The organism is Methylosinus sp. KRF6 (genome assembly GCF_018887255.1).
Taxonomy (GTDB): Bacteria; Pseudomonadota; Alphaproteobacteria; order Rhizobiales; family Beijerinckiaceae; genus Methylosinus; species Methylosinus sporium.
In genome coordinates this window covers 3582248-3635577 of sequence record NZ_JAHLJF010000001.1, presented here as the reverse complement: position 1 = coordinate 3635577, position 53330 = coordinate 3582248, and the positions used below count along the sequence as shown (strand labels likewise).

Genomic DNA, 53330 nt, shown 5'->3' with positions numbered 1-53330 from the left:
CCTCCGCCCTCAGCGGTCGCATCAGCAGCGCCTCTATCGCCTGATCGACGCCGATCGCGCCCGACAGGATCGCATCCACCGCTTCGGCGATCGGCATTTCGACGCCGCGCTCCTTGGCCATGGCGACGAGGGCGGAGGCGGTGAAGGCGCCCTCGGCGAGCTTGCCATGGGCGGCCTCGAGCGGCGCCTCGCCGCGTCCCAGCGCCGCGCCCAGCGCGAAATTGCGTGATTGCGCCGAGCCGCAGGTGAGCACCAGATCGCCGAGGCCGGAGAGGCCCATCAAAGTCTCCTGATTGACGCCATAGGCGCGGCCGAGGCGTGTCAGCTCGGCGAAGCCGCGCGCGATCAGCGCGGCGCCGGCGCTGGCGCCGAGCGCCCTGCCCGCCGCCATGCCGCTGGCGATGGCGAGAACATTCTTCGCCGCGCCGCCGATCTCGACGCCCAGCACATCGGTGGAACGATAAAGGCGGAAGGCGCGCGTCGACAATGTCTCGCACAGGCGCTTGGCCAGAACCTCGTCGCGCGCGGCGAGCGTCACCGCCGTCGGCAGCCCGCGGCAGACATCGGCGGCAAAGCTCGGGCCGGAGAGAATGGCGATCTGCGCCTGCGGCAATTCCTGCGCCGCCACCTCGCTCATGAAGCAGCGCGTGCCGCGCTCTATGCCTTTGGAGCAGACGATGAAAGCCGTTCCCGGCGCGAGAATGTCGCGAAAGCGCCGCGCCACTTCGCGCATCGCCTGCGCCGGAACGACGGAGAGCACGACGCCGGCGCCCGCCACGGCCGAAAGATCGGCGTGAGGCGCGACGCCTGCCGCCAGCGGCAGGCCCGGCAGATAGGCGCGGTTCTCGCGGTCGCGCGAGAGAGCGGCGATATGGGCGGGATCATGGCCCCAGAGCACGACGCCCGTGCGTCCGGTCGCGGCCACATTGGCGAGCGCCGTGCCCCAGGCGCCGGCGCCCAGCACGGCGATCTTCTCCTCGCTGCTCATCGCATCCCGATCTTCTGATTGTCCGAACGCGCCCATAGCCGCTCGAAAGTCTCCTCGAATTGCGCGACCGCGGCCGGGCTCTCGATCAATATGAGGTCATTGTCCTGGAATTCGGCGCCCGAGACGGAAAAATTGGCCGAGCCGCTGCGCAGCATCCGCCCGTCCACTTGATAGGACTTCAAATGCATGAGGTCGCGCGAGCGGCCCTTGCGCTTGATCTGCATGTTGCGCGCCGCGGCTATGGCCTCTATGGCCGGGCTGAGGCCGCCGCGCTCCTCGCCATCGATATAGATGCGCACGCGCACGCCGCGCATGGCTGCGGCGCCGAGAGCCGAGATCACCGCGCGATCGGTGAGAACATAGGCGGCCATGTCGATGGATTTTCGCGCGCCGCCGATGAGCCGCAGATCGAGATCCTCGAAGCCGGCGCGCGGCCCGTAGAAAACGCGCACGCCGACGGCGAGCGGCTCCTGCGATAGCAGGCCGCCGGGCTGCGACGGAACCGAGAAGGTCGCCGCCGCGGCCAGCAAGAGCCGCTTCATCTCACCCGCCCAGCCGAAGGCATGGCCCGCTCACGCCTTGCCGTGGTGCAGCGAGCCGGCGTTGGCGTCGAGCGGCCAGCGCGGGCGGGCGGCGAAGGTCAGATCATCGGTCATGCCGCGCGCAAAGCGCTCGAGCCCGGCCCAGGCCACCACGGCGCCATTGTCGGAGCACAGGCCCGGCGGCGGCGAGACGAAGCGCAAGCCGGTCTCGGCGCACAGACGCGTGAGCGCGCGGCGGATCGCGCCATTGGCGCCGACGCCGCCGCCGATGACGAGGCCATTGGGCTGGCCGCCACTCTGCGTGAAGATGCGCAGGCCGGAGCGCACGCGATCGACCAGAACGTCGACGATCGCCGCCTGGAAGGAGGCGGCGAGATCGGCGACGTCGCGCTCGGTCGGCGTTCCGATCCGAGCGATCTCCTGGCGCACCGCGGTCTTGAGGCCGGAGAGCGAGAAATCCGCCCCCTCGCGGCCGAACATGGGACGCGGAAAATCGAAACGGGCCGGATCGCCCTCCTCCGCCAAACGCTCGATATGCGGGCCGCCTGGATAGGGAAGGCCGAGCATTTTCGCGACCTTGTCGAAGGCCTCGCCGGCCGCGTCGTCGACTGTGGAGCCGAGCCGCTTATAATCGCCGACGCCCAATACGGCGACGAGCTGCGTATGGCCGCCGGAAACCAGAAGGGCGAGATAGGGGAAATCCAGCCGCTCGGTCAGCCGGCCGGTGAGCGCATGGGCCTCGAGGTGATTGACGGCGATGAAGGGCTTGTCGGCCGCGAGCGCCAGCGCCTTGGCCGCGGTGAGGCCGACGAGAATGCCGCCGATGAGGCCCGGGCCGGCGGAGGCCGCTATGGCGTCGACGCCGGCGATATCGGTTCCCGCCGTATCCAGCGCACGGACAATCAGCCGCTCCAGCACATCGATATGGGCGCGGGCGGCGATCTCCGGCACCACGCCGCCGTAGGCCGCGTGCTGGGCGATCTGGCTCATCACCTCATTGGAGAGAATGTCCCCGCCATCGCCGCCGATGCGCGAGGCCACGACGGCGACCGCCGTCTCGTCGCAGGTGGTTTCAATGCCGAGAACGCGCATGGACGGGTCCTTGAACGCCAGCGCGCGAATCGCGGCGCCGACGGGAGCGAAAACAGGCGCCAACCTATAGGCGCGCGGGCAGGCAAAGCAAATCGCCCCCGACCGTGTCTATTTTTTGAAAAAAGCGTCGGCGGCGGCGAGCGAGGCCGCCTTGGCGGCGCGCGCCCGCTCCAGCCGCTCGATCTCGTCGCGCAGCAGCGCGATGCGCGCGTCGAACTCCGCGACGGAGAGCGCGTCCAGCGGCTGGCCGATTTCGTGGGAAGCGGTCTTGCCGCTGCCCGGCCCCGAGCGCGGGCGGTCGTCTTGCTCCGTCATGGTCGCGGCTCTTTCGTCGTCTCTTGCGTCTCGGAGAAGCGAGCTTCGCGTCAATCCGGCTCGTCGGCGACGCCGCCGCGCAGATCGCCCGGCGTCACGAAACGCTCGAGATGGCCGGCGCCTTCGCCGACCAGCGCCCAATCCTCGGCGTCGAAATCCAGCACGGCCAGCGCCGCGGTCGGATATTTGGAGCGCATTCTGGTGAGCGCCTCGGGCTCGCCGTCGGCGGCGAGGGCGGAGGCGAGTTCGGCGAAGCCGGGATTATGGCCGATGGCGAGCAGAGTGGAGATTTCGGCCGGCGTCTGCCGCACGGCGTCCAGCAGGCGGTCGGGCGTCGCCAGATAGAATTCGTCGTCCAGCCGGCGCTCGACCTCGCGCGGAAACGCCTCCAGAGCGAGGTCCAGCGTCCGCTTGGCGCGGCGCGCGTCGGAAGCGACGGCGAAATCCGGCGCCAGCCCGGCCTCGGCCAGATAGCGGCCGACGGAGCGGGCGTCCTCCTCGCCGCGCTTGGTCAGCGGCCGCTGGCGGTCGCCCCCCGCGGAATGGGCGTCGGCTTTGGCGTGGCGCAGCAAGATGAGACGTCGCATCATTCGTTCGGTCCGATCGCTAAGACGGCGGCCCGGAGCAGGAGCGCCCCGAGTGGCACAATTTTCCTGAAATCGCTACGTCGGCGCGCCGGAGCCTGTCCGGCCAAAAATCACTCTTTGCCGATCATAGCGAAAGTTTCGCGACGCGGCGCGCCCATATGGGCGGCGCCGAGCGCCGGTCCAGCGAGCGAATTGCCGCGGCGATCCGCTCGCGCGCGAGGTTTTCGAAGCGTCTCTGTTGCGCTATAGCATTTTCCCCGATGGCGCTTCGCAGCCATCCCGCGCCCGCGAGGACGGAATCTCGCGCGCGCGGCGGAGATCGACGATTGCGGCGCTCGCGCCGTGGGAACTGGGGGAAGGAAACGCATGATCCGCGAATTCCAATATCGTGGCGAAACTTTCAGGGTCAACGCGCATGGCGTCGCCGGTCACGAGGAGGTGTTCATCATGCACCTCGTCGACGGCGAGGAAGAGGGCGAGATCTCCATCGACCGCATGACCGAGGAGAACGACACCAGCGCGCCGATCGACGCCATCTGCGTGATGCTGTGTGACAAGCTCATCATCGAGAACAGCATCGCCGTCGCCGATCCGAACGGCGCCTTCGCCTGGGTCGAGATGAAGACGCAGCGCGACGTTCTGCCCACCCGCGACGACTGGGCCACGCACTGAGACGGCGCCGGCCCGCCGCGAGCGTGGGCCGGCGGCGAGTATTCTTTGTCGAGAGGCCGCCTCGCGCGGCTTCTCGACGAAATGCGGCGCAGCCGCGCTTCGGATTTCACGCATGAGCTCCGACCCCGCCGCGCCTGCGGCAGAACGGATCGATTTCACGCATTTTGCGGCCGTCGACATTCGCATCGGCACGATCGTCGCCGCCCATGCTTTTCCCGAGGCGCGCAAGCCCGCCTATAAGCTCGAGATCGATTTCGGCCCTGGCCTCGGCGTCAAGCGCTCCAGCGCGCAGATCACGGCGCATTACGACATTGCCACTCTAGTCGGGCGCCAAGTGGCGGCGGTGGTGAATTTCCCGCCGCGACAGATCGGCAAATTCATGTCCGAGGTGCTGGTGCTCGGTTTTCCCGATGAAAATGGCGATGTGGTTCTGGTCGCGCCGGAACGGGCCGTGCCGAATGGGGCGCGGTTGTATTGAAGGGCTGACGGCTCGCCGCATTATTTGAAGACGTTGAGCCAACCGAACAAATCGACCAGAGACTCGAATGTCTCCAGCCAGTCGTTCCAAGCGAATATTCGCTCTCGAATCGTCGGTGGTTCTTGTTCCGACATCGTCGTGGCGGAGTCGTCCCGCTCCCTTCGAATTGAAGTTTCGAGTCGAATGCTATTGTCACACGCATGAAAGAGCAATCCGCGGCGACCTCCATCCTGAGCGTGAGGGTCTCACCCGATGAGCGTGCGCTGCTCGAAGAGGCGGCGTCACAGTCGCGCATGACCTTGAGCGAATTCATGCGTCGCAAGGCGGTGGAGGCGGCGGAGGCCGAGGTGCTCGAGCGCGGGGTCGTCACCATACCGGCGAAGTTGGGAGGCGTTCGAGGCGTGGCTCGAACGTCCCGCCGAGCCGATCGCTGCGCTTTCGGCGTTGGCGCGGCGACGACAATGCGCGCAGCTTTTACGCGCGATGGGGGTTTTGCGATTTGCCCCATGATCCGCGCCGCGCGATGATCATTCGCATGGCCGATCTGCGGCTGAGCTTCACGGAGCGTCGCTGATTTAGCGGCTCGTCTCATGTAGCGCGCCAAATCGAATGGCACTCCGCGACAGATCGTATGGCATAGCCAGTTCTCGGGCCATGCACAAAAAAAGGGGCCCTTCGGCCCCTTTTTTTTGAGCGTCAAAGACGAGGAAGCGGAGTCTCGCTAGCGGCGTCGGCCGCCGCCCCGTATGGCACGAATGCCACGGGATGCGGCGACGCGGCTATAACTCTCGCGACCATCGCGCCCCATGCGCCGACACACGGCCAGCCGAGCGCCTTTGCCTCGACGTCGTCGGCCGGGCGCTCCAGCGTGATCACATCCGATCCGCGGCTGTCCGCTTCGGACTGCGCCAGCTTGGCGGCCGCCTCTTGGCGGCCGATCAGCTGCAACAGCTCGGCAATGATTCCGGGCGGCGTGCTCCGCCGTCCCGAGGACATATCTTTACATTGCTGTTCTCGGACGCCGTGAAACTCGGCCGCCTCTTTGTGAGAAAGCCCCGCCAGCTTGGCGAGCGCCGTGAAAGGAGTCATTCGACCTCCTCACAAATGCCGGAGAACGCGACATAGCCGACCAAATACGGCAGCCCCTCCGGAATGCCCGTCTCGCGAGACGTCGCTCGGCCGATGCGCCAGCTCATCCACCGTTCGATCGCCGCGGCGATGGCCGTCTCCGGCCCTTTGCCCTGGCTCAGACCGTTCATGACGTCGTCGCTGAAATGCCGGCCGCTCTTGGAGTCGAGGAATATCCTGACATCTTCGGCGTCGCAGCGCGTGGCCGCCGCAATCGCAAGCGATGCAGCGGCCCACAACGGCTCCGGCTCGATATGACGGGCCAAAGCGCCCCAAAAGCCCCAGTCGTGATTTTTGGAAGGAAGGATCATGGCTATCTCCATCAGGCGGTCGGCAATCCGTCCGCGATGAAGTTAGGACACACTAATGGTGTGGCTCTGCAAGTCGGAAGACCCGGCGAGCCGCACAGATCAGGGGCCGCATATGATCAGTTCTCGGGCGGCTTTTGCGCCATGGTCTCGGCCCGCGGCCGTATAGGTCAATTCGGCCGTCTCGGTCCGAAACCCGCCGTAGATCGTTCGCGTCTCCGCGCAGTCGTTTATAGCCGGCCGCCGGCCGGACGGGCGTGACTGTCCGAAATTCTGAAATCTCCACCATGTTTTAATTCCGCCCTCGCTACCCTGCCGCTCGGCGGGGGGCGTTATCGGTAGTCGCGCTGCGCGGGCGTTGCTGCCAGGCTCTCCCGCGTCCGGGGCAACCCGGCCCCGCCACTCTCCGCCCTCACTCCTCCTTCGGCTCGCAGGCCGCCCTCACGATCAGCCCCTGCGGTCCCCAGCCGAAAATCCGGCTCGTGACCGTCCAGGCCCGATCGTCGTCATCGTGAAAGCCCTTCGTCGTGATCACGCCGCCCGGCGCGACTCCGACAAGACCTGGCCGAAAGGTCACGTGAAACGGCCGGCAATCCCGGTCGAACTTGCCCTTGCGCGCGTTGGCGTGGCTCGCCATTTCGGCGGCCAGGCGTTCATCGTCTCCTGGAAGTTTCGCGAGGGCCGGGGCGAGATATCGGTCTATCCAGAGATCGGGATCAGACAAGGCCAGCTTCCAGCCGTGAATGGCATGGGGGTCCATCCATCGGATTTCGTTGTTGGACGTCTTGCGGCGAAGCAGCTTTTCGTCGAGCAGACCCAGTTTATCGAGCGTCTCCATTGCCTTCGGCGTCGCGGTCCCGGCCTGGAACTCCTGCTGGAACATCGCGACTGCGGTGCCGGCCATCCCCGGCCCCATTTCCTGCATGAGGTGCGCGGCTGTTCCTCGCAGAAATCTTTCCGATAGGCTCGAAGCGGCGGGGCCGACTTGATTGAAGAATTGCGCAAATGATCCTTCGTTCAACGTCTCCTTGAAGACGTTCATGATCTTGGCGTAGCTCTCCAGCCGGTCATGAATGCGTTTAGGGTCTCCAGCGACGCCAGCGGTCTCGAGCGATTTCGTAATCGTATTGAAGGCTTCATCCGAAGAGTGGCCGTGCTGGCCTAATTGGATCGTCCTTATCTGCGCCAGATCGTCCATCGCCTCGAAAGCATGTTCCAAGGAGCCGGTGTAGCTTTTGGCCGCTCCGATCATCGTCTCGAACTGCGTTTTCGTGAAGGCTTTGTAGACCGCGGACATCTGCGCAGCCTTCTGCTGTATCTCCTCGATCTGCGCCAACTTGTTGCCCTGCGTCTCCAGGCTCACTTGCGAATGCTCGCCGGCGACGCCTTGGCGCACGCCCCCTCGGAAGGCCGCAGTAGATATGCGCTCGAGGCCATGCGCCGCGGCCGCCGACATCGCCGCCGATTGCGCCGCGTTGATCTTACGCATGGTCTGATCATAGCGCTCGGCCTCCTCACGGACCTTGCGTATCGCTTCCTGCTGCTCGAGCCAGACGCTCGCCTTGACGCCCCCGCCCGTCGTGCGTTGCTTGTCGATCGCCGCGGCGGTCTTTTGCAGCCGCTCCAGCTCGCTCTCGACGCCGCGGATCGGTCCCGTCGCCTGATCGATCAGGCGCAGGATCATCTCGACGGTCATGCTCATGAGAGCCTCACGGTGGCATAGAGGCGGTTCAGATGCTGGACTGCCCGCTTATGCAGCCGCAGGATCGAGGGGATAGGCAGGCCGAGAACCTCGGCCCGCGAATAGTGGAAGCACAGTCCGATCTCATCGAGGATTGCGGTCAGGTCTGCGGGGACCCGCCCAAAAAATCGCTGGCCTTCGAGATGATCGCAGCGCTGTCGGACCCATGCATCAGGCCGAAGACGCGAGCGTCGATCGGACCATTGTCGCTCGACAGCAGACCAATCGCGAAATCGATGATCGAGGAGCGTCGTCCCGTCGAATAGAACCGCGTAACGTCGAGGCCAGTTGCGGTGCGCATATTCAGGGTGCTGTAAGTAACGCCTGCGGTTTTGAACGGATGCGCGAGCGCGATCGTCTCGCCGCCCCAATTGCCGCCCGCGTCGAAATCGACGATCGGCGTGATCGCATTCGCCGGAGCGGCCGCCGCCGTCGCAGCATCCACGGCAACCGTCGCGGGCGCGGCCGCCGCCGTTGCGCTCGCCCCCTGCGCGGCCTGCATCAGCTTGGTCTGAAACTCTTGTGCGCCGTCGACCATGTCCATTTCTCCCGTCAGTAGCCCAGCGCTGCGCGCACACGGGCGTAAGGATCGTTTCCGCCGACGCTGTAGACGCCGTTCTCTATGTCGATATCCCAGATGACCGAGCCGTCGATGGTCAGCTTCAGGGCGTCGAGCGCGGTCTTGAATTTCAGCATCGCCTTCTTGCCGGCTTCCCAGGCGCCGGGGTCGCATTCGATGACCTCGCCGCGCATCTGCAAAATCGCCGTATGCTCGCTGTTCTGGTCGCCGTCGAGGTAGCCACGGACGCCGAAAGCCACGCCCTTCGCGCCCGTGTAGAGGCCGACGAGCGCCAGCACCTGCGGATCGAAAGAGGCGAGATCGGCCTCGAAATCGAAAGCCTCAAAGCCGAGCGCGATGCGACGCGGGGCCAGCATTCCGCCGCCGCGATGCTCCTCGGTCTTTTTCTTGATCTTGGGCAGGTTGCACTTCTCGCCGCTGCCCGCCTTGCCATAGCCGTCCGCGAAGACCGTGAACGCCTGGAGGATATAATCGAGCTGCATCCTATCCTCCTCACGCCGCCGTCTGCTGGGCGATCATCGACGAGAGGCTCGTCAGCAGATCGTCGTAATAGCTCGCGTTCCGCTGCGCCTTGTAGACGATGTGCTCCATCGGCGCGGGCGCCTCGGGGTCGATGCGCCATGTGTAGACGCCGGCTTTCAGCTGCGCGCTCGGATTGTCCTCGGGGTCGAGCCAGCAGCGGCCGCCGACGAGGAAGCCCTCGCTTTTGCCGTATTTGAAGAAGGCGTTGGCGCGCTCCGTCATGTCGAGCAGCAGCTGCACGCTGGGCGGCTTGTCCACGGCCCACAGCGTCGCCTCGTCGAGCGCCTCATAGACGGCGTCCTCGATCGTGCGCACGACCTCGAATACCCAATTGGCGTCGTCGGCCGTGGTGCGATTGCCCCAGCGCCGCCAGCCGCCATATTGGCCCGCGCCCGCTTGGCCCATATTGATGACGGTGGCGATGCGGTTCTCGTTGAGGATGTTGGCGAGGCAATCGGCGTCGCCGCTCGCCCAATCGACAGGCGTCGAGACGCCGCCGATCGACTGCAGAACGAAGTTGGACGGCGAATACCAAAAGCCGTTCTCGCGATGCACGCGCGCCGTGAGGCCGGCGAACGCCGCCTCGGCCGGCCGCGTCACATAGCTGGAGGAGACCGGGTCCCACGCCAGCACATTGGGATAGATCGGCGTCAGCCGCGGGCTCGACCAATCCTGCCGCCAGGCGATCGCCTCGTCGCTCGAAGTGGAGGGCGTCGAGGCGTAGACGCGCCCGCGCAGCTTCCCCGCGACCGTGAGGAGCGCCGCCACCACGGGGTTGGAGGCGCCTTCCGGCCGCGTCGCGGTGAAGCCGGGCGCGATCAGCGTGCGCGGCTGCACGCCGACGCGCGACCGCGCGGTGAGCAGCGCATAGACGCCCGTCTTCGCGGCGAGCGAGCCGATGACATTGGTCAGTTGTGTGGTGGGCGTCGCCGAGTCCGCCACGCGCACGACGACGGCGGCGCCGCCGCCCTCGGCGTAGAAGTCGCGCACCGCCGGCAGCAGCGTGCCCGTCTCGCCCAGCAGCGACGCCTTCTGCGGCGCGGTGGTGAGCAGCACGGGCGTATCGAGCGGGAATGCGCTCGCATCGGCCAAAGGGGCCGTGCCGACAATGCCGGCGACGGCCATTTTATTGATGGTGACGGTTTGATTGGCCGAGGCGACCTCGATCGTCTCGACGCCATGCAGGAATTGAGAGCCGGCCATCGTCCCCTCGAAAGCTCTTTTAAAAGGCGCTTGACGCGCCTTTCCGACCCGCTCACCATCCCGGATAACCCCGCCGAATTCAGCCGGAGACAGTTGTCTCCCGCTACGCCGGCCAGCCCGTCTCTATGTCGATCGCCGCCAGCGCCGCCGCATCGGCCGCCGCGGTGATTTGCGCGGCGAGCAGCGCCTCGCGGTCGAAGCAGCTCTGCACATGGGCGCGCACGGCCTGCGCCACGGCGATCAGCGTCGCGTGGTCGAGAAGCGTGAATGTGCCGTCGGCGAGCTTCCAATTCACCGAATAGGCGTTGTCCAGCACGCAGGCGACGACGGCGGCGGTCAGCTTGCTCTGCGTCGCCGCGTCGCTCGGTATGGAGAGGCCGTTGACCGTGACGCCCGCTGTCTCGGCGCGCCAGCGGCGCTCGGCGAGCTTGGCGAGCTTGCCCTTCTTCGCGTCGGCGAGGGTCGGCGTCGGCAGCGGCGTCGGCGTGTTGCCGGCGGCGCGCCAAGCCAAAAACACCTGATAATCGTGATTGCGCTCGTCAGCGGGGATGATCGCGCCGTCCGCATCGCGCCGCATGGACGTGCTGTTGGAGATTTCTGAATACATGTCACAGCTCCGCTGATGCGTAGATTTTGGAGACATAAGAGATTCCGCCCAAGCTGCCTTGATTGCAGGCGGTGGTGATGAAACTGATAATGCCACCCTCTGGCGTCATAGAGGCGCCGTGTATCGACAAGATGTTTTGGAACGACCAGCCGAATTGCTCCGCGCCCAGTGTCCCATCGATGATGATCACAGTCGGTGTATGAGCCATAATTGTGCGAAATGAGCCCGCGACGGCGAGCTGCTCTGCGCCCCACTGCCATCCGCCTCCCCAGCCGGTTATCCTCTGAAAGTAGCGCTCACACAGCGCCCATTCGATCGCCGAATGGCGATACTCGAACGGGTTAGCGACTGGTCCGCGCTCGAATTGCACCGCGCCTATCGTCAAAGATATATTCCCAGGCGCGCTGTTCTGCGTGATCAAGATGCCGATTTGGCCTCCTAATCCGAAATTCTGAATGGCGGCCCCAGCGATCGGAATCTCGATCCTGGAAACGCCAGCAGGAATGTCGAACGGGGTGTAAGTGCAAAGATTTGCGTAGGTGCCATTATCGAGCGCGCTATTGGTGTGCGCGTAGACGACACCAGAAATCGACCCAGCACTGGATGATGCGCTGATGTCGAACGACAGCATGGCGTCGTGTCCAGCGATGTCCGCCATCGTCTGTCCCTCAAAACGCTGCACTAAGTGAATCTGCCCGCCGACAGGCGCGCCATTTCCTTGGGCGCTAAACACCGTGCTTCCGGTGAATCCAGAAGTCGGCGCGGCTTTGTTGGCCGATACGCTCCCTAGTCCGCCGCCAGGATAACAAATCCATCTATCGGCAGTGTAAACGCCGCCTGGGACCGCGGTGAAATTGTATCCACGCTGCCAGATCTCGAAATTGCCGTTGATGATCCGATTATGCATCCCGACTGACGGTAGCAGCAACCCATTCGGAAATTCGGCGCCATTCGGAAAACTCACTCTGCCCGTCGCGCGATCGGCCGTCAGCGCCGCCAGCAGCGCGGCGTCCGATACGCCCGTCTGCCCGACATAGAGCCCCGGCGCGCCCGCGTGCGGATCGACGACGAGACGCCCCGTGGAGTCATCAACATAGAATTTCGTGAACGGGCTGTCTTTGTCGCCGCGCGCGAGCAGCTGCTGCATCAGAGCCCGCACCTCGCCGGTCGAAGGCATGGACATGCGAATGATACGGTAGGCCACAGCCGTCTGCGTCGGCGCCGTCCAATTCGTGGCCAGAACGGCCGTCGCCGCCGTCGCGCCGGCGACGCCGGCGACATCGATGATGAGCCCATATGCGAGCCGGCAGACGATCAATTCCGCCAATGTCCAGGCCGCCTATACGGCGATGACGCAGCTCCGCTCCAACGAGGGGCGTCTTCTGGGCGTCAAGCCGCAGGTGATGCTGTGCGGTCCTTCGACCTACTTCGCCGCGCGCGCGCTCATCGAGGCGCAGGTCATCGATGCGACCAGCAACACGCTCTACAAGCTCGTCGAGATCGTCAACGTCCCCTGGCTCGACTGAGCGCGGCAAATCGAAAGAGGAGGCCCGCATGGCCGACAAATCCAAGGCGCCGAGCGACGGCGACAAAGAGAGCAAGACGCAGATCAGGGGCGTCTTCGTCGCCGTGACCGGGCCCGCCGGCGGACGTTGGCGCGCCGGCCGCAAGTTCACGCCGGAGCCGACGCTGATCGATGTCTCGACGCTCACGGAGGAGGAGCAAGAGGCGATCGCCAAAGATCCGGAGCTGCGCATCGCGCGGCCGTGACGAGTATCGCGGGATAGAGCAGCGGCAGCTCGCCTGGTTCGCACAGCCAGGAGGTCGGCGGTTCAAGTCCGCCTCCCGCACCAATCATAACCCCAGAGCAAAGACCGCGGATGGGGGCGCGGGGTCCAAACCCGCGCCCCCTGCAAAGGAGAACTCATGTCCTACGCCACGGAAGCCGATCTCGTGCGCAAATGGGGCGCGGAGCAGGTGGACCTCGCCGCCTTCGACGGGGCGACGCAGGCGCGCGACCAGCTGCGCATAGAGGCCGCGCTCGACAGCGCGAGCGCGATCATGAACGGCTATTTCGCCAAGCGCTACGCTCTGCCGATCGACGCCGCTCCCGATGCCGAGAGCGCGTCCGCCGGCGAGGCGTCGATCATCCACAGCTCGTTCAAGCGCTCGACGGCGTGCGAATTCGTGCCGGAGAGGCGATATTTGCTCTTATAGGCGTCCGGATTGGTGATTTTGGTGAGGAGGACCTTGTCCTCCTCCTCGATCCGCGCCCGCATGCGCTGCACCGTGCGCAGCGAGACGCTGACATCGGGGAATTTGTCCTCGATCAGCTCGAGCAGATGATCCGCGGAAACGTCCGGCTGGTTGGCGATCGCGGCGGTGAGGAACGCGCGCACCTTCCCCTCTCCGCCGCGATTCAACGCGCCTCTACCCCTACGCGCGGCGCCATGATCGACGCCGAGCCGTGAAATTCCTTCGATGCGCTTGAGCGAGCGCCAGCGCGCCAGCGTGCGCTGCGACAGCTTCGGCACGGCGGCGCGCACGCCGGGCTCGACCTCTATGCGGCCGAGATTGTAGAGCGCCGCGAATGTGCGATCGGCCATGTTGCGCGAGAGCGAGGCGTTCTTCGCATAGCGATCGGCTGCGGCGATGAGCGTGAGGCGCGCGTCGCGATTGTCGAGAGCGATGAGCGTGAGCTGCCGCTTGGCCTCCTCGACAGAGGCCGCGGCGGCGTCCTCCGGCGCGAGCGCGACATCGCCGATGGCGCGCGCTGCATAGGCCGCGAGCGCCGCCGCTGGCAGCAGCTCGATCGAATATTCGAGGCCTCCGCCCCGGCCCTTGCGCAGGCGGACCTTGTCCGTGCGCTCGAGCCAGCCCTCGCGCTCGGCGTAGTCACGCCAGCCGCGCTCTGTCTCCGGCAGGCCGGGCAGAGCGAGAGCCGCGAGTTCGGGGGCGGAGAGCCAGTCGCGCATCAGGCGCCCGCGCCTCCGCGCTTGGTCATCTCCGCGCCGATCTCCTTCAGAAACGTGGCTCGCGTCTGCTTGGTCGCCTTGTCCCAATTCGCGTGCAGCGCCGAATAGATGGACTTCTGCGGATCGACGATCAGCGGCTTGGCCAGTCCCGCCGCGACCTTGGCCTGCGCGACGGTCTTGGCCTCGCCAGATTTGATGCGCTCGGCGACTATGCGCTGCTGGTCGCCTTGGAGATCGGCGAGTTGGAACAACTCGGTCTGATTGTCCTCGAGCGGCGTTCCACGAATGGCCCTGATCGCTCGCTCGTCGAGACGACGGGCGAGAGTGATCGCCTTTTGGATGGCGCTTTCGGAGTAGCCGGTCCGCTTGGCCGAGTCCTCGGTGAAGCGCTCCGAAAAATCAATTCGGAAAGATTCCGAATTGATTTTTTCTTGGAATTTCGCGCTCTTACGATCTCCGCCTCGACCCAGTGCGGCGATGCGCCTCTTCTCGTAGACTTCCTTGCGCTCGAGCAGGAAGAGCGCTCGGTCGAGCGCATTCAACTCATGACGGGCAACGTTCTCGTCGATCTCGATCAGTCGGGCGTCGAGCGGGTCCAGGTCCCGAACGAGCACATGCTTGTCGATCGTCAGCTCTTTCCAGTCCAGCGACCGCATAGCGGCCTCGCGGTGACCGCCGACGACGAGGATGTAGGGCAGCCCGTCGCCTTCCTCTGGCGAGCGCGGGCGGACGACGATCGGTTGCGAAAGTCCTTGCTGCTCGATGGACGCGGCAATCAGCTCGACATGCGCCGGATTGACGGTTCTGAGCCGATTGGTGGCGTCGATCTCGTCTAAGCGGATGGTCTCTGTCATTTCGGCCTCTGAAAACGGCTCTGAACGGACTCGTGGGCGCGCGGACGCTGGTTAACCAAACGTTAAGCTGCGGATTGTCGGGGGCTCGACGCGGAGGAGGCGCGCGGGATAGGCTCGCCGCGCGGCCGCGGGCGCGGCAGCGGCGTTTTGGAGATCAGCTTGCCGTCCCCGTCGAACCACTGCGGCCAGAGAGTCGAAGCGGAAACGCCGAGAAATTCGGCGATCGCCAGATTTGCCCGCGGATGCGGGGCAATCATCGCCCAATACATCGACTGGCGAGACAGCCCGACGCTTCTGGCGATCGCCGCCAGATTTGCGCCGCGCTTGCGCACGGCCGCGAGAATGTCGGCCCGGTGCCAACCGGCTTGCGAATTCGTCTCCAAAGCCCGACTCCACCGCAATGAACCAATATTGGTTGATATAAGATCGTCATTTGGGAGAAGTCAACCAAGATTGGTTTGCTTCCCATGAAAAAATCCTCCGACCCTCGTCTGTCCGATTTCGCGGAACGCATCACGGCGTTGACCGATCCTTTCGGAAGCATCGCCAAGGCGTCAAAAGCGCTGAATATTCCGGCAAATACGCTGAGCCGTCTCAGGCGCGGCGAGAATGAGCCTACGCCCGGCGTCCTGCTGGACCTCGTAGAGGGATTGCGCGTGTCGATGGACTATCTGCTCGGCCTATCCGACGAGCCGACAGCTCTCGCACCCAAGATTGGAAGACCGTTGGCTGACCCGGTCGCTTTCGAGCGCATACCAAGGTTGGATGTGCGGGCCGCGGCGGGAGCGGGCTCGATCAACCATATGTTCGCCGTCGACGGGGAGCTGGCGTTTCCGCATTGGATGCTGCAAAAGCTCGCCCCGCCGGGCGCAAAGCTCTCATTTTTACGCGCCAAGGGCGACAGCATGGAGCCGACGATCGTCGACGGCGCCCTGCTGCTCGTCGCCGAGACCAATGGCGACTTCCGCCTGCCCGATCGCCCTCCAAAGCCGAAGCATGGGTCGGGAGCGCAAGATATCTACGTGTTCCTGCAGGGCGACGATCTGCGCGTGAAACGGCTCCGCAAGGCGAAGCACGGCGCGATCTTCGTCATGAGCGACAACCAGGATTATGAACCAGAACTGCTCTTGAAGGTCGATTTGAAGCGGCTCAAAATCTGCGGCCGGGTGGTATGGTGGGACAATAGATTATGAGGCGCCTATGTCGGACCGACTTTCTACGGCTCTTTTCGTTGCTGCTGTGCTTTTCATTGCCATGTTTTTCGCCTTACCTAACGACCGGAAACAAAATGAAGTAAGCTCGCATACGAAAGCCTTTCCCGGGGAGAAGCAACCGGTTGCAGACATATTGATGAATGGGACAGATGCCCCCCCTTCGTCTTATCAGCTTCGATCTCCTCTAAAGCCGATACAAAAGAACGACATCGGCCTCAGCGTCGAAGGCTTCGTAAGCGAGTTCAATGCGCTCGCTCGAGCTAATGGAGCCTATGCCAAGATCGACCTCACCGAGTGCATGCAAGCCGTTTGCAAGTTCTCGGCCGGCCCCGCGATGATGGGGCTCCTAGGCTTTAACGGATCGAGCATGGTGGACAGCGTCGTCGTCGTCTTCGCCGCCCCTACGAAGAAGGAGGTCGCTAAACGGGCTCGAGCCTGGATCGAGATGATGGATATCGTCCTCGTCCTTTGCTCTCGTGACGGATCGACAGACGAGCTTAAGCTCGCCAGACAAACTCTCCACGACTTCCATAAGGAGGCCGACAAATCGATCGACACCTGGGTTCACGGCCTCAAATACAGCATCTTCCCCGTGAGTGACGCCGGGATATGGTTCACTGTCGCGACCAAGTGATCGAGCGGCAATGCGCGCGCAGGCGCGACTCCAGTTCCGAGTTCACAGGATCGGTAGACTATGGCCCCGAGTCGATCACTGCCTAGAGTTTGTTGGGCTTCGCCTCGATTATCGTCGGCGGGCCGGCTGGTGCCCTCGGTTCCGAGTTCCGGCTGTCCGGCGATCGGCGCGCGACCGAATATCAATGGTTTCGCTCGCCGGCGCGGCCCGCCTGCCGCCGTCTCAGTGCCATTTGATTTGTCGCGGCTCTTCGGCTCTCATGCAGTCCGCGTCGCCCGCAGTCGCCCGGTTTCTCTGGCCCTTTCCCACGTGCCCCCGGTCGATCCCAACTAATCCCGCCTCTGCCATCTGATCTGTCGTTTCACATCTCACGTCTGCCCCGGCCGCAGCCGATAGAAGATATGATTGCCGATCTTATCCATCTTCTTCAGCTGCTTGGCCCAGCGCGGCTTCACATAATTCGCATGGTAATGCGTCGAGCGGCCCACATCCGAAATATAGGTGTGCCCGTTCATCACCTCGTCGGCGACGCGCTGCGCCGTTGCCCAGGAGTCGGGCTCGGTGACGCGCAGCTTGCGGCCCTCGCAGGCGAAGGAGAATTGGCAGGCCTTGTAATGACTGCGGTTCTGATAGACGACGCCGCAGACGCTGGTCGGATAGAGGCCCGAGGACACGCGGTTCAGCACCACTTGCGCCACCGCCGCCTGCCCCGCCTCCGGCTCGCTGCGCGACTCGAAATAGACCGCCTCGGCGAGGCAGCGCTTCTCGCGCGCCAGCTTGTCCGGGTCGATGAGCGAAGCGTAATCGGGCGGCGTCTTCGGATCCCGCAGAGCGCGCGAAGGAGCGAAGGAGGCGACGGCGATCGGCACAGCGTCGGGCTGCGCCGGCGTCGAGGAGGCGAGCGCCGCGGCGCGCGCGACCTGCGGCGTGGCGCCATGGGCGGCGCGCTCACGCATCGCCTGCGAGATGCGCTGCGTCGTCGCCGAGCCGCGCTGCGTCGGCGACGCCTGGCCATTGCCGCGCTGCGTGGTCGGCGCGCCGCTCGAATCGGCGGGAAGATCGGCCTCCGGCCCGGCGAGGGCGATGGTCGTCGTCTCGCCATCGGCGCCGAGCGAGACCTCCACCGTCTCGCCGTCGTCGCGCCGCGTGTCGAAAGACGGGCGCATGACGATGATGGGATCGCCCTTCCTGGTGCGGTCGACCTCGGGGAAGGCCTCGGCATGGGGCTTGAGCGCGGCATGGGGCTCGCGCTCGTCCGGCCGCGCGTGAATATCCTCCGGCGAGCCGACGGACAGGCGCGCCGTTTGAATGCGCGCGAGATGCGGCGGAATATTCCAGCCTTGCGAAGGGTCCTGGCCCGCCGCGGCGGTGAAGGACACCAATAGGCCAGCGCCCAGCCACCAGGGCGCGATGACGCCTATGGCCCAGCTCACTCCCGAACGACGACCCATACGCTCAACGCCCCGTCTCGACCCGCGAAAAGCGTGGCCGAAGCGCCACACGCAAACGCAGAAAAGCTCACGGGGAAAATTTATCGCAGATTAGGCTTGCAGGTCGGTTAAGGCGGCGCTCGTCGGGCGTCCCGCTTTGGATCATTCGCCGAGAAGATGCGCGACGAGCTCGCGCGTCTGCGCGCCATGGCGATGCTCGAAGAGATAGATCGCCTGCCACGTCCCCAGAACCAGAGCGCCGCGCGACAGCGGTATGGAGAGCTGCGTCTGCGTCAGCGCCGTGCGTATATGGGCGGGCATGTCGTCGGGGCCTTCCGTGTCATGCTCATAGAGGCCTTCGCCCTCGGGCGCGAGGCCGGCGAAGACGCGCTCGAGGTCGCGCAACACGGCGGGGTCGGCGTTTTCCTGAATGGTGAGCGAGGCCGATGTGTGTCGGCAGAACAACGTCAGCAGCCCGGCGGTCAGGCCCTGGCCGTTCGCCCAGGCGGAGACGACGCGAGTGACGTCGTAAAAGCCCTTGCCGCGGGTCTCGACGTGGAAGTGATGAAGCGACTGGCGCATGGCGGGAAATGTGCGGGCGAAGCGTGGAGAAGTCCAGCGCTCCGCGCGGCTCACGCCGTGCTCACCGCCTCCTTGCCGAGCGCCGCCTGCGCCGCGGCGAGCCGCGCGATCGGCACGCGATAGGGCGAGCAGGAGACGTAATCGAGGCCGACGCTCTCGAAGAAGGCGATGGAGGCGGGATCGCCGCCATGCTCGCCGCAAATGCCGAGCTTGATCGTGGGGCGCTGCGCGCGGGCGCGCGTCGCGGCGAGGCGCACCAATTCGCCGACGCCCTCCTGATCGATGGTCACGAAAGGATCGGAGGGCAAAATGCCCTTTTGCGCATAGGCGCCGAGGAAAGAGCCGGCGTCGTCGCGCGAGACGCCGAGCGCCGTCTGCGTGAGGTCATTGGTGCCGAAGGAGAAGAACTCGGCCGTCTCGGCGATCTCGGCGGCGCGCAGGCAGGCGCGCGGCAGCTCGATCATCGTGCCGATGTGATATTTGGGCGAAAGGCCGGTTTCGTCCGCCACGGCCTTCGCCGTCGCGGCGATGCGCTCGGCGACGAAATCCAGCTCCGCCTTGGAGAAGACCAGCGGCACCATGATCTCTATGGCCGCGGGAACACCGGTCTGTGCGGCGGAGGCGATCGCCGCCTCGAAGATCGCGCGCGCCTGCATTTCGGCGATCTCGGGAAAGGCGACGGCGAGGCGCACGCCGCGAAAACCGAGCATGGGGTTGAACTCGGAGAGCTCCTTGGCGCGCTGGCGCAGCTTGGCCGGATCCGCGCCCATGGCCTGCGCCACATCGGCGATCTCCGATTCCGTATGCGGCAGGAATTCGTGCAGCGGCGGGTCGAGCAGGCGGATCGTCACCGGCAGACCGGCCATGATCTCGAACAGCTCTTGAAAATCGCCGCGCTGGATCGGCAGCAGCTTGGCGAGGGCGGCGCGGCGTCCCGCGGCGTCATCCGCGAGGATCATCTCGCGCACCGCGATGATGCGGTCGTCCTCGAAGAACATATGCTCGGTGCGGGCGAGGCCGACGCCCTCGGCGCCGAAGCGGCGGGCGGCGCGGGCGTCGACGGGCGTCTCGGCGTTGGCGCGCACGCGCATCCGGCGCGCGGCGTCGGCCCAGGACATCAGCACGGCGAATTCGCCGGTGAGCTCGGGCTGGCGCATCTTCACCGCGCCGGCGATGACGCGCCCGGCCGAGCCGTCTATGGTGACGAGATCGCCCTTGGAAAAGCGCCGCCCGGCGACGGAAAAGCTCTGCTCCTCGTAATTGACGCGGATCGCGCCGACGCCGCAGACGCAGGGCTTGCCCATGCCGCGCGCCACGACGGCGGCGTGCGAGGTCATGCCGCCGCGCGTCGTCAATATGCCCTGCGCGGCGTGCATTCCGCCGATATCCTCAGGGCTCGTCTCGACGCGCACCAGAATGATCTTGCGCCCCTGCGCGGCGAGCGCCTCCGCCTCCGCGGCGTCGAAGACGATCTCGCCGACGGCGGCGCCGGGCGAGGCCGGAAGGCCGGTCGCCAAAATCGTCGGCTTCACATCCGGGTCGATGGTGGGATGCAGCAATTGGTCGAGCGACAGCGGATCGATGCGCAAAATCGCTTCTTCGCGCGTGATCAGCCCGTCATCGGCCATGTCCACGGCGATTTTCAGCGCGGCCGGCGCGGTGCGCTTGCCGGTGCGCGTCTGCAGCATCCAGAGCTTCCCGCGCTCGACGGTGAACTCCATATCCTGCATGTCGCGATAATGTTTTTCGAGAAGTTCGGAGACGCGGCGAAACTCTTCGAACACATCTGGAAGCGCCGCTTCCATCGAGGGTCGGCTGGAGCCGCCGGCGCGGCGCGCCGCCTCGGTGATCGGCTGCGGCGTGCGAATGCCGGCGACGACATCCTCGCCCTGGGCGTTGATGAGGAACTCGCCATAGAGCTCGCGCGCCCCGGTCGAGGGATTGCGGGTGAAGGCGACGCCGGTCGCGGAATTGTCGTCCATATTGCCGAAGACCATGGCCTGCACATTGACGGCCGTGCCCCAATCCTCGGGAATATTGTGCAGCTGCCGATAGATGACGGCGCGGTGATTCATCCATGACGAGAAGACGGCGCCGATCGCGCCCCATAATTGCGCGCGCGGCTCCTGCGGAAAGGGGCGCGAAGTCGCTTTCTCGACAATCGTCTTGAATGTCCCGACGATAATGCGCCAGTCCGCGGCCGAGAGTTCCGTGTCGAGCGAGAGATCCTTGCCGGCCTTGTAATGCTCGAGCGCATCCTCGAACTCGTGATGCTCGAGGCCGAGCACCACGGTTGCGTACATTTCGATGAAACGACGATAAGAATCATAGGCGAAGCGCTCATTGCCGGCGATCGTCGCCAGCGCTCCGACGGTCTCGTCGTTGAGGCCGAGGTTCAGCACCGTATCCATCATGCCGGGCATGGAGGCGCGGGCGCCCGAGCGCACCGAGACCAGCAGAGGCCATTTCGCCTCGCCGAAACTGTGCCCCGCGAGTTGGCCGAGGCGGTCCAGCGCCGCATCGATCTGCGGCCCGAGCTCGGCCGGATAGGTCTTGCCATGCGCATAGAAATGCGCGCAGACCTCGGTGGTTATGGTGAAGCCAGGGGGGACCGGCAGGCCGAGTCCGGCCATTTCGGCGAGATTGGCTCCCTTGCCGCCCAGCAGATTCTTCATCGCGGCCGCGCCTTCGGCCGCGCCGCCGCCGAAATTATAGACCCATTTGGTCATAGCATCATTTTCCGGGCGCCACGCTGCGGCGCAACATACAAGAACCGGACCGCCGAGAGCTTCCCCCGAAGGTTTCGCATATTCGAGCTCTGGCTCGCAACCGGCGGAGCCGGAACAAAGCCGCGTCGAGCCCGGCTCTGTGACAAAATAGGTCGGCCGAGACGAATATTCCGTGAACGCGGCGCCCGGAAAATCGCGCGGCGGCGCTCGCGCCCCGGCCGAACCCGGATGCGGCGTGTTTGATCTGCGCGCCCGCTACCCAAATCGCCGGCCGCTTGTTACACGAAGAGCGACCCCGCACGCCCGAGCCGCCACCTTGTCGCAGATTTCCGACCTTCTCTTCGACACCACCGTCGCCGCCGCCAGCCTAAAGGATTTTCTGGCGGGCGGGCGCTTGCGGCTCGGCGTCACCGGCCTGTCGCGCTCCGGCAAGACGGTGTTCATCACCTCGCTGGTGCATCATCTGACGCGCGCCGTCGCCGCGCGCGACGCCGCGCATAACCGCAAGAATCAGCTGCCCGTGTTCCGCGTCGCCGCCGAAAATCGCCTGCGCAGCGCCCATCTCGATCCACAGCCGGACGACGCCGTGCCGCGCTTCTCCTATGAGGAGCATCTGTCCGCGCTGACAGGCGCCGATCGCCATTGGCCGCAATCGACGCGACGCATCTCCGAGCTGCGCGTGACGCTGGAATATGACCGCAAATCCGCCGGTCTGCTGTCGAGCTTCCGTCCCGGTCCGGCGCGGCTCGACATAGACATCGTCGACTATCCCGGCGAATGGCTGCTCGACCTCCCGCTCCTGGAAAAATCCTATGCGCAATGGTCGCGCGAGACCTTGGAGGCCGCGTCGGCGGCGGCGCGCGCGACCATCGCCGCCGATTGGCGCGGCGCCACGGCGGGGATCGACCCGCTCGGCCGCGCCTCGGAAGACGATGCGCGCAAGCTCGCGGCGCTATTCACCAATTATCTGCGTTCCGCCAAGACCGAGCGCTTCGCCCTCTCCACTTTGCCGCCAGGACGCTTTCTGATGCCGGGCGAACTCGAGGGCTCGCCGGCGCTGACCTTCGCGCCGCTGCCGGTGGAGGAAGGCTCGGCTCCCCCGTCCAGGAGCCTCGCGGCGATGATGGAGCGCCGCTACGAGGCCTATAAGACCCATGTGGTGCGGCCCTTCTTCCGCGATCATTTCGCGCGGCTCGATCGGCAGATCGTGCTGGTGGACGCGCTCGCGGCGCTGAACTCCGGCCCCGCCGCCGTGCGCGATCTCGAGACCGCGCTCGCCGATGTGCTGACGGCCTTCCGCACCGGCCGCTCCAATCTGCTCTCGACCATCTTCCGCCCGAAGATCGACCGCATCCTCTTCGCGGCCACCAAGGCGGACCATCTCCACCATACGAGCCATGATCGGCTCGAGGCCGTGCTGCGGCACCTCACCTCGCGCGCGATCGAGCGGGCCGAGGGCGTCGGCGCGACCATAGACGTGATCGCGCTCGCCGCCGTGCGCGCGACGCGCGAGGCCATCGTCAAGCATGACGGCGAATCGCTCGCCGCCATCGTCGGCACGCCGATCGAGGGCGAGCGTATCGGCGACGACGTGTTCGACGGCGCGGCGGAGGGCGCGATCTTCCCGGGCGAATTGCCGGCCGATCCGCGCCATGTCTTCCGCGGCGACGCTCTGGCGCTGGCCGAGGAGGACGCCGATTTCCGCTTCCTGAAATTCCGCCCGCCGATCGCCTCCCTCGGCCGCGACAAGGAGCCCCTGCCCTTGCCGCATATCAGGCTGGATCGGGCGATGGAGTTTTTGTTCGGGGATCGGCTGGGGTGACGGCGCCGCGTCTCATATACTGAAAAACTGGAGCATGACGATGCTTCGCGCTTTCATGGCTATTTTTATCGTCTCGATTTTTTCTCGAGACGTCCGAGCGGAAGAATTCGGATGCAAATCACGCGAGTGGGGATTTCCCTTCGCGACCGTTCGAAACAGCGAAGGCAAGGAAATCACCTATGCAGTGTCGAGCGGCCATTCTGACTGGGAATTGCAGCCATTCGGCTATCATGCGACGGCAGTGATTCAATGCGCTCATTGCGAGCCGGGACGCGTCGTTCGGGGGCTCGTCTGGCTGGGTGTGTCGGACCAGCCGCTTCATGAACTCAGCGCCGCAGTGGCGCGAAGCCTCCTCGAGGCGCGCTTCAAGATCTGGTTCATCACGCCTTACGAGACCGCGAGACCGCGGGGCGAAGCGAGCACGATTCGCTTCGGCGATTTTACCGGCTGGCGGCGCAGCTACGAGGCGTTTCGAGAGGATGGGAGCGCCAGCCACGACATCGTCACCGCTTCGGCGAGCGACGGATGCGGCCTGATCAATTTATGGCTGGAGACATCGCCGCAGGCGGCGGATCGCTCTATCGCCGATTCCGTCGAAAACCTCTTGGCGGCGATACGGATCACGAAGAATGGCGGGTGACCGCGAGCACGCCGGCCCCACGATCAAGGAGCCGTATTCTGCCGGAGCCACTGGTCGAGCGCCTCGAAACGAAAGGCGCCGGCTTCGTAGAGACGAGAAAGAAAAGCCCAAGTCTCATCGGCGTCGGCTGTCAAACGCACTCCGTTGATCGCCAGAAACGTGAATGTGACGGCAAAAGCGGTGCGCTTATTGCCGTCCACGAAGGCATGATTTTGCGATAGGCTCTCCCACAGCGCCGCCGCCTGAGCGATCAAGTCCGAATAATATCCCGACTGCGGCCGGAACAGCGCCGCCTCGAGCTGCCCGAGGTCGCGAACCCCGTGGGAGCCGCCGTATCGCTCTATCTGGTGAGAGTGGATCGCCAGCACCTCGACCACGGTCGGAAAATCTGTCACTTGGCCAGCTTCTCATAGAGCGATCCGAAACGCTCGAGACTGGACTCATAGGCGGACATGACATGCGCCCGCGGTCGCGACTTGTCATGTTTTTCGACATAGGCGCCGAGAGCCTCCTCCACGATCGACTGAAGCTGCCGCCCCTCTTCCTTGGCGATCTTTCGGATCGCCGCCAACATGTCGCGATCCACCTGCGTGGCGAATTTCTCCCGAACGACGGCCATAGCGCTCTCCCTCGAAAGCGAATATCGGCCGATATCAAGAAACGTCAAGATAGATCAAGAACTGAAGCTGAAACGAAAAAGGCGGGGTCTCCCCCGCCTCTTTGCGTCACCGTTTCGCTGATCCGCTCACCGCGCCAAAATCGCCAGCAGCAGCAGCGCTACGATATTGGTGATCTTGATCGCCGGATTCACGGCCGGGCCGGCGGTGTCCTTATAGGGGTCGCCGACCGTGTCGCCGGTCACCGAGGCTTTGTGCGCGTCGCCGCCCTTGTAATGGGTGACGCCGTCCTTATCGACGAAGCCGTCTTCGAAGCTCTTCTTGGCGTTGTCCCAGGCGCCGCCGCCGGAGGTCATCGACACGGCGACGAAGAGGCCGTTGACGATGACGCCGAGCAGCGCCGCGCCCAGCGCCGCAAAGCCATTGGCCTTGGAGCCGGAGATGATGGTCACGCCGAAATAGACGACGATCGGCGCCAGCACCGGCAGCAGCGAGGGGATGATCATCTCCTTGATCGCCGCCTGCGTCAGCATATCGACGGCGCGGCCGTAATCCGGGCGCTCCGTGCCGTCCATAATGCCGGGCTTCTCCTTGAACTGACGGCGCACCTCTTCCACCACGGAGCCGGCCGCGCGGCCGACCGCCGTCATGGCGATGCCGCCGAAGAGATAGGGGATGAGGCCGCCGAGGATGAGGCCGGCGACGACATAAGGATTGGCGAGATCGAAATCGACCTTGCCGATATCCTTGAAGTAGGGAACGCCGCTCTCGGTGAAGTGCCGCAGATCATTGGAATAGGCGGCGAACAGCACCAGCGCGCCGAGACCGGCGGAGCCGATGGCGTAGCCCTTGGTGACGGCCTTGGTGGTGTTGCCGACGGCGTCCAGCGCGTCGGTATTGTGGCGCACTTCCTTGGGCAGGCCGGCCATTTCCGCAATGCCGCCGGCATTGTCGGTCACCGGCCCGAAGGCGTCGAGCGCGACGATGATGCCGGCGAGGCCGAGCATGGTCGTCACGGCGATGGCGACGCCATAGAGGCCGCCCGCCTGATAGGCGAAGATGATGCCGAGCGCGATGACCACCGCCGGCGCCGCCGTCGCTTCCAGCGAGACGGCGAGACCCTGGATCACATTGGTGCCATGGCCCGTCACCGAGGCCTGGGCGATCGACACCACCGGGCGCTTGCCCGTGCCGGTGTAATATTCGGTGATGTAGACGATGAGGCCCGTCACCAATAGGCCGATGAGGCCGGCGAAGAACAGGCCATAGCCGTGGATCGCCTCGCCATTGGCCTTGCCGATCTCGCCCCAGCCGACCGTGAAAGTGGTGGCGAGGAAGAGGCCGCCGATCGACAGCACGCCGGCGGCGATGAGGCCCTTATAGAGCGCGCCCATGATCGTGTCCGGCACGCCGATCTTCTCGAACAGCGGGCCGGCGATCTTGCCGATCTCGGAATCATCGGCGCCGAGCTTCACGAAATAGGTGCCGGCGATGGAGGTGACGATGGAAAGGCCGCCGATCGCCAGCGGATAGACGATCGCAGAGGCGAGGCCCGCCTGCCCGGCGAAGAAGATGGAAGCGAGAACCATGGTCGCGACGATGGTTACGACATAGGTCTCGAAGAGATCGGCCGCCATGCCGGCGCAATCGCCGACATTGTCGCCGACATTGTCGGCGATGGTGGCGGGGTTGCGCGGATCGTCCTCGGGAATGCCGACCTCGACCTTACCGACGAGATCGGCGCCGACATCGGCGCCCTTGGTGAAGATGCCTCCGCCCAGACGCGCGAAGATGGAGATCAGCGAGCCGCCGAAGCCGAGCGCCACCAGCGCATCGACCACGACGCGGTCGGAAGGCGCATAGCCCGCGAAAACGGTGAGGATGAAGTAATAGATCGCGACGCCGAGCAGAGCGAGGCCGGCGACCAGAAGGCCGGTGATCGCGCCCGCCTTGAAGGCGATGTCGAGCCCGCCGGCGAGCGAGAGGGTCGCCGCCTGCGCAGTGCGGACATTGGCGCGCACGGAGACATTCATGCCGATGAAGCCGGCCGCGCCCGAGAGCACCGCGCCGATGAGGAAGCCGAAAGCCACCGCCCAGCCGAGCAGAATGACGAGCAGCACGAAGATGACGCCGCCGACATAGGCGATCGTCGTATATTGGCGTTTCAGATAGGCCTGCGCGCCCTCCGCGACGGCGCCGGATATTTCCTGCATACGCGCAGAGCCGGCGTCCGCCTTCTCGAGTTCCTGCCAAGTCTTGACGCCATAGGCGACAGACAATAGTCCGAAGACGATGCTGAGAAACAATACCATGACGATTGCGCCCTCTCCGTTCCTCGGCCGCGCGCGCTGATTTGTTTTCGTGGCCCGCGCCTGCGGCAATTTCGTCCCGGCGACAACGACATTCCGACCGCAGGCGAATCGTTCGGCTGCGGCGCCGGGGAATAGGCGTCAGTCATGCCAGAAACGCCGGTTTTCGGCAATGGCGGCAAAGGTCGCGCGCCGCCCCGGAGCCTAGAAGTGGCTGAAGGATAGACGACTGAAATTTATAATACTTCCAGAAGAATCTAAGAACTGTAGCGGCTCGGCGCCGGCTGTGACGACGCCGATCTCGGCGAGAGCGACCCCCGCTTTCCCCGCCGCGAGCGCCAGCGCAGGGGCGGCGTCGACGGAGGCGCAGCAGAGGATTTCGTAATCGTCCCCGCCCGTGACCGCGCGAGAGAGCAGCTCCGGCACGAGCGCGATCGCCTCGCGCGCGGCCGCCGAGAGCGGAACCTTGCCGAGTTCCACAAGTCCGCTCACGCCGCTCGCCCGCAGCAGCTTGGCGAGATCGCCGGCGAGGCCGTCGGAAACGTCCATGGCGGCGCTCGCGTGCTCGCGCAGCGTCGCGATCAAGGGCAGACGCGGCTGCGGCAAACGATAGCGATCGAGCAGATGCGCCCGCGTCCCCTCACCGAGCCTCTCGGCAAAAGCCTCGCCGCGGGCGACGCCGAGGCCGAGCGCGGCGTCGCCTATGGTCCCGGAGACGAAAATGCGATCCCCCGGCCGTGCGCCCGAACGCGAGACGAAACGCGTCGCGCGGCCGAAGGCGGCGATGGAGATGGTCAGAGGGCCGGGCGTCGCCGTGGTGTCGCCGCCGAGCAACGGACACGCGAATTCGCGCACATCCTCGGCGAGGCCGGCGGCGAAGCTGCGCGTCCAGCCATTGGTCCAATCGGGCGGCAGCGACAGAGTGAGCAGAAAGCCGAGAGGCTCCGCCGCCTTGGCCGCGAGATCGGAGAGGTTTGCGCGCAAGGCTTTCTTGGCGACGAGGCCGGGCGGATCGTCCGGGAAGAAATGCACGCCGGCGACCAGCGCATCGGTGGTGACGACGATCTCCCGCGCTCCTCCCAGCGGCAGCAGCGCAGCGTCGTCGCGCAGGCCGAAGGCGCCCTCCCCCGCGAGCGGCGCGAAGATTTCGGCGATCAGCTCGTCCTCGCTGAAGCGGCGTTCCGCCATCGCTTCCTCCTCGCCCGAGACGTCGCCGACTTCCATCTCCCCGCATTGCGGAGAGAGAGATCACTTCTCGGCGAAATGCTCCGGCCGCGCCTGTCGCGCCAGACGATCCAGCACGGCGTTGATCATGCCGGACTCGGTCGCGCCGAAAAATGCGCCGGCGACGTCCACATATTCCTTGATGACCACTTTGACAGGTATGTCGCGCCGAAACCCCAGCTCGAAGCCGCCGGCGCGCAATATGGCGCGCATCACCGCCTCTATGCGCTGCAAAGGCCAGCCGCCCTGCAGCGCCTGGTCGAGCGCACGGTCGATCGTCGCCTGATTGTCGAGCACGCCTTTCACAATATCGCGGAAGAACTGCAGCTCGGCCGGCTTATATTGGACGCCCTCGATCTCGCGGCCGATCCAATGAACCTCGAACTCGGCGTAGATCTCGTTCAGCCCCTTGCCGGCGACCTCCATCTGATAGAGCGCCTGCACGATGGCGAGCCGCGCCGCCGATCTCTCCTCGACGCTCACGAGCGGCCCCCGAGCTTGCGCTTCAAGCGCACCAGAGCGAGCGCCGCCAGCGCCGCGTCGCCGCCCTTGTCGGCCCCGCCCTGCTTGGGATCGGCGCGCAGCACGGCCTGCTCCTCATTGTCCACGGTCAGGACGCCATTGCCGAGCGGCAGGCGCCGCGAGACGGAGAGATCGGTGAGAGCGCGCGCGCTCTCATTAGCGACGATCTCGAAATGATAGGTGTCGCCGCGAATGACGCAGCCGAGCGCCACCACGCCCTCATATGGCGCGCCGGCGGCCTCGGCCGCGTCCAGCGCAATGGCCGCGCCGGCCGCCAGCTCCAGCGCGCCGGGGACGGTGATGGTGGTGACGTCGCAGCCGAGCTCCTCCAGCGCGCGGACGGCGCCCTCGTGCAGAAGCTCGACGATATCTTCGTTGAAATGCGATTCGACGACGAGAATGCGCGCGCCTTCGACAGGCGCGAGATCATCGTCATCGGCGCGGTAGGACCCTGCCATTCACGACTCCATGGGCGGAGGAGCGCACCCCTCCATCGCCCTCCCCGCTCTGCGGGAGAGGGATGCGGCGAGCGTCCCGCGACCTCTCTATGAAGCGCGCAACCTGCTCCCTCTCCCGCGAAGCGAGGGAAGGCTGGGTGGCGGCGCGCGACGCTCTCGAGAAACGAAGCGGCGATGGATACACATTTTTTCGGGGAAAGCCTACAGCAGGCTTCAAAAGAAGCGCACTCTCGACGGAGTTGCGCCTACCTCCCCCTCGAGGGGGAGGTCGAGCGCCAAAGGCGCTCGGGAGGGGGTGCTTGCCGAGTCTCGGGGATGACCCCACCCCGTCCGGCTTCGCCGGTCGACCCTCCCCCTGAAGGGGAGGGTGGAAGCGCCCTACTTCCCCGCTTCCATCAGCCGGGCGGCGTATCTCGCCATCAGATCGACCTCGAGGTTGAGGCGATCCCCTGCGCTGTAGCCCCCCCATGTCGTCACTTTGAGCGTGTGCGGGATGATGAGAACATAGAAACGGTCACCCTCCACCGCATTCACGGTGAGCGAGGTTCCATCCAGCGCCACAGAGCCCTTCTCGGCGATGAAGCGGGCGTAGTCATGCGGCGCCTCTATAGTGAAGCGCGACATGCCGTCAAAATCATCGCGCGAGACGATCGTCGCCACCCCGTCCACATGGCCGGTGACGATATGGCCGCCCAATTCGTCGCCGATCTTCAGCGAGCGCTCGAGATTTATGCGGCGGCCGACGGCCCATTCGCCGGCCGTGGTGCGCGCCAAAGTCTCGGCGGCGGCGTCCACCTCGAAGACAGTGCGGGCGCCCTCGCGGCGCAGTCCGACCGCCGTCAGGCAAGGGCCGGAACAAGCGATGGAAGCGCCGAGGGCGATGCTCTCCAGCGGATAGGCGCAGGCGATGGCGATGCGGCGCAATTCGCCGCGCGTCTCCACGGAGAGAATTTCGCCGACGTCGGTGACGAGGCCCGTGAACATTTCAGCCGATCCTCTCGTAGCGGGTCATGCGATCGACGCCGAGCATGGACGTATCGGCGAGGCGATAGCGGCTCTCATCCTCGAGAATGGCGCGCGCCGTCGCGGTGAGAGCGAGCCGGCCCTGACGGCCCAGCGGCCTCAGCCCGGTATGAAGGACGACATCATCGGCGAGCGAGGCGACGAGCAGGCTCTCGGCGACGCGCGGACCGCCCTCGCTGAAGACGCGCGTAATTCCGCGCCGCGCCAGCTCGCCCAGCGCCTCGCTCAGAGCGAGACGGCCGGCAGCGTCCACGCCGGCGCGCGCGACCTCCATTCCGGTGGCGGCGGCGAAATCCTGCGCCTCGGCCTCGGCGACGCCCTCCCCGACGATGACCAGAGTCGGCGTCTCGCGCGCTGTGGCGGCGAGGCGAGAGCTGCGCGACAGGCGCAGCCGCGCGTCCAGCACCACGCGCAGCGGCTTGAAGGCCTCGAGGCCGGGAAGGCGCACGGTGAGCAGCGGATCATCGACCGAGGCGGTGCCATAGCCGATCATGATCGCGCTGTGCAGCGAGCGCTCGATATGGGTGACGCTATCGGCGAGTGCGCCGGTGATGAAGAGGCGCGGGTCGTGCTCGGCCCCGGCGGCGTAGCCATCCGCCGTCTGAGCGAGCTTGAGAGTGACCATGGGCCGGCCCTGCGTCACCCGCAATATATGGCCGAGATGGTCGGCCCGGGCCTGCGCAGCGCGTACGCCGGTCGTCACTTCCACGCCGGCCTCGCGCAGCCGGGCGTGGCCGCGGCCGGCGACGCGATCGTCCGGGTCCTCGAGCGCGGAGACGACGCGGGCGATTCCAGCGGCGATGATCGTGTCCACGCAAGGCGGCGTCGCACCGTGATGGGAGCATGGCTCCAGAGTGGCGTAGAGCGTCGCGCCGCGCGCGGCCTCGCCGGCGGCGGCCACGGCGACCGCCTCGGCGTGCGGGCGCCCGCCGAGCGCCGTATAGCCGCGGGCGATGACGACGCCGTCCTTGACGATGATCGCGCCAACGGCGGGATTAGGCCCGGTGCGGCCGAGATTGCGCCGGCCGATCGCCAGCGCCGCCGCCATGAAGGCGTCGTCTACGACGGTCTGAGACTCGGATTGCGGCTTCGTCGCGGTCATCTCCCGCCCGGCGCGGTTTCGGCGTCCACCACCGTATCCGCGCGCTGCTCCCCCTCGCTATGCGATAATTCGTCGATCAGCGCATGGAAATCGCCGACCTCGCGAAAATCACGATAGACGGAGGCGAAACGCACATAGGCCACATCGTCGAGCGTTTTGAGGCCCTGAATCACCAATTCGCCGATCTGCGTGCTCTCGATCTCCGTGTCGCCGGAGCTCTCGAGCTGGCGCACGACGCCATTGACCATGCGCTCGACGCGCTCGGGATCGATGGGCCGCTTGCGCAGCGCGATTTCCAGCGAGCGCATCAGCTTGTCGCGATCGAAAGGCACGCGGCGGCCCGATTTCTTCACCACGATCAGCTCGCGCAGCTGCACGCGCTCGAAAGTGGTGAAACGGCCGCCACAGCCAGGACAGACGCGCCGACGCCGGATCGAGGAGGAATCCTCGGCCGGCCGGGAGTCTTTCACCTGCGTGTCGGGCGAGCCGCAATAGGGACAGCGCATTGGCCGCTCTTTGTAAGACGAGCCGCCTGCTTAGCCCGTTCCTCGGGACTGTCGCAAGCGTCGGGGATCGATTTTTGGGGAGCGCCGTTGCCGCGGCTCCCTTCTGCCCCGATATTATCGGTTGATACAACCGATAATATCGGTCGACGCCGGAAGACCTATAAGAGGAACTAGCGATGAAGGCGCAGTTTATCACCACGCCGAACGGCGAAGAACTGGCGATCCTTCCACGCGCGGATTACGAGGCGCTCGTCGCGGCGGCCGCCGATGCGGAGGAGGACGCCGCCGACGCGGCCATATACGACGCCTGCAAGGCGGCGTCGGCGAATGATCCGAATAGCGTTCTGCCGGCGGAAGTATCGGCTTTCATGCTGCGCGGCGAACGCCTCGCGACCGCGATCCGCAAATGGCGTGGGCTGACGCAACAGGATGTGGCGGCGAAGCTCGGCATGGCGCAGGGCACGCTCAGCGACATAGAGAACGGCCGTCACCGTACGGCGGCCAACACCGTGCGCGCGCTCGCGAAGATTTACGGCGTGCCGGAGGATTGGCTCATGGCGGTGATCGGTCCGCTCGAAGCGCAACCAGGAGCGCTCACCTAAAAGCGAAGCGACCCAGAGCCGGGAACGGCTCTGGGTCGCTCGGATTCGTTCGCTATGACGGGCGGAAAGCCCCGATCAATAGATCGGGAACTTCGCCGTCAGCGCGTGGACCTTCTCCTTCACCGCGGCTTCGGTCGCGGCGTTGTCCGCCTCGCCCTTGGCGGCGAGGCCGTCCAGCACCTCGACGATATAGCCGCCGACGAGCTTGAACTCCGCCGTGCCGAAGCCGCGCGAGGTGGCGGCCGGCGAGCCGAGGCGGATGCCGGAGGTAACGAAAGGCTTCTCCGGATCGAAGGGGATGCCGTTCTTGTTGCAGGTGATGTGCGAGCGGCCGAGCGCGGCTTCCGCGGCCTTGCCAGTCAGCTTCTTCGGACGCAGATCGACCAGCATCAGATGATTGTCGGTGCCGCCGGAGACGATGGCGAGGCCGGCGTCGACCAGCGTCTGCGCCAGCGTCTGGGCGTTGTCCTTGACCTGCTGCTGATAGGCCTTGAACTCGGGCTTCAGCGCCTCGCCGAAGGCGGCCGCCTTGCCGGCGATGACATGCATCAGCGGGCCGCCCTGCAGGCCCGGGAAGACCGCCGAATTGATCTTCTTGGCGATCTCTTCGTCATTGGTCAGCACCATGCCGCCGCGCGGGCCGCGCAGCGTCTTATGCGTGGTGGTGGTGACGACATGGGCGTGCGGGAAGGGCGACGGATGCAGGCCCGCAGCCACCAGACCGGCAAAATGCGCCATATCGACCATGAAATAGGCGCCGACGCTATCCGCGATCTTGCGGAAGGCCTCGAAGTCCCAAATGCGCGAATAGCCGGAGCCGCCCGCGATGATGATCTTCGGCTTGTGCTCGGCGGCGAGCGCGGCGACCTGCTCCATATCGATGCGCTGATCGTCCTTGCGCACCGTATAGGGAACCGGCTTGAACCATTTGCCGGAGAGATTGACCGGCGAGCCATGGGTCAGATGGCCGCCCGCGGCGAGATCGAGGCCCATGAAGGTGTCGCCCGGCGTCGCCAGGGCGAGGAAGACCGACTGATTGGCCTGGCTGCCGGAATTGGGCTGCACATTGGCGAATCCGCAGCCGAACAGCTGCTTGGCGCGCTCGATCGCCAGATTCTCGGCGATGTCGACGAACTGGCAGCCGCCGTAATAGCGCTTGCCCGGATAGCCTTCGGCATATTTGTTGGTGAGGACGGAGCCCTGCGCTTCCAGAACCGCCTTGGACACGATGTTCTCGGAGGCGATGAGCTCGATCTCGTCGCGCTGCCGGCCGAGCTCGAGGCCGATGGCCTTGGCGAGATCAGGATCCGAATCGGCGAGCGAGGCAGTGAAGAAAGCGGATTGGCTCATTTAGCATCCTCTATCGAGACAAGGCGCGGCAAGTGACGGCGGCTCCCGGCTCGCCCGCGCCTTCGGGCGGAGCCGTTCGCGGGAAGCGAGGTTTCGCTCGGGGACGCCGGAAACGGCGATCCCGAAACGGCCTCGAGCTCCCGTTTTCAGCGCAAGATTCTCTCGGCCGATCGAAATCCGCCCGCAGAATGCGCGCTCGCGCATCGGTGTGAGGGTTCGCTTATCACGCTCTCGCAGGGACGAAAAGAGGCGCAACCGACGCGGGGACGGAGTTTGTCGCGGCGCCGGCCAATTCGCTCCCGTTTCCGGCGTGTCGCAGGCGATCGAAGCGTCGCCGCGACTGTCATCGACCGGATATGTTGCTTCGCTAGCGTCCGCCCCGCCAATATTAGGGGGCTACAAAATGTTCCTGAAGCATTCGATAGGCGGCCTCGCGGCCCTCGCCTGCGCGGCCGCCGCGACTCCCGCCAGCTCAGAATCTCTGCGCGAATTCAATCATATCGTCGTCATCTACCAGGAAAACCACAGCTTCGACAATCTGTTCGGCCTGTGGGGCGCGGTGAATGGCGAGCCGGTGCAGGGACTGCCCTTCGCCGACGCCGCGCACACCGAGCAGGTCCGCGCCGACGGGACCACCGCCTATTCCTGCCTGCTGCAGAACGATGTGAATCTCGCCTCGCCGTCGCCGCTGGCGACGAGCTGCACGGACGCGACCGGAGCGACCTCCTTCGTCAGCGCCTTCCAGAACAAGCCCTTCCAGATCGACGACTATATCGCCGCGACCGACAAGACCTGTCCGGCGCCGGGCGTCTCGGCCGTGAACGGCTTGCTGAAGAATGCCGCCGGCGCCCTCACGGGCGGCTGCACGCGCGATCTCGTGCATCGCTATTACAGCGAACAGTTCCAGATCAATGGCGGCAAGCAGAATCGCTATGTGACGGGCAGCGACGCCGCCGGCCTCTCCATGGGCTATTACGACACGACCAAGCTGCCGATCTATGTCGCGCTCCACAGGCGTGGCGCGCCGCATTACGTCATCGCCGATCATTTCTTCCAATCGGCCTTCGGCGGCTCCTTCCTCAATCACCAATGGCTCGTCGCCTCGGCGACGCCGGTGTTCGCCAATGCGCTCAATGACGCGAGCGGAAACGACCTCCATTCCGTGGTCGACGCCAATGGCATGGCGGCGAGCACCGCGCTCTATACGAATCTGCTCGGCTCTTCCGCCAAGGACGCGCAGCTGACCGCCTCCTGCAATCCTCCCTCGGGACGTCCGGCGACACCGGAGAATGTCGCCTGCGGCGATTTCGCGATCAACACGATCCAGCCTTATTATCAGCCCTACGCGCCCGGAACGGTGGATGCGAAGCGCCTGCCGCCGCTGGAAAATGCGACGATCGGCGACCGTCTCTCCGCGCGCGGGATCGACTGGGCCTGGTATTCGGGCGGCTGGTCCAACGCCAATGGCGACATCGGCGCGCCCGGCTGGACCAATGGAAACGGGATCGGCTGCGCCGATCCGAACGCACTGGCGACGGCAACGTTTCCGAACTGCCCGGACAAGCTGTTCCAGTTCCACCATCAGCCCTTCAACTATTTCAAGGCCTATGCGCCCGGTACGACGGCGCGCCACGATCATCTGCGCGACGAGGCGGAGTTCGTCCAGCTCGCCAAGACCGGCCGGCTCAAGCCCGTCAGCTTCGTGAAGCCGATCGGCGCGGAGAACGAGCATCCCGGCTACGCCAGCGAGGCGGACGGCAGCTCGCATCTCGTCGATCTGATCGCCTCCATCGTCAACGGCCCGGATGGGCGCGAGACGCTCATCATCGTCACCTATGACGAGTTCGGCGGCTCCTGGGACCATGTGCCGCCGCCGCCCTATCAGAGCGAGCATGTGGCCGAAAGAGAGCATCATCACGGCCACGACCATCACGCCGGCGGCGGCGCGCATGATCGCTGGGGTCCCGGCACGCGCATTCCGGCGCTGCTGATCTCCAAGCGCTTCGATCGCTCCGGGGTGGATCATGCGAATTACGACACGACCTCGATCCTGAAGCTGATCGAGGAGCGCTACCATCTCGCCCCGCTCGGCTCGCGCGACGCCGAAGTTCGCAGCCTAACGCGGGCGTTGGACGCCGCCGAGCGCTGAGCGCCGCGACCGACAAAGAAGCGGCCCCGCGCGAGCGGGGCCGTTTTCGTTGCGGGCCTCGCATTCTGTTCCGAAACTCGCGTCGAACTTTTCACAGCGGCGCGATCATGCGATGAAGCCGGCGGCGCCGGCCCGTTCGCCCGCGCAGCAGAGGGGGCTCGCCAAGATGAATTCCTCCAGCTCCGGTCGGCGCGCGACGCTCGCCTGCGCCGGCTCGCTCTTCGTTCTCCTGTCGGGAGCGGCGGTCGCGCAGGACGCCGATTTCTCGCAATTGCCGATCTATCGGGAGTTTCGCGACCAGCTCGCCGCCCAAGGCTGGAGGCCGGACGCCGGTTTCGGCCTCAAGCTTCCCTCCGGCAAGCCGCTCTATCGCTTCCCCGAGGTGCTGTGCGGCCCGAAGATCTGCCATGCGCGCTGGATCCGCTCGGGAACGGAGAAGATCGTCACGCTGATCCGAGGCGATCTCGATGAGGAATATCGCGTCTCGCCCTGACGGCGAGAGGCTCACTGCCGGGCCGGCGCGGCGCCTCGCGTCTCGAGAACGCCAACGAGTCGCTCCACGAGATCGCCCGCGACCGCCGAGGGAAGCGCGAAGGCGAGCCGATTGCCGTCCGGCGAGACCAGCGTCAGCAGAAGATTGTCGCCGAGCATCTCGCGATGCAGCGCGATCGACTCGACCGGCGTCGCCAGCACCGCCTCGACCTCGCCGCTGGCCGGCTGCCGCTCGGCCAGGCCCTTCTCGCGCAGCGCCAAGGCGGAGCGGGTCAATTCGAGAATATCGGCGGCGGTGAGGACGATTCTGGCCGTCACGCCATCGTCGCCTTTCCGGCTGAGAATGAAATCCTCGCCGATCGGATCGAGATTGAGGCCGGACGACGCCTCGGACATGGGTCGGTGCTCCTTGCGCTGCGACGAGTTCGGCAGCTTAGCCGAGGGCAAGGAAGATTCCTACTGTAGCGAGACGCGAGAGGGGCCCTGGACGCAAAGGCCGGGCTCGATCCAGAGAGAGGCTCGCATCGGCGCCTCGACGGATCTGCCGAATTCAGATGCCATCGGACGTCTTCGTTGCGATCTTCAACTCGCCGCCCAGCCGGGCGCGTCTGAACGACGCGCTCGCGAAATCGAAACGCAAGACGAAATCGAAACGCAAGACAACGTGCGCCGCGGCTCTTGCAAAGCAGAATCGCCCTGCTCCGGTCGCGATCCTAGGCGCGAAGGGCGGATGAAATGCAAATCTCTCGAAGAAAGCCGGGCGGCGATCCGCCCGGCCTGACTTTGTCACAGGACTTGCGTCAGATCATAGACGCCATTGTCCGCGGTCTGCAGATATTCGACAACATTATTGCCGCCGAGAAAAAAGTCCTGGATGACGACGCCTTCATTCATCACGCCGTCCGATGCGTCGGCGATGGTCGTGATCAAAAAATCATTTCCGCTCTGAAAGAGATACAATTGCGAGGCATTGTAGCCGAAATAGAGCAGATCGGTCCCGCCGCCGTAGCCGGCGGCGCCAGTCGGCGATTTGTCGTCGTTGATCGTGTCGATTCCGTCCCCGGCCGTGAATATGTAAGTGTCGTTCCCGACACCGCCCCACAGCGTATCATTCCCCGCTTGACCCCAGAGCGAATCGTCGCCGGCGGCGTCCAGAATGGTGTCGTTTCCGGAACCTCCGTAGCTCGTGTCGTTTCCGTTTCCGCCGAAAATCAGGTCGTCGCCAGCATTTCCATAGATGGTGTCGTTGCCGTCGCCTCCGAATAAATTGTCGATATAAGCGCTTCCATAAATGGTGTCGTCGCCACCGTAACCATTGACGCCGTGAGCAGTCGCCGGAAGGACAGGAGGCCCCCACGAGCTTATGTCGAGAACTTCGTTCGCGTTCGTGCCATTCAGTTGAGCCATGGCCAAAACCTCATTTTTCGTAATAGTGACCGAAACTCGCGCCGGTTCGAAAATCGACCGAGCCGACCGTCTCTGTCGGCGAAGGAATGATACAGCCAATACGCGTATATCGCAACTTTATCAACGTATTCGAGTATTATGATCAGCGCCTCGCCCGAGGGTCGAGCCCGTCGAGCGCGAGCCTTTTCTCGACGAAGCACACCAAAGGTTGACGCGCTCCCTATCCGCCCCGCGCCTTCTGATAATCCTTCACATCCGAGAACACGATGGACGAATGCCGCTCCGCGTCATAGCGCAGCTGGAACTCGCTCGACGACATGAACACGGGCGCGCCGTCTATGTCCTCCGCCATGGAGGAGCCGTGCGATTCGATGAAGCTCTTCAGCGCGATCGGGTCCTGAGAGGTGACCCAGCGGCATATGCCGAAGCGCGAGGTCTCGTATTTCGTCTCCAGCCCATATTCGGCCTCGAGCCGCGTCGCCAGCACATCGAGCTGCAGCGCGCCGACGACGCCGACCAGCGCGCCGGAGCCGTCATTGGGCAGGAAGAGCTGCACCACGCCCTCCTCGGCGAGCTGGCGTAGCGCCTCGCGCAGCTTCTTGGCCTTCATCGCGTCGGAGATGACGATGCGGCGCAGAATTTCCGGCGCGAAGCTCGGCACGCCGCGGAAGGAAATCTCCTCGCCCTCGGTAAGCGTGTCGCCGATGCGCAAAATGCCGTGATTGGGAATGCCCACCACATCGCCCGCATAGGCTTCATCGGCGATGGAGCGGTCGCGCGCGAAGAAGAATTGCGGCGCATTGAGCGAGATGGTCTTGCCGGTGCGCACGATCTTCGCCTTCATGCCGCGCGAGAGCTTGCCCGAGCAGACGCGCATGAAGGCGATGCGGTCACGATGGTTCGGGTCCATATTCGCCTGAATCTTGAAGACGAAGCCGGCCATCTTCGGCTCCTTGGCCTCGACATGGCGCTTGTCGGCGTCCTGCCCGCGCGGCGAGGGCGCATAGGCGGCCATTGCGTCGATGAGATCGCGCACGCCGAAATTGCGCAGCGCGCTGCCGAAGAACACCGGCGTCAAATGCCCCTCGCGAAACGCCGCGAGCTCGAACGTCTTGCAGCCTTCCTCGGCGAGCATCGCTTCCTCGAGCCACGCATCCGCCTCATGCGCCGGCAGCAGCGCGAGCAGCGCCGGATCGTCGAGGCCGGAGACCACCATCGGCTCGGTGTCGGCGTCGATCTTGCGCACCGACTTCGTGGCGAAGCAGTAGGTGCCGGCGAAGCTGCGGCCGGAGCCGATCGGCCAGGTGACGGGCGCCGTGTCGAGCGCCAGCGTCTTCTCGATCTCGTCGAGCAGCGAGAAAGGATCGCGCCCCTCGCGATCGAGCTTATTGATGAAGGTGACGATCGGAATATCGCGCAGCCGGCACACTTCGAAGAGTTTTCGCGTGCGCGCTTCGATGCCCTTGGCGGCGTCGATCACCATCACCGCCGCGTCCACGGCGGAAAGCGTGCGATAGGTGTCTTCCGAAAAGTCCTCATGGCCCGGCGTGTCGAGCAGGTTGAAGACGCAATCGCCATATTCGAAGGTCATCACCGAGGTGACGACGGAAATGCCGCGTTCGCGCTCTATGCTCATCCAGTCGGAGCGCGTCTGCTGGGCGTTGCGCTTGGCCTTCACCGCGCCGGCGAGCTGAATCGCGCCGCCGAACAGCAGAAGCTTCTCGGTGAGCGTGGTCTTGCCCGCGTCCGGGTGGGAGATGATGGCGAAGGTGCGCCGCCGCGAGACGGGGTCGCTCGGCTGTGGGCTGGTCAAGGCTGAGGCTCGCTGGAAAGTGGCGGGTTCGCCACGCCCTTTAAGGGCAATCGGCGGATAAGGCCAGCTTTCCGTGCCGCCTCACGCCGCCAGCTCGCGCAAGACCTCCGGCCGCCGCTCGGCGATCTTATAGAGCGTCACCGCGGCCGCGGAAGGCTTGCGCCGGCCCTGCTCCCAATCCTGCAAGGTCCGCACGGACACGCCCAGCAGAGCGGCGAAGGCCGCCTGCGACAGGCCGGAGGCGAGCCTCGCGCGTGCGAATTGCAGGATTTCGCGATTGTGGACCCGCGCCTTAGCGCCAGCCTTCATTTCTCGCACCGATGCGAGCAGCTCCGCGCCGATGTCGATCGCCTTCGCGCGCTCGGCGGATTTCGGAGCGTCAGCCATCGTCGAGTTCCTTCTTGATCTCACGGAGGACATTCGCGGGAATATTGTCCCGCACCGATTTGGGATAGACCAGCAGCAGCCAAACCTCTCCATTCGCCAGCCGATTGAAATAAATCACCCGAACGCCGCCGCGCTTGCCCCGCCCGACGCTCCCCCAGCGAATTTTTCTCAGGCCGCCCGAGCCAGGGACCACATCCCCCGCATCAGGATTCCCGGCGATGAAGTCGATGAACGCCGTCCGATCGTCATCTTCCCAGCATTGTACGGCGAGCCGCGCGAAAGTGGGAGTTTCGATGACCGTCAACACGGCAAATAGACTACGGCATTGCCGTACAGCATGTCAATCCGTCATGTCCGTCGGGTCGGTGGCATGACGCTAGAAACGCGTCCGCCGAATCGCGGACAAAAGCAGCGTCGGCCTAGCCGATCCATCCCGTCGCGTATAAGCTTCTCTCCTCTACGCTCGGTGAGTAGATCGATGAATGACAATCAGCTTGCGCGACGCCTCCGATCCGTCGGAATGGCCTGCTTTGTTCAATATTTCGAGCTATTCTCCGACAAGTCGATTTCAAACGCCGCCGCGGCGGCCATTATTGTCGCCAAGGAAAGCTATGCGGAGACAGCCACAAACACCCGTGTATCACTGGCGCGGCGAATTATTCGCGAAGGACGAGCGCGCGACGCGCTTCGAATGATCGCGGGCGCGACGAATGTCGATCCAGAGGCCGCCAGCCGCGCTCGTTCGCTCGTCAGCACGATAATTGCCAATTAGCGCTCACGCGAAATCGCCCGCTAGCTCCGCCCGCACCGCCTCCGGCATGACGGCGATATGCCCATAATTCTGATGGGTGAAGCCGATCAGCGCGCGTGCGCCGGGCTCCCGGAAGGCCGCCGCCTGCGCGTCGGTGAAGAGAAAATGCACGAATTGCACGGCGGAGGCCTTGCCGTCGGCCCTGGTGCGGTCCTGATCGGCCTCGGCGACGCCGGCAATGCGCTCGCCCACCAATTCGATGAAGGCGGTCTCCTCTATCGCGCCCAGCGTGTCCAGCACGCGCTTTCTACGCAGCGGATCGTCGATCTCGATCATGAAGGTGGCGACCAATTCGCGGCCTTTGGGGATCAGCGGCTCATAGGCGGCGATCTCGCTCGGCGCCTGCTCGAGCGTCCCCTTCTCTATGTGGATCATCTCCTGGATCTGCAGCCAGATCGTCTCGAAATCCTCGAAATAAAAGGTCACGAAAGGCCCGACCTCGACGCGGCGATTGCGCTTGCGCGCGGCGATGCGGCGCCGGCTCTCGACGCGGATCTTCGCATATTCGTCCGGCGGAAGAAGATCGGCGACGGTGATGTGGTGCTTTTGCGCCATTGATCGCTCCAGTTCTGGGGACGCCCGCGTCACTTCACCCCATAGGCAAGCGCGACAATCTCGATCGGATGGGCGAGAAGCTCGGGCTTTTTCGCCTCCGCGTCCAGCCGCTCCATGCCCTGCGCGATATGCGGGCCGGAGAGCGGACATTCGGAGACGATATAGGCTTTGCCCAACGATTGCGCCTGCCGCGCTACCGGCTTGCCGACCTTCAGCGCCGTCTCGAAATTTTGCGTCTTATAGCCCCAGGCGCCGCCATGGCCCGAGCAGCGCTCGATGACCGCGACATCCGCCTGCGGGATGAGACTCAAGAGCTCGGCGCCCTTCCGCCCGATATTCTGCGCGCGCGAATGGCAGGAGACATGAAAGGCGACGCCGCCCTCGATCGGCGAGAGCCCTTCCGCCAGCCCCTCCTTGCGCGAGATGCCGACGACATATTCGCTGAGATCATAGGTCGAGGCGGCGAGGCGCTTCACTTTTGGATCATCGGTGACGATCAGCGGCCATTCGAATTTCAGCATCAGCGCGCAGGAGGGAACCAGCGCGACAATGTCATAGCCTTTGTCGATCCAGGGCTCGAAGGCGGCCGCCACTTGCTTTGCCGAGGCCGCGACCTCGCCGATGAGCCCTTGCTCGAGCAGCGGCATTCCGCAGCAATGCGGGTGCAGAATCTCCGTTTCGACGCCATTTTTGGCGAGCACGGCGCGCGCCGCGAGTCCGACGCCGGGATCATTATATTCGCCGAAGCAGGTGGCGTAGATCACCGCCTTGCGGCCGAAGCCCGGCGCCTCTCTGTTCACCTCGACGGGCGTCTCCTTCGCGAGCGCCTCCAAGCTCTGCTTCGAATATTTCGGCAGCACAGCCTCGTGATGCAGGCCGGCGACCTTCTCCAGCGCATTGCGCGCCGCCGTGTGCGCGCAATCCGTCGCCCAATTGGCGAGCGGCGCGAGTTTCGTCGCCACTGCGCCATTGCGGTCGGTCTCGGCGAGCTGGCGATCCGCGAAACCGACGCCATTCTTCTTCGCCTCGACGGCGCGATAGCGCAGCATCAGATGCGGAAAGTCGAGATCGAATTCATGCGGCGGCACATAGGGGCATTTGGTCAGAAAGCACATGTCGCAGAGCGTGCAAGCGTCCACGACCTTTTTGAAATCCACGCTGGCGACGGTCTCGATTTCGCCTTTCGCCGACTCGTCGACGAGATCGAACAGGCGCGGAAAGGAATCGCAGAGATTGAAGCAGCGCCGGCAGCCATGGCAAACATCCAGCACGCGGCGCATTTCGGCGTCGAGCTTCGCCTCGTCGTAGAAATCCGGATTTTCCCAATCCAATGGACGCCGGAAGGGCGCCTCAAGCCCGCCTTCTCTCATCGCTTCCCCGCCCCGGTCGAATTATTCTGATGCGCTCGTAGGCTCCGGGCGCATCGCTCCAGCCTCTCCCCGCGCGCGGCTATCGAATGCGCGCATCCTCCTCGCTCCACAACGTCATGGCCGGGCTTGTCCCGGCCATGACGGCCGCGGGGTCTCGCGATGCGCGCGCTTATTTCAGCTCGTCGAGCGCCTTCTGGAAGCGGCCGGCGTGCGAGCGCTCGGCCTTGGCCAGCGTCTCGAACCAGTCGGCGACTTCCTCGAAGCCCTCCTCGCGGGCCGAGCGCGCGAAGCCCGGATACATGTCCGTATATTCATGCGTCTCGCCGGCGACGGCGGCTTTCAGATTATCCTCGGTCTTGCCGATCGGCAGGCCGGTGGCCGGATCGCCCACCACCTCGAGAAATTCGAGATGGCCATGCGCATGGCCCGTCTCGCCCTCGGCGGTGGAGCGGAACACAGTCGCTATGTCATTATGGCCTTCGATATCGGCCTTTTGCGCGAAATAGAGATAGCGGCGATTCGCCTGGGACTCGCCGGCAAACGCATCCTTCAGATTTTGTTCGGTCTTGGTGCCCTTGAGCGTAGCCATGACTAAAGCTCCTCGGATGAACACTGATCGGGGCGCCGCCACTGTCCCGATGGCCAGCCGGGACGCCCTTGTTTAGAATAATTTGAAATTAACGATTGCCAAGCGCCAAAGCCGTCTTTGACGGGGGATGGAGCGCCAAATCCATGCTGCGGCGCAAGATTGGCTTCGAAACTGCATAGGGCGCGAGATTGTACGAACGCGGCGGAGCCTTTCGCACAAAAGCGACGGGCCGCGTCCGACGCATGAGAGCGCGCGGAATGGCGGAGCAATTGGACTGGGTCGTCTGGAACGGCTCGCTCGGCGTTTCCGACGCGGTGGCGATCGGCCGCGTCGAGATCGTCGACGGCGTCCGCACCGCCTGTCTCGCGCCGCCCTATGATATGGTGGGACCGTTCAGCCTGGACGAGCTGGAGACGCAGGGCCGCATCGCCTTCGGCGCCTGCCTCGTGATGTCGCTCCAGCGCTGGAAGGAGGATCAGGTCGAGCTGCGCTTAGAAGGCCGCAAGCAGCGCGCCGCCTTCCAGAAGATGTTCGATTTCGACGAGGACGACAATCAGGAGCATCGCGAGACGCTGGAATTGCCTCTGGAAGGCGCGCTGGAGCCGGCCGAGATCAAATCCGCCTTCCGCCGTCTCGCCAAGACCGCCCATCCCGACGCCGGCGGCAGCGCGGAGGACTACCGCCGCATCGCCGAGGCGCGCGACGCATTGCTGGCGCAGTTCGAAGGGGCGAGTTGAGAGCGCTTTCGCGAAATCAGAAAATCATTGTAGACCGCGGAAATTGACAAGGCTTCGACGCAGCGAGCCGAATATGCAGTTCTTCCGACGACACGCCCGCATCATTTCCGCCATTCTGCTGGACGAATTCGGTTTGCTGATGCTTCTTTTGTTCGGTCGTCGTCCGCTCGATCGACAGGCCGCCGATGAACTCGATGGCCAAAAAAGCGGCTCCGCCGATCCGACCAAGACCTGCGCCTACGACATGCGGCTGGGCGTCATGGCCCCGATCCCAAAAGCCGAGCAATTCATGAGAGATCAGGCGACAGAATTGATCGTGGAGATGCCGGCGAAGCTGTCGCTCACGCCGAAGAAATCCGACCTGACGCGAGAATGATCTATCTCTTCCCCTTGTCGAATGGATTTTCGCCCGAGCGCGTCGAGATGCGGATCGGCGTGCCCGGCAGATCGAAGGCGCGGCGCAATCCATTCACGAGAAAGCGCTGATAGCTCGCCGGCAATTCATCGAGCTGATTGCCGAACAGGATGAAATGCGGCGGCCGCGCCTTGGCCTGCGTCATATAGCGGATCTTGATGCGCCGGCCGGAGACCGCCGGCGGCGGAGTCTCGTCTATGGCGCTCTCGAGCCAGCGATTGAGCCGCGCCGTCGAGATGCGACGGTTCCAGACTTCATGCGCCTCGAGAATGGCGTGCATGAGCTTGTCGAGCCCATAGCCGGTCACGCCCGAGACGGCGACCACCGGCGCGCCCTTGATCTGCGGCAGCAGGCGCTCGGCCTCCTCGCGCAGCTTGGCGAGCCGCGTCCCCGGATCATCGACCGCATCCCATTTGCCGAGCGCGATCACCACCGCCCTGCCCTCGCGCGCGGCGAGATCGGCAATGGTCAAATCCTGCTTCTCGAACGGAATGGCGGAGTCGAGCAGCAGCACCACGACCTCCGAGAAGCGCACGGCGCGCAGCGCGTCGGCGCCGGCGAGCTTCTCCAGCTTGTCGACGACCTTGGCGCGCTTGCGCAGGCCGGCGGTGTCGAAGAGCTTCATATCGCGGTCGCGCCAGCGGAAAGGCACGGAAATGCTGTCACGGGTGATGCCCGCCTCCGGCCCGGTGAGCAGCCGGTCCTCGCCGAGCAGGCGATTGATCAGCGTCGATTTGCCGGCATTTGGCCGCCCGACGACGGCGATGCGCAGCGGCTTGGTCGGATCGACCTCGCTGCCGTCCTCATCGGCCGAGACGGCGATGTCGGTCGCCGCCTCTTCATCCTCCTCCCAATCCGCGGTCGCCTCCGGCAGCGCCTCGCGAAGCGCGTCATAGAACTCGCCGAGGCCCTCGCCATGCTCGGCGGAGAGCGGCACGGGATCGCCGAGGCCGAGCTCATAGGCCTCGACCAGGCCGGCCTCGCCCTTGCGCCCTTCCGACTTATTGGCCGCGAGGATGACCGGCTTGCCGGCCCGGCGCACCAGATCGGCGAAATATTTGTCGTCCGGCGTCACCCCGACGCGCGCGTCGATCATGAAGAGAATGGCGTCGGCGGTCTCGATCGCCGCCTCCGTCTGCGCGCGCATCCGCCCTTCCAGTGTGGCGGAGGCGCCTTCCTCGAGGCCGGCCGTGTCGATGATGGTGAAGCGCAGATCGGCGAGGCGCGCCTCGCCTTCTCGGCGATCACGCGTCACGCCGGGCCGGTCGTCGACGAGCGCGAGCTTCTTGCCGACGAGCCGGTTGAATAAGGTCGACTTGCCGACATTCGGCCGGCCGATGATGGCGAGCGTGAAGGACATTGTGGCCCTTTGGTCCAACGTCGCGGCGACGCCGCCTCGAGAATGCGCGCCTATTTCCCGGCCGGCGCGGCGGGCGCAGGCGCGGCGTCTTGTCCGGCCGCGGGCGCGGCGGCCGGCGGCGGGGCGGCGCCGCGCGCAGCCTCCAGCAGCGCCTTATAGGCCCCGGCGCGCTGGCGCATGGCGTGAGGCGCCTCCTGATCATTGAGGATGAGCTTGAAGACGCGCTCGGCCTCGTTGAAATCGCTGTCCTGCAGCGCGTCGAGCCCCAAGAGCTCCTGCGCCGTAAAGCGGAACGGCCCATTGGCGGTGACGAGCTCGCCGAGGCGATCCGCCATTTTCTGCCGCTCGCCCTGCTCGAGCAGAATGAGGCCGGCGCGCAGCTTGGCCACCTGCTGCGTGAGCTTGTCGACGCCCTTGTCCTCGGAGATGGCGTCGAAGGCGGCGACCGCCTTGGCCTTGTCGCTGTGCGCCAGCTCCTGCGCCGCGCGCAGCCGCGCCAGAGTGGCGTAGCCCCTAGGCGAATCCTTGGCGAGCGCCTCGAAGGCGGCGACGGCCTCGGCGCCCTTGCCTTGCGTCGCGAGCGCGGCCGCCGCGCTGAAGCGGACATTGGCGCCCTCGGCGGCCTTTATGCGATTGCTCTCGTAGAAACTATAGGCGCCCGTCGCCACCACGACCAGAAAAGCGCCGACGATCACCGGCGTCTGATAACGCTTCCAGAGGTTGGCCGCCTTGTCCCGGCGGATGTCTTCGTCGACCTCGTGGAAAATGTCGGACATGACCGCTCCTGTCGAGATTGGCGCCGGGGCGTTCCGGCGCGGAGGCCGCTGTTAGCATGGGCAGGCGCACAAGGCCAGTTCCCCCTGCGACGGCCGTTGCGGCGACGGGCTCGGCCGCGGCCGTGCAGCGGGCCGCCCCGGCCGCTCCGACCGATATGACGCGCCTTCGCCAGAGCGACGAGGACAGGGGCGAGAGGCCAGGGACGAAATAGGCGCGCCATCCGGTCCGATCGGATCGGATGGCGCGCTCATGAGATGCGCGTCACGCGCCGCCGGGCTCTCCGGTGAATTTCACGAGAATATCTTGGTCTCGCACCACATATTGGCAGGCGAGCCGATATTTGGGCGGAATATCGTCGACCACCGCGCGCGCGATCTCCTCGGCCGTGATCTTGCCCATGGATTTCAGTTGCGCTTTCTCCTTCTCGGTGAGCGTCGCGCCCATGGTCTTGTCGTCGAGCGGCGTCACCTCGATGAGGCAGGAGCCGCATTCGCCGTCTTTGCAATCATGTGGAATGGGAATCTTATTCGCCTCGGCGACGGCGAGTATCGTGTGCGTGTCGCCGGCGACCGCATAGACCGTCACATTTTTATGGAGAAGAGGGGTGGAGAAGGTGACGTCGGGCATGGCCGTCCTCCCTTGTTTTTATTATGCGCAAAGAAGCGTAGGCCGCGACTCGGCGAGCGTCAATCGATGATCACATGCGGCAAAAAGCGCGAGCGATCCGTCGTCACCAGCGAAGCATCCTCGCGCACGCCCATGCCCGCCGGCGCGCCGCCGACGAGCCAGCAGCCGAGCACGGGATAACGGCCACCGAAATTCGGCAGCAGACATAATTGCTGCAGCACGAAGCCTTCGGCGCCATAGCCGCCGTCCGTATGCGCGAGACGCGTCTCGCCGTCGAAGAGCGCCACATTGGCGCCCTCGCGCGAATAGAGCGGCTTGCGCGCATATCGCGTCAATGACGATGCGCGCGCGTCGTCCTCGAAAAAGCAGGGCAGAAGATTGGGATGACCGGGCGCCGCCTCCCACAGATAAGCGAGAAATCCCTTGCTCGAGGGAATGGCCTTCCACGGCGGCTCGACGAAACGCGTCGCCCCCATCGCCGCCGATTTGCCGAAAGCGTCGGCGAACATCCATTCCCAAGGATAGAGCTTGAACAATCGCTCGACGCGCCGTCCCGAGCGATCGACGAAAATCTCGCCGGAAAGGCCGATGTCGCGCATGTCGATGCGCGCCGTCCAGGAGCCCGCCTGCGCCGCGCAATCGGCGAGATAGGCGACATTGCCGCGATCCTCGACGCTCTGCGTCATGCAGGCGAAATGCACGGGAGCGCCGCCAGCGATCTCGCGCCAGCGCGCGATCAGGCGGTCATGCAGCGAATTGAACTGATCCGCTCCTTTCGGCAAATGGCCGCGCGCGATCATCTGCTCGAGCCAGAACCATTGCACGACCGCGGATTCGAACAGGCTCGTCGGCGTGTCGGCGTTATATTCGAGCAGCTTCGGCGGCCCCTCTCCGTCATAGGAGAAATCGAAACGCCCATAGAGCGAGGCGTCGCGGCGCGCATGGCTCTCGGCGATGAGGCTCCATGCGTGACGCGGAACGCGCAAGCGCTCCAGCGCCTGCTCGTCTCTCACCAAGCGCGCGACGACATCCTCGCAGAGCGCGGAAAGATCGGCGGTCGCGGTTTCGATATCCTCCTCGATCTCGCGCATCGAAAAGGCATAGCGCGCCGACTCGTCCCAATAGGGCTCGCCGTCGGCCTGCGCATATCGAAAGCCGATTTTCCGCGCCTCTTCGACGAAGTCCGGCCGCGGCGGCGAAGGCTCGCGCCTCATGAGCCGCCGCCGTGACCGCTGCTGACGAATCCGCCGAAATTGCCGAAACCGCCGAAGGCGACGGCATGGCCGGAGGACGCCGCGCCCAAATGTCCCGAACTCTCGCCCGAGGAAACGTGCGAGGACGAGGAGGACGAGCCGCTCGAATAGGAATGACCGCCGGAAGAGCCGCCATGGCTATGCGATCGGCGGCATTCCTCCTGCCGCTCCCGATCGCCTTCCTCGGCGCAATCGCGCCAATGGGAATTTTCGATCGCCGCATAGGTCCCGATCGACAACGAGCCGACGGCGATCGCCGCAATGGCGATCGTGCGCTTGCGGCTCCCGAAAGGTCCGTTCGCGCCGCCGGGGAGCCCCTCGGGCGCATGAGTGACGACGGGCGGCGCAAGCCCGCGGCGTCCGAATTCCTTGCGGGGCGGCTCGGCCATGGGCGCCTCTCAAGGGCTCATGCAGGCGGCGCTGAGCACGCCCGCCGAAATGGAGACGGCGCCGAGCCAGACCGCCGCGGCGATGGCGTTCTGCTCGATCGCCTGCGAGAGCCCCGGATGCGCGAGCCGCGCGAGAAGATAGGCGACGATCTGCGTGGCGAAGGCGACGAAGCCCCAGATGATGAATTCGAGCCCCGATTGCGTATTGTGCACGGCGCCGGCGAGCGCGATGGCGAAGCCGATGAGGCTGCCGCCGAAGGCGATGGCGGCGGAGGCGTTGTGCGCATTGACGATGAGGTCGAATTCGCAATGCGGCGTGAGCCGCGTGTAGACAACGCAGAAAGCCGCGCAATAAGCGATCGTCCCGAGAAAATAGGCGGCGAAGGACAGGAGGCCGGAGGCGAGGTCTGCTGGCAATGTAATCCTCTCGGAAATGTCTCGCCGCGAGGTTAGCAAAGCGAATGACCGAAAGATAGCCGCGCCGCGATGCGACGCTGCCTCACGAGCCGCCCGAATAGAAGCCGCCGCTCCCCCCGAATCCGCCGTAATGAGCGTGGAAGCCCGACCCGCCTGCACCGCTCCCGCCTCCGCCGCCACCTCCGCCGGCATCGCTGCCGCGCTCGCAATCGCGCCGCGGATCGGCAGAGCAGATTTGGCGATCGATGGTCTGCGCCAGCGTGAAAATTCCGATCGAGATCGCGCCGAGCGCGATCAGCGCGACGGCGAGTGGCCACGCCTGCTCCGACGCGAGATGCAGAGAATCGCCGACAGGCGTCTCCGGCCGCGGCGGCGGCGCCGGGCGCGGTCCGAGGCCGTGGCCATATTTCGCTATGCCTTCGCGTTCGATATGCAGCGATCGCTTGCGCGGGCTCTCCACGCGTCTCGGCCCCAGGCCGTGGCCGAAAGATTCGATGCTCGGCTCTTCCTCCGCCATGGCTCATCGACCGTGGGGGAAAGCGCCGCAAGGAAACGGCGCCGACGCAGCGACGCCGCCGATGACAACTCCCGAACGCAAAGTCGCGCCTTTCGAAAATAGATGCGCGAATATATCGGGAACCCGCGACGAAAGATAGCCGCGCGCCAGAATTGGCGACCACGGGCTCCTTCAAAACACCCCCGCCTCCAGCCCCGCGGCCATCGCCATTGCGAGCTCGCGGGCGGCATCGACGAATTCCTCCCGCCATTCCCCGCGCAAGATGAGCGGCTCCTGCACGCTGCGCCAGCGCAAGCCGGTCGCGACGCTCTCGACGCTGCGGCGCGCGCCGGCGCCGTCATTGCCGGCGCGGATATAGAGCGCGTAAGGGCGGCCCTGCGTGCGCTCGAGGCAGGGATAATAGCTGCGGTCGAAAAAATCCTTCAGCGCCCCGCTCATATAGCCGAGGTTTTCGGTCGTCCCCAGAATGATGGCGTCCGCCGCCAGCGCATCCTCGGGCGTCGCTTCGAGCGGCGCCCGGACGATCGTCTCCACGCCATCGATCTCGCGCGTCCCGGCCAGCGCGGCGTCGCGCAGAAGCCGCGTATTGCGCGAGGGCGCATGGGCGAGAATCAGAAGGCGCTTGCGGGACATTGGGCGGCGACGCTCTCCCGCGGCCGATGCGGCATGTGCGCCGGCGCACGATGCGGCCGCGCGGGAAATGATAGCGCTTCCAGCCGAAGTCGACGCCGGTTCGGCATTGGAAACGCGTCAAAACAAAAGAGTCTAGCGCATCCTGCGGACGCTGACGCGAGAAAAGCGAGCCGAGGCTCGCTCTTTTGAAACCACGCCCGAGCAGCCGTCCCGCTCTCGCCGGCGCGGCACGCGCAGGTTGCGCGGGAGGGCGCCGCCCTCCCGGCTTCGATCAGTTCAGCGTACGACCGCCGGCGGCCTTGCAGGCGTCCTCGGATTCGACGAAGGACCAGCCCTTGCCTTTGCAGGCGTTCATGCCCTTGCAGGCGTTCTTGGGGCTGTGGCAGTCGCTCTTGCCCTTGCAGGCGTTGGCGCCGATGCATTGCACCTTGCCGGGCGTCGCCGCCATGGCCGTCGTCACGGCGCCGGCGAGCGCGAGAGAGACCGCCGCTATGGCGAGAGCCGTTCCGTTGCGAATATTGTCTTTCATGTTTCCTCCCCGAGGGGCTGTCGGCCCCATTGGGCTTCGACCGCGCCTATCTGTCGTGAATCCGCCGCAGGGGCAAGGGCGCAGGCGCCCCGCCCGCGTGACTTTCGCGCCGCAAAATGGCAAAACTCGCCCCGCCTGCGGCGACGGGCCGCATTCGGAGCCTCTCATCCATGTCGATCCTCGAATCGGTCCGCAAATCGCTCGTCCCGATCCATCCGGAAGGCTATATTTTCATTGCCGCCTTCGCCATCGCCGCTCTGCTGCTGCACTGGATATCCTCGACGCTCGGCTGGGTGGGCTTCATCGCCACCGGCTGGTGCGTCTATTTCTTCCGCGATCCGCAGCGCCTCACGCCCTTGCGCGAGGGGCTCGTGGTGTCTCCGGCCGACGGCGTCGTCTGCTCCATCGGCTTCTTCCTGCCGCCGGCCGAGCTCGGCCTCGGCGCGGAGCCGATGCAGCGCGTCTCGATCTTCATGAGCGTCTTCGACGTGCATGTGAACCGCGCGCCCATCACCGGCCGCATCAGCAAAGTCGCCTATAAGCCCGGCATCTTCCTCAACGCCGATCTCGACAAGGCGAGCGAGGACAATGAGCGCAACGGCATCGTCATCGACGCGCCCTCCGGCCGCTATGGCGTGGTGCAGATCGCCGGCCTGGTGGCGCGGCGCATCGTCTGCTTCGTGCAGGACGGCCAGCCGATCGGCGTCGGCGACCGTTTCGGCCTCATCCGCTTCGGCTCGCGCGTCGACGTCTATATGCCGACCGCCGCCAAGCCCCGCGTCGCCGTGGGCTCGCGCGCCATCGCCGGCGAGACGATCCTCGCCGATGTGAACTCCACCGCCGCCCCTCTGAGCTTCAAGGCCGGCTGAGCCGTCGCCGCGACAAAGGCCACCCCAATGACCGAACCTTCGTCCTTCGACGCCGGCCCCGAGGGCCGGGACGCGCAATTGTCGCCCTCCGAACGGCGCCGCCTGCGCTTCCGCAACATTCCGATCCGCGTGGTGCTGCCCAATCTGGTGACGCTTCTGGCGCTCTCCATGGGCCTCACCGCCATACGCTACGCCACGGAAGGCAAGTTCGACACAGCCGTGACCGCCGTCATCGCCGCCGCCGTGCTGGACGGGCTCGACGGCCGCATCGCGCGCGCGCTCAAAGGCACGTCGCGCTTCGGCGCGGAGCTCGACTCGCTCGCCGATTTCGTCGATTTCGGCGTCGCGCCGGCGCTTCTGCTCTATCTCTGGTCGCTGCACGAGATCAAAGGGCTCGGCTGGTTCGCGGCGCTGGTCTTCGCCATCGCCTGCGCGCTGCGCCTCGCCCGCTTCAACGTCACCGTGGACGAGCCCGGCCGGCCCGCCTGGCATTCGGACTTCTTCGTCGGAATGCCAGCGCCGGCCGGCGCCGTGGCGGTTCTGCTGCCGCTCTATCTCCATCTCTCGGTCGCCGAGCTGCCCGGCTCAAAGGCGCTGGTTCCGCTCTTCATCGTCTATGTGCTGACCATCGCCTTTCTGATGGCGAGCCGCATTCCGCATTTCTCCGGCAAACGCATCGGCCGCATCCCGCGCGAATATGTCATTCTCGTGCTGTTCTGCGTCGGCGTCACGGCGCTGCTGCTCGCCATCTATCCGATGGAGACGCTGGTGCTGGCGAGCCTCGCCTATCTCGCCGCCATTCCCTTCGGCGTGAAGCGCTACAAGGAGCTGGAGCGGCAGGAGGCGGAGAAGGCGCAAGGCGCCTGACGCGGCTATTTTGCGAGGGCCTTCGCCCCCGCCACAGCGGCGACGACGCCGACAGTGACGAAAACGAGAGAGAGCTCCACGGTCTCGCCGAGGAACAGAGCGGCGAGACCGAGTCCGAGCAGCGGCTGGAGCAGCTGCAGCTGCCCGACGGCGGCGATGCCGCCCAGCGCCAGCCCGCGATACCAGAAGACGAAGCCGATCAACATGCTGAACAGCGCCACATAGGCGAGCGCGACCCAGGAGCGCGGCGGCGCGGCGAGCAGCCCCTCCGGCGCGCTGACGACGGTCCAGACGAGCATCGCCGGCAGCGAGAGCGCCAGCGCCCAGCAGATCACCCGCCAGCCGCCGAGCCGGCGCGACAGCAGCCCTCCTTCGGCATAGCCGAAGCCCGCGACGAAGATCGCGCCGAGCATCAGAAGGTCGCCCGAGGAGATCGCGCCGTCGCCCCGCCTCCAGGCGAAGCCGGCGACGAGCGCGCCGCCGGCGAGCGCGCAGAGCCAAAAGCCCGGCCGCGGCCGCTCGCCGCCGCGCAGCACGCCGAAAGCCGCCGTCGCCAAGGGCAGCAGCCCGACGAAGACGAGCGAATGGGCCGAGGTCATGCGCGTCAGCGCCAGCGCGCTGAGCAGCGGAAAACCGACCACCACGCCCAAAGCCACGCCGACGAGCGAGAGAAGCTCATTACGGCTCGGCCTGCTCTCACGGAAGAGGGCCAGCAGGCAGAGCGCGATCAGCCCGGCGATCGAAGCCCGCGCGCCCGTCAGAAACAAAGGATCGAAGCCCGCGACGGCGACGCGCGTCGCCGGCAGCGATCCGCTGAAAATCAACACCCCGAGCGCGCCGTTCAGCCAGCCCTCCGTCGTCCTATCCATATCGAAACATCCTTTCCTCATCGGCGAAGGATCGGACAGAACCCCTTGCTCGGCCAGAGACAGATGGATACAATTTTCGTAAACTGTTTCGACAGTATCCGTGAACTGTGCTGGGATGAAAGGCGATACGCTTGACCAAAAC

Annotated in this window: 64 protein-coding genes, 1 tRNA gene and 1 pseudogene (1 of these 66 cut by a window edge); 19 read left to right on the top strand and 47 right to left on the bottom strand. The window is 65.3% G+C overall.

Going from position 1 to position 53330, the window contains the following annotated elements; all coding sequences use genetic code 11:
* From KP010_RS17315 to KP010_RS17295, 5 genes are all read right to left on the bottom strand, one after another.
* A protein-coding gene (locus tag KP010_RS17315; RefSeq protein ID WP_142862307.1) for an NAD(P)H-dependent glycerol-3-phosphate dehydrogenase crosses the window boundary here: on the bottom strand, nucleotides 1-988 show its 5' portion. It extends 5 nt beyond the left edge of the window; 988 of the gene's 993 nt are visible here — the first part of the coding sequence; its start codon is at nucleotides 986-988; the stop codon falls past the left edge of the window.
* Nucleotides 985-1530, bottom strand: coding sequence for a phospholipase D-like domain-containing protein (locus tag KP010_RS17310; protein WP_142862306.1), 546 nt, complete (start codon nucleotides 1528-1530; stop codon nucleotides 985-987). Before KP010_RS17310 ends, KP010_RS17315 begins: the two co-directional genes overlap by 4 nt.
* A gap of 30 nt (nucleotides 1531-1560) precedes the next feature.
* Complete coding sequence (gene tsaD, locus KP010_RS17305; RefSeq protein WP_142862333.1) at nucleotides 1561-2622, bottom strand: tRNA (adenosine(37)-N6)-threonylcarbamoyltransferase complex transferase subunit TsaD; 1062 nt, start codon at nucleotides 2620-2622, stop codon at nucleotides 1561-1563.
* A 108-nt stretch (nucleotides 2623-2730) separates the two neighbouring features.
* Nucleotides 2731-2937 (bottom strand): DUF1192 domain-containing protein, encoded by a 207-nt coding sequence (locus tag KP010_RS17300; protein ID WP_108918481.1) that lies wholly within the window; start codon nucleotides 2935-2937, stop codon nucleotides 2731-2733.
* A gap of 50 nt (nucleotides 2938-2987) precedes the next feature.
* Nucleotides 2988-3527, bottom strand: coding sequence for a histidine phosphatase family protein (locus KP010_RS17295; protein WP_244594776.1), 540 nt, complete (start codon nucleotides 3525-3527; stop codon nucleotides 2988-2990).
* A 363-nt stretch (nucleotides 3528-3890) separates the two neighbouring features.
* Between KP010_RS17295 and KP010_RS17290 the strand changes: the two genes are divergently transcribed.
* The 3 genes from KP010_RS17290 (at nucleotide 3891) to KP010_RS17280 (ending at nucleotide 5201) form a co-directional block, all read left to right on the top strand.
* Nucleotides 3891-4196 (top strand): hypothetical protein, encoded by a 306-nt coding sequence (locus KP010_RS17290; protein ID WP_142862305.1) that lies wholly within the window; start codon nucleotides 3891-3893, stop codon nucleotides 4194-4196.
* A gap of 112 nt (nucleotides 4197-4308) precedes the next feature.
* The gene (locus tag KP010_RS17285) at nucleotides 4309-4674 is read left to right on the top strand and encodes a tRNA-binding protein (protein ID WP_142862304.1); all 366 of its coding nucleotides are present in this window, start codon (nucleotides 4309-4311) and stop codon (nucleotides 4672-4674) included.
* 200 nt (nucleotides 4675-4874) lie between these two features.
* Nucleotides 4875-5201, top strand: coding sequence for a DUF6290 family protein (locus tag KP010_RS17280; protein WP_246659779.1), 327 nt, complete (start codon nucleotides 4875-4877; stop codon nucleotides 5199-5201).
* Between the two features lie 169 nt (nucleotides 5202-5370).
* On the opposite strand, the gene KP010_RS17275 is transcribed toward KP010_RS17280, so the two are convergent.
* The 8 genes from KP010_RS17275 to KP010_RS17240 form a co-directional block, all read right to left on the bottom strand.
* Nucleotides 5371-5763 (bottom strand): hypothetical protein, encoded by a 393-nt coding sequence (locus tag KP010_RS17275; protein WP_216281260.1) that lies wholly within the window; start codon nucleotides 5761-5763, stop codon nucleotides 5371-5373.
* A complete protein-coding gene (locus tag KP010_RS17270) occupies nucleotides 5760-6068 on the bottom strand; it encodes a hypothetical protein (RefSeq protein ID WP_216281258.1) in 309 nt (102 codons plus the stop codon). The genes KP010_RS17275 and KP010_RS17270 overlap by 4 nt, the downstream gene beginning before the upstream one ends.
* A gap of 454 nt (nucleotides 6069-6522) precedes the next feature.
* Nucleotides 6523-7812 (bottom strand): hypothetical protein, encoded by a 1290-nt coding sequence (locus tag KP010_RS17265; protein ID WP_216281256.1) that lies wholly within the window; start codon nucleotides 7810-7812, stop codon nucleotides 6523-6525.
* 139 nt (nucleotides 7813-7951) lie between these two features.
* The gene (locus KP010_RS17260; protein WP_216281254.1) at nucleotides 7952-8389 is read right to left on the bottom strand and encodes a phage tail assembly protein; all 438 of its coding nucleotides are present in this window, start codon (nucleotides 8387-8389) and stop codon (nucleotides 7952-7954) included.
* A gap of 14 nt (nucleotides 8390-8403) precedes the next feature.
* Nucleotides 8404-8913 (bottom strand): phage major tail tube protein, encoded by a 510-nt coding sequence (locus KP010_RS17255; protein WP_216281252.1) that lies wholly within the window; start codon nucleotides 8911-8913, stop codon nucleotides 8404-8406.
* 10 nt (nucleotides 8914-8923) lie between these two features.
* Nucleotides 8924-10156: a phage tail sheath subtilisin-like domain-containing protein gene (locus KP010_RS17250; RefSeq protein WP_216281250.1), complete on the bottom strand. Its 1233-nt coding sequence runs from the start codon at nucleotides 10154-10156 to the stop codon at nucleotides 8924-8926.
* Nucleotides 10157-10259: 103 nt separating this feature from the next.
* A complete protein-coding gene (locus KP010_RS17245; RefSeq protein WP_216281248.1) occupies nucleotides 10260-10763 on the bottom strand; it encodes a DUF4376 domain-containing protein in 504 nt (167 codons plus the stop codon).
* A gap of 1 nt (nucleotide 10764) precedes the next feature.
* Complete coding sequence (locus tag KP010_RS17240) at nucleotides 10765-11910, bottom strand: hypothetical protein (RefSeq protein ID WP_216281246.1); 1146 nt, start codon at nucleotides 11908-11910, stop codon at nucleotides 10765-10767.
* Nucleotides 11911-11995: 85 nt separating this feature from the next.
* On the opposite strand from KP010_RS17240, the gene KP010_RS22840 reads away from it, so the two are divergent.
* The 4 genes and pseudogenes from KP010_RS22840 to KP010_RS23395 form a co-directional block, all read left to right on the top strand.
* Nucleotides 11996-12289: a Mu-like prophage major head subunit gpT family protein gene (locus KP010_RS22840; RefSeq protein ID WP_216281244.1), complete on the top strand. Its 294-nt coding sequence runs from the start codon at nucleotides 11996-11998 to the stop codon at nucleotides 12287-12289.
* 28 nt (nucleotides 12290-12317) lie between these two features.
* Nucleotides 12318-12533, top strand: coding sequence for a hypothetical protein (locus KP010_RS17230; protein ID WP_216281242.1), 216 nt, complete (start codon nucleotides 12318-12320; stop codon nucleotides 12531-12533).
* An 8-nt stretch (nucleotides 12534-12541) separates the two neighbouring features.
* Nucleotides 12542-12616 (top strand) — tRNA-Ala (locus tag KP010_RS17225).
* Between the two features lie 73 nt (nucleotides 12617-12689).
* A pseudogene (locus KP010_RS23395) lies at nucleotides 12690-12818 on the top strand (hypothetical protein); the annotation flags it as partial.
* A 29-nt stretch (nucleotides 12819-12847) separates the two neighbouring features.
* On the opposite strand, the gene KP010_RS17220 reads toward KP010_RS23395, so the two are convergent.
* The 3 genes from KP010_RS17220 to KP010_RS17210 form a co-directional block, all read right to left on the bottom strand.
* Nucleotides 12848-13738: a DNA-binding protein gene (locus KP010_RS17220; protein ID WP_216281240.1), complete on the bottom strand. Its 891-nt coding sequence runs from the start codon at nucleotides 13736-13738 to the stop codon at nucleotides 12848-12850.
* Complete coding sequence (locus KP010_RS17215) at nucleotides 13738-14592, bottom strand: ParB N-terminal domain-containing protein (RefSeq protein WP_216281238.1); 855 nt, start codon at nucleotides 14590-14592, stop codon at nucleotides 13738-13740. Before KP010_RS17215 ends, KP010_RS17220 begins: the two co-directional genes overlap by 1 nt.
* A gap of 62 nt (nucleotides 14593-14654) precedes the next feature.
* Nucleotides 14655-14975, bottom strand: coding sequence for a helix-turn-helix domain-containing protein (locus tag KP010_RS17210; protein ID WP_216281237.1), 321 nt, complete (start codon nucleotides 14973-14975; stop codon nucleotides 14655-14657).
* 84 nt (nucleotides 14976-15059) lie between these two features.
* Between KP010_RS17210 and KP010_RS17205 the strand changes: the two genes are divergently transcribed.
* Nucleotides 15060-15785: a S24 family peptidase gene (locus tag KP010_RS17205; protein ID WP_216281236.1), complete on the top strand. Its 726-nt coding sequence runs from the start codon at nucleotides 15060-15062 to the stop codon at nucleotides 15783-15785.
* A gap of 7 nt (nucleotides 15786-15792) precedes the next feature.
* Nucleotides 15793-16440: a hypothetical protein gene (locus KP010_RS17200; protein ID WP_216281235.1), complete on the top strand. Its 648-nt coding sequence runs from the start codon at nucleotides 15793-15795 to the stop codon at nucleotides 16438-16440.
* A gap of 368 nt (nucleotides 16441-16808) precedes the next feature.
* On the opposite strand, the gene KP010_RS17195 is transcribed toward KP010_RS17200, so the two are convergent.
* The 3 genes from KP010_RS17195 to ppdK all read right to left on the bottom strand — a co-directional run bounded on the left by KP010_RS17195 (nucleotide 16809) and on the right by ppdK (nucleotide 21181).
* Nucleotides 16809-17891: a cell wall hydrolase gene (locus tag KP010_RS17195; RefSeq protein WP_185966446.1), complete on the bottom strand. Its 1083-nt coding sequence runs from the start codon at nucleotides 17889-17891 to the stop codon at nucleotides 16809-16811.
* 141 nt (nucleotides 17892-18032) lie between these two features.
* Entirely contained in the window at nucleotides 18033-18452 is a 420-nt protein-coding gene (locus KP010_RS17190) for a secondary thiamine-phosphate synthase enzyme YjbQ (protein ID WP_142862331.1), read from the bottom strand.
* A 50-nt stretch (nucleotides 18453-18502) separates the two neighbouring features.
* Nucleotides 18503-21181, bottom strand: coding sequence for a pyruvate, phosphate dikinase (gene ppdK, locus KP010_RS17185; RefSeq protein ID WP_142862303.1), 2679 nt, complete (start codon nucleotides 21179-21181; stop codon nucleotides 18503-18505).
* 316 nt (nucleotides 21182-21497) lie between these two features.
* On the opposite strand from ppdK, the gene KP010_RS17180 reads away from it, so the two are divergent.
* Both KP010_RS17180 and KP010_RS17175 read left to right on the top strand, forming a co-directional pair.
* Nucleotides 21498-23003: a YcjX family protein gene (locus KP010_RS17180; protein WP_142862302.1), complete on the top strand. Its 1506-nt coding sequence runs from the start codon at nucleotides 21498-21500 to the stop codon at nucleotides 23001-23003.
* A gap of 184 nt (nucleotides 23004-23187) precedes the next feature.
* Nucleotides 23188-23643: a hypothetical protein gene (locus tag KP010_RS17175; protein ID WP_142862301.1), complete on the top strand. Its 456-nt coding sequence runs from the start codon at nucleotides 23188-23190 to the stop codon at nucleotides 23641-23643.
* Between the two features lie 23 nt (nucleotides 23644-23666).
* Here KP010_RS17175 and KP010_RS17170 read toward each other — a convergent pair whose 3' ends face one another.
* The 9 genes from KP010_RS17170 to nrdR all read right to left on the bottom strand — a co-directional run bounded on the left by KP010_RS17170 (nucleotide 23667) and on the right by nrdR (nucleotide 31404).
* The gene (locus tag KP010_RS17170; RefSeq protein ID WP_142862300.1) at nucleotides 23667-24038 is read right to left on the bottom strand and encodes a type II toxin-antitoxin system death-on-curing family toxin; all 372 of its coding nucleotides are present in this window, start codon (nucleotides 24036-24038) and stop codon (nucleotides 23667-23669) included.
* A complete protein-coding gene (locus KP010_RS17165; RefSeq protein ID WP_142862299.1) occupies nucleotides 24035-24262 on the bottom strand; it encodes a hypothetical protein in 228 nt (75 codons plus the stop codon). Before KP010_RS17165 ends, KP010_RS17170 begins: the two co-directional genes overlap by 4 nt.
* Nucleotides 24263-24388: 126 nt before the next feature.
* Nucleotides 24389-26572 carry a sodium-translocating pyrophosphatase gene (locus KP010_RS17160; RefSeq protein WP_142862298.1) on the bottom strand — a complete coding sequence of 728 codons (2184 nt, stop codon included), beginning with the start codon at nucleotides 26570-26572 and terminating at the stop codon, nucleotides 24389-24391.
* Nucleotides 26573-26773: 201 nt separating this feature from the next.
* Nucleotides 26774-27757 (bottom strand): thiamine-phosphate kinase, encoded by a 984-nt coding sequence (gene thiL / locus KP010_RS17155; RefSeq protein ID WP_216281540.1) that lies wholly within the window; start codon nucleotides 27755-27757, stop codon nucleotides 26774-26776.
* Nucleotides 27758-27817: 60 nt separating this feature from the next.
* Entirely contained in the window at nucleotides 27818-28276 is a 459-nt protein-coding gene (gene nusB / locus KP010_RS17150) for a transcription antitermination factor NusB (protein WP_142862297.1), read from the bottom strand.
* Nucleotides 28273-28773, bottom strand: coding sequence for a 6,7-dimethyl-8-ribityllumazine synthase (gene ribH / locus KP010_RS17145; protein WP_142862296.1), 501 nt, complete (start codon nucleotides 28771-28773; stop codon nucleotides 28273-28275). Before ribH ends, nusB begins: the two co-directional genes overlap by 4 nt.
* Before the next feature lie 378 nt (nucleotides 28774-29151).
* Entirely contained in the window at nucleotides 29152-29757 is a 606-nt protein-coding gene (locus KP010_RS17140; protein WP_142862295.1) for a riboflavin synthase, read from the bottom strand.
* Between the two features lies 1 nt (nucleotide 29758).
* On the bottom strand, nucleotides 29759-30898 hold the full coding sequence (gene ribD, locus KP010_RS17135; RefSeq protein ID WP_108916777.1) for a bifunctional diaminohydroxyphosphoribosylaminopyrimidine deaminase/5-amino-6-(5-phosphoribosylamino)uracil reductase RibD: 1140 nt from the start codon (nucleotides 30896-30898) through the stop codon (nucleotides 29759-29761).
* The gene (gene nrdR / locus KP010_RS17130) at nucleotides 30895-31404 is read right to left on the bottom strand and encodes a transcriptional regulator NrdR (RefSeq protein ID WP_142862294.1); all 510 of its coding nucleotides are present in this window, start codon (nucleotides 31402-31404) and stop codon (nucleotides 30895-30897) included. Before nrdR ends, ribD begins: the two co-directional genes overlap by 4 nt.
* A 176-nt stretch (nucleotides 31405-31580) precedes the next feature.
* Here nrdR and KP010_RS17125 point away from each other — a divergent pair, with 176 nt between their 5' ends.
* Complete coding sequence (locus tag KP010_RS17125; protein ID WP_142862293.1) at nucleotides 31581-32006, top strand: helix-turn-helix domain-containing protein; 426 nt, start codon at nucleotides 31581-31583, stop codon at nucleotides 32004-32006.
* A gap of 75 nt (nucleotides 32007-32081) precedes the next feature.
* Here the strand turns inward: KP010_RS17125 and glyA are convergent, their stop codons facing one another.
* Nucleotides 32082-33356, bottom strand: coding sequence for a serine hydroxymethyltransferase (glyA, locus tag KP010_RS17120; RefSeq protein ID WP_108916780.1), 1275 nt, complete (start codon nucleotides 33354-33356; stop codon nucleotides 32082-32084).
* Nucleotides 33357-33759: 403 nt separating this feature from the next.
* Between glyA and KP010_RS17115 the strand changes: the two genes are divergently transcribed.
* Nucleotides 33760-35505, top strand: a complete 1746-nt coding sequence (locus KP010_RS17115) for an alkaline phosphatase family protein (RefSeq protein WP_108916781.1) — start codon at nucleotides 33760-33762, stop codon at nucleotides 35503-35505.
* A gap of 112 nt (nucleotides 35506-35617) precedes the next feature.
* A complete protein-coding gene (locus KP010_RS17110) occupies nucleotides 35618-35998 on the top strand; it encodes a hypothetical protein (RefSeq protein ID WP_108916782.1) in 381 nt (126 codons plus the stop codon).
* An 11-nt stretch (nucleotides 35999-36009) separates the two neighbouring features.
* Here KP010_RS17110 and KP010_RS17105 read toward each other — a convergent pair whose 3' ends face one another.
* The 5 genes from KP010_RS17105 to KP010_RS17085 all read right to left on the bottom strand — a co-directional run bounded on the left by KP010_RS17105 (nucleotide 36010) and on the right by KP010_RS17085 (nucleotide 39911).
* Nucleotides 36010-36393 (bottom strand): hypothetical protein, encoded by a 384-nt coding sequence (locus tag KP010_RS17105; RefSeq protein ID WP_142862292.1) that lies wholly within the window; start codon nucleotides 36391-36393, stop codon nucleotides 36010-36012.
* A gap of 390 nt (nucleotides 36394-36783) precedes the next feature.
* Nucleotides 36784-37503: a calcium-binding protein gene (locus KP010_RS17100; protein ID WP_210244278.1), complete on the bottom strand. Its 720-nt coding sequence runs from the start codon at nucleotides 37501-37503 to the stop codon at nucleotides 36784-36786.
* 121 nt (nucleotides 37504-37624) lie between these two features.
* On the bottom strand, nucleotides 37625-39217 hold the full coding sequence (locus KP010_RS17095; protein WP_142862291.1) for a peptide chain release factor 3: 1593 nt from the start codon (nucleotides 39215-39217) through the stop codon (nucleotides 37625-37627).
* A gap of 81 nt (nucleotides 39218-39298) precedes the next feature.
* Nucleotides 39299-39604 (bottom strand): DNA-binding transcriptional regulator, encoded by a 306-nt coding sequence (locus tag KP010_RS17090; RefSeq protein ID WP_142862290.1) that lies wholly within the window; start codon nucleotides 39602-39604, stop codon nucleotides 39299-39301.
* Nucleotides 39597-39911, bottom strand: coding sequence for a transcriptional regulator (locus tag KP010_RS17085; RefSeq protein WP_142862289.1), 315 nt, complete (start codon nucleotides 39909-39911; stop codon nucleotides 39597-39599). The genes KP010_RS17090 and KP010_RS17085 overlap by 8 nt, the downstream gene beginning before the upstream one ends.
* Before the next feature lie 63 nt (nucleotides 39912-39974).
* Here KP010_RS17085 and KP010_RS17080 point away from each other — a divergent pair, with 63 nt between their 5' ends.
* Nucleotides 39975-40376, top strand: a complete 402-nt coding sequence (locus KP010_RS17080) for a hypothetical protein (protein WP_185966445.1) — start codon at nucleotides 39975-39977, stop codon at nucleotides 40374-40376.
* A gap of 3 nt (nucleotides 40377-40379) precedes the next feature.
* Here KP010_RS17080 and KP010_RS17075 read toward each other — a convergent pair whose 3' ends face one another.
* From KP010_RS17075 to KP010_RS17065, 3 genes are all read right to left on the bottom strand, one after another.
* Complete coding sequence (locus KP010_RS17075; protein ID WP_142862287.1) at nucleotides 40380-40970, bottom strand: DUF3501 family protein; 591 nt, start codon at nucleotides 40968-40970, stop codon at nucleotides 40380-40382.
* A gap of 29 nt (nucleotides 40971-40999) precedes the next feature.
* Nucleotides 41000-42340 carry a heterodisulfide reductase-related iron-sulfur binding cluster gene (locus KP010_RS17070; protein WP_142862286.1) on the bottom strand — a complete coding sequence of 447 codons (1341 nt, stop codon included), beginning with the start codon at nucleotides 42338-42340 and terminating at the stop codon, nucleotides 41000-41002.
* Between the two features lie 169 nt (nucleotides 42341-42509).
* Nucleotides 42510-42929, bottom strand: a complete 420-nt coding sequence (locus KP010_RS17065) for a rubrerythrin family protein (protein ID WP_142862285.1) — start codon at nucleotides 42927-42929, stop codon at nucleotides 42510-42512.
* A gap of 257 nt (nucleotides 42930-43186) precedes the next feature.
* Here KP010_RS17065 and KP010_RS17060 point away from each other — a divergent pair, with 257 nt between their 5' ends.
* Nucleotides 43187-43666, top strand: a complete 480-nt coding sequence (locus KP010_RS17060; protein ID WP_142862284.1) for a J domain-containing protein — start codon at nucleotides 43187-43189, stop codon at nucleotides 43664-43666.
* A gap of 73 nt (nucleotides 43667-43739) precedes the next feature.
* Complete coding sequence (locus tag KP010_RS17055; RefSeq protein WP_142862283.1) at nucleotides 43740-44042, top strand: hypothetical protein; 303 nt, start codon at nucleotides 43740-43742, stop codon at nucleotides 44040-44042.
* Between the two features lies 1 nt (nucleotide 44043).
* Here KP010_RS17055 and der read toward each other — a convergent pair whose 3' ends face one another.
* From der to KP010_RS17010, 9 genes are all read right to left on the bottom strand, one after another.
* Nucleotides 44044-45441 (bottom strand): ribosome biogenesis GTPase Der, encoded by a 1398-nt coding sequence (gene der, locus KP010_RS17050; protein ID WP_142862282.1) that lies wholly within the window; start codon nucleotides 45439-45441, stop codon nucleotides 44044-44046.
* Between the two features lie 50 nt (nucleotides 45442-45491).
* Nucleotides 45492-46217: a tetratricopeptide repeat protein gene (locus KP010_RS17045; protein ID WP_142862281.1), complete on the bottom strand. Its 726-nt coding sequence runs from the start codon at nucleotides 46215-46217 to the stop codon at nucleotides 45492-45494.
* A 262-nt stretch (nucleotides 46218-46479) separates the two neighbouring features.
* Nucleotides 46480-46845: a 2Fe-2S iron-sulfur cluster-binding protein gene (locus tag KP010_RS17040; protein ID WP_108916791.1), complete on the bottom strand. Its 366-nt coding sequence runs from the start codon at nucleotides 46843-46845 to the stop codon at nucleotides 46480-46482.
* Between the two features lie 59 nt (nucleotides 46846-46904).
* Entirely contained in the window at nucleotides 46905-48059 is a 1155-nt protein-coding gene (locus KP010_RS17035; RefSeq protein ID WP_142862280.1) for a glutathionylspermidine synthase family protein, read from the bottom strand.
* Entirely contained in the window at nucleotides 48056-48487 is a 432-nt protein-coding gene (locus KP010_RS17030) for a hypothetical protein (protein ID WP_142862279.1), read from the bottom strand. The genes KP010_RS17035 and KP010_RS17030 overlap by 4 nt, the downstream gene beginning before the upstream one ends.
* A gap of 9 nt (nucleotides 48488-48496) precedes the next feature.
* Nucleotides 48497-48904, bottom strand: a complete 408-nt coding sequence (locus KP010_RS17025; protein WP_108916794.1) for a DUF350 domain-containing protein — start codon at nucleotides 48902-48904, stop codon at nucleotides 48497-48499.
* 82 nt (nucleotides 48905-48986) lie between these two features.
* Nucleotides 48987-49421 carry a hypothetical protein gene (locus KP010_RS17020; RefSeq protein WP_108916795.1) on the bottom strand — a complete coding sequence of 145 codons (435 nt, stop codon included), beginning with the start codon at nucleotides 49419-49421 and terminating at the stop codon, nucleotides 48987-48989.
* A 171-nt stretch (nucleotides 49422-49592) separates the two neighbouring features.
* Nucleotides 49593-50054, bottom strand: a complete 462-nt coding sequence (locus KP010_RS17015; RefSeq protein ID WP_108916796.1) for a flavodoxin family protein — start codon at nucleotides 50052-50054, stop codon at nucleotides 49593-49595.
* 271 nt (nucleotides 50055-50325) lie between these two features.
* Nucleotides 50326-50583, bottom strand: a complete 258-nt coding sequence (locus KP010_RS17010) for a hypothetical protein (RefSeq protein WP_142862278.1) — start codon at nucleotides 50581-50583, stop codon at nucleotides 50326-50328.
* 170 nt (nucleotides 50584-50753) lie between these two features.
* Between KP010_RS17010 and KP010_RS17005 the strand changes: the two genes are divergently transcribed.
* Nucleotides 50754-51452 carry a phosphatidylserine decarboxylase gene (locus KP010_RS17005; protein WP_142862277.1) on the top strand — a complete coding sequence of 233 codons (699 nt, stop codon included), beginning with the start codon at nucleotides 50754-50756 and terminating at the stop codon, nucleotides 51450-51452.
* A gap of 27 nt (nucleotides 51453-51479) precedes the next feature.
* Complete coding sequence (gene pssA / locus KP010_RS17000) at nucleotides 51480-52319, top strand: CDP-diacylglycerol--serine O-phosphatidyltransferase (RefSeq protein ID WP_142862276.1); 840 nt, start codon at nucleotides 51480-51482, stop codon at nucleotides 52317-52319.
* Nucleotides 52320-52324: 5 nt separating this feature from the next.
* Here pssA and KP010_RS16995 read toward each other — a convergent pair whose 3' ends face one another.
* Nucleotides 52325-53188, bottom strand: a complete 864-nt coding sequence (locus KP010_RS16995; RefSeq protein ID WP_142862275.1) for a DMT family transporter — start codon at nucleotides 53186-53188, stop codon at nucleotides 52325-52327.
* Nucleotides 53189-53330 lie beyond the last annotated feature (142 nt).

Coding starts and splice junctions, on each gene's coding strand:
- KP010_RS17310 (WP_142862306.1), bottom strand. CDS start 1,530: ATGAAGCGGCTCTTGCTGGCCGCGGCGGCGACCTTCTCGGTTCCGTCG.
- tsaD (WP_142862333.1), bottom strand. CDS start 2,622: ATGCGCGTTCTCGGCATTGAAACCACCTGCGACGAGACGGCGGTCGCC.
- KP010_RS17300 (WP_108918481.1), bottom strand. CDS start 2,937: ATGACGGAGCAAGACGACCGCCCGCGCTCGGGGCCGGGCAGCGGCAAG.
- KP010_RS17295 (WP_244594776.1), bottom strand. CDS start 3,527: ATGATGCGACGTCTCATCTTGCTGCGCCACGCCAAAGCCGACGCCCAT.
- KP010_RS17290 (WP_142862305.1), top strand. CDS start 3,891: ATGATCCGCGAATTCCAATATCGTGGCGAAACTTTCAGGGTCAACGCG.
- KP010_RS17285 (WP_142862304.1), top strand. CDS start 4,309: ATGAGCTCCGACCCCGCCGCGCCTGCGGCAGAACGGATCGATTTCACG.
- KP010_RS17280 (WP_246659779.1), top strand. CDS start 4,875: ATGAAAGAGCAATCCGCGGCGACCTCCATCCTGAGCGTGAGGGTCTCA.
- KP010_RS17275 (WP_216281260.1), bottom strand. CDS start 5,763: ATGACTCCTTTCACGGCGCTCGCCAAGCTGGCGGGGCTTTCTCACAAA.
- KP010_RS17265 (WP_216281256.1), bottom strand. CDS start 7,812: ATGAGCATGACCGTCGAGATGATCCTGCGCCTGATCGATCAGGCGACG.
- KP010_RS17260 (WP_216281254.1), bottom strand. CDS start 8,389: ATGGTCGACGGCGCACAAGAGTTTCAGACCAAGCTGATGCAGGCCGCG.
- KP010_RS17255 (WP_216281252.1), bottom strand. CDS start 8,913: ATGCAGCTCGATTATATCCTCCAGGCGTTCACGGTCTTCGCGGACGGC.
- KP010_RS17250 (WP_216281250.1), bottom strand. CDS start 10,156: ATGGCCGGCTCTCAATTCCTGCATGGCGTCGAGACGATCGAGGTCGCC.
- KP010_RS17245 (WP_216281248.1), bottom strand. CDS start 10,763: ATGTATTCAGAAATCTCCAACAGCACGTCCATGCGGCGCGATGCGGAC.
- KP010_RS17240 (WP_216281246.1), bottom strand. CDS start 11,910: ATGCAGCAGCTGCTCGCGCGCGGCGACAAAGACAGCCCGTTCACGAAA.
- KP010_RS17230 (WP_216281242.1), top strand. CDS start 12,318: ATGGCCGACAAATCCAAGGCGCCGAGCGACGGCGACAAAGAGAGCAAG.
- KP010_RS17220 (WP_216281240.1), bottom strand. CDS start 13,738: ATGCGCGACTGGCTCTCCGCCCCCGAACTCGCGGCTCTCGCTCTGCCC.
- KP010_RS17215 (WP_216281238.1), bottom strand. CDS start 14,592: ATGACAGAGACCATCCGCTTAGACGAGATCGACGCCACCAATCGGCTC.
- KP010_RS17205 (WP_216281236.1), top strand. CDS start 15,060: ATGAAAAAATCCTCCGACCCTCGTCTGTCCGATTTCGCGGAACGCATC.
- KP010_RS17200 (WP_216281235.1), top strand. CDS start 15,793: ATGTCGGACCGACTTTCTACGGCTCTTTTCGTTGCTGCTGTGCTTTTC.
- KP010_RS17195 (WP_185966446.1), bottom strand. CDS start 17,891: ATGGGTCGTCGTTCGGGAGTGAGCTGGGCCATAGGCGTCATCGCGCCC.
- KP010_RS17190 (WP_142862331.1), bottom strand. CDS start 18,452: ATGCGCCAGTCGCTTCATCACTTCCACGTCGAGACCCGCGGCAAGGGC.
- ppdK (WP_142862303.1), bottom strand. CDS start 21,181: ATGACCAAATGGGTCTATAATTTCGGCGGCGGCGCGGCCGAAGGCGCG.
- KP010_RS17165 (WP_142862299.1), bottom strand. CDS start 24,262: ATGGCCGTCGTTCGGGAGAAATTCGCCACGCAGGTGGATCGCGACATG.
- KP010_RS17160 (WP_142862298.1), bottom strand. CDS start 26,572: ATGGTATTGTTTCTCAGCATCGTCTTCGGACTATTGTCTGTCGCCTAT.
- thiL (WP_216281540.1), bottom strand. CDS start 27,757: ATGGCGGAACGCCGCTTCAGCGAGGACGAGCTGATCGCCGAAATCTTC.
- ribH (WP_142862296.1), bottom strand. CDS start 28,773: ATGGCAGGGTCCTACCGCGCCGATGACGATGATCTCGCGCCTGTCGAA.
- KP010_RS17140 (WP_142862295.1), bottom strand. CDS start 29,757: ATGTTCACGGGCCTCGTCACCGACGTCGGCGAAATTCTCTCCGTGGAG.
- ribD (WP_108916777.1), bottom strand. CDS start 30,898: ATGACCGCGACGAAGCCGCAATCCGAGTCTCAGACCGTCGTAGACGAC.
- nrdR (WP_142862294.1), bottom strand. CDS start 31,404: ATGCGCTGTCCCTATTGCGGCTCGCCCGACACGCAGGTGAAAGACTCC.
- KP010_RS17125 (WP_142862293.1), top strand. CDS start 31,581: ATGAAGGCGCAGTTTATCACCACGCCGAACGGCGAAGAACTGGCGATC.
- glyA (WP_108916780.1), bottom strand. CDS start 33,356: ATGAGCCAATCCGCTTTCTTCACTGCCTCGCTCGCCGATTCGGATCCT.
- KP010_RS17115 (WP_108916781.1), top strand. CDS start 33,760: ATGTTCCTGAAGCATTCGATAGGCGGCCTCGCGGCCCTCGCCTGCGCG.
- KP010_RS17110 (WP_108916782.1), top strand. CDS start 35,618: ATGAAGCCGGCGGCGCCGGCCCGTTCGCCCGCGCAGCAGAGGGGGCTC.
- KP010_RS17105 (WP_142862292.1), bottom strand. CDS start 36,393: ATGTCCGAGGCGTCGTCCGGCCTCAATCTCGATCCGATCGGCGAGGAT.
- KP010_RS17090 (WP_142862290.1), bottom strand. CDS start 39,604: ATGGCTGACGCTCCGAAATCCGCCGAGCGCGCGAAGGCGATCGACATC.
- KP010_RS17080 (WP_185966445.1), top strand. CDS start 39,975: ATGACGCTAGAAACGCGTCCGCCGAATCGCGGACAAAAGCAGCGTCGG.
- KP010_RS17075 (WP_142862287.1), bottom strand. CDS start 40,970: ATGGCGCAAAAGCACCACATCACCGTCGCCGATCTTCTTCCGCCGGAC.
- KP010_RS17070 (WP_142862286.1), bottom strand. CDS start 42,340: ATGAGAGAAGGCGGGCTTGAGGCGCCCTTCCGGCGTCCATTGGATTGG.
- KP010_RS17065 (WP_142862285.1), bottom strand. CDS start 42,929: ATGGCTACGCTCAAGGGCACCAAGACCGAACAAAATCTGAAGGATGCG.
- KP010_RS17060 (WP_142862284.1), top strand. CDS start 43,187: ATGGCGGAGCAATTGGACTGGGTCGTCTGGAACGGCTCGCTCGGCGTT.
- KP010_RS17055 (WP_142862283.1), top strand. CDS start 43,740: ATGCAGTTCTTCCGACGACACGCCCGCATCATTTCCGCCATTCTGCTG.
- der (WP_142862282.1), bottom strand. CDS start 45,441: ATGTCCTTCACGCTCGCCATCATCGGCCGGCCGAATGTCGGCAAGTCG.
- KP010_RS17045 (WP_142862281.1), bottom strand. CDS start 46,217: ATGTCCGACATTTTCCACGAGGTCGACGAAGACATCCGCCGGGACAAG.
- KP010_RS17040 (WP_108916791.1), bottom strand. CDS start 46,845: ATGCCCGACGTCACCTTCTCCACCCCTCTTCTCCATAAAAATGTGACG.
- KP010_RS17035 (WP_142862280.1), bottom strand. CDS start 48,059: ATGAGGCGCGAGCCTTCGCCGCCGCGGCCGGACTTCGTCGAAGAGGCG.
- KP010_RS17030 (WP_142862279.1), bottom strand. CDS start 48,487: ATGGCCGAGCCGCCCCGCAAGGAATTCGGACGCCGCGGGCTTGCGCCG.
- KP010_RS17020 (WP_108916795.1), bottom strand. CDS start 49,421: ATGGCGGAGGAAGAGCCGAGCATCGAATCTTTCGGCCACGGCCTGGGG.
- KP010_RS17015 (WP_108916796.1), bottom strand. CDS start 50,054: ATGTCCCGCAAGCGCCTTCTGATTCTCGCCCATGCGCCCTCGCGCAAT.
- KP010_RS17010 (WP_142862278.1), bottom strand. CDS start 50,583: ATGAAAGACAATATTCGCAACGGAACGGCTCTCGCCATAGCGGCGGTC.
- KP010_RS17005 (WP_142862277.1), top strand. CDS start 50,754: ATGTCGATCCTCGAATCGGTCCGCAAATCGCTCGTCCCGATCCATCCG.
- pssA (WP_142862276.1), top strand. CDS start 51,480: ATGACCGAACCTTCGTCCTTCGACGCCGGCCCCGAGGGCCGGGACGCG.
- KP010_RS16995 (WP_142862275.1), bottom strand. CDS start 53,188: ATGGATAGGACGACGGAGGGCTGGCTGAACGGCGCGCTCGGGGTGTTG.